Origin of the sequence: Streptomyces sp. NPDC004647 (assembly GCF_040609575.1) — a bacterium.
In the GTDB taxonomy this organism is placed as follows: Bacteria; Actinomycetota; Actinomycetes; order Streptomycetales; family Streptomycetaceae; genus Streptomyces.
In genome coordinates, this window is sequence record NZ_JBEXKU010000060.1 from 1 (window position 1) to 48,108 (window position 48,108).

Annotated in this window: 35 protein-coding genes; 11 read left to right on the forward strand and 24 right to left on the reverse strand. The window is 70.0% G+C overall.

The window, feature by feature from the left end; all coding sequences use genetic code 11:
• Nucleotides 1-86: 86 nt before the first annotated feature.
• From ABZW18_RS24250 to ABZW18_RS24290, 9 genes are all read right to left on the reverse strand, one after another.
• Nucleotides 87-464, reverse strand: coding sequence for a peptidase inhibitor family I36 protein (locus tag ABZW18_RS24250; protein ID WP_356190870.1), 378 nt, complete (start codon nucleotides 462-464; stop codon nucleotides 87-89).
• 215 nt (nucleotides 465-679) lie between these two features.
• Complete coding sequence (locus tag ABZW18_RS24255) at nucleotides 680-1,618, reverse strand: hypothetical protein (RefSeq protein WP_356190872.1); 939 nt, start codon at nucleotides 1,616-1,618, stop codon at nucleotides 680-682.
• A 437-nt stretch (nucleotides 1,619-2,055) separates the two neighbouring features.
• Nucleotides 2,056-2,784, reverse strand: a complete 729-nt coding sequence (locus ABZW18_RS24260) for a hypothetical protein (protein ID WP_356190875.1) — start codon at nucleotides 2,782-2,784, stop codon at nucleotides 2,056-2,058.
• Nucleotides 2,785-2,982: 198 nt separating this feature from the next.
• Entirely contained in the window at nucleotides 2,983-3,927 is a 945-nt protein-coding gene (locus ABZW18_RS24265; RefSeq protein ID WP_356190878.1) for an A24 family peptidase, read from the reverse strand.
• A 279-nt stretch (nucleotides 3,928-4,206) separates the two neighbouring features.
• On the reverse strand, nucleotides 4,207-4,662 hold the full coding sequence (locus tag ABZW18_RS24270; protein ID WP_356190881.1) for a nucleoside deaminase: 456 nt from the start codon (nucleotides 4,660-4,662) through the stop codon (nucleotides 4,207-4,209).
• Between the two features lie 73 nt (nucleotides 4,663-4,735).
• Nucleotides 4,736-5,221: a hypothetical protein gene (locus ABZW18_RS24275; RefSeq protein ID WP_356190883.1), complete on the reverse strand. Its 486-nt coding sequence runs from the start codon at nucleotides 5,219-5,221 to the stop codon at nucleotides 4,736-4,738.
• 217 nt (nucleotides 5,222-5,438) lie between these two features.
• Nucleotides 5,439-6,722, reverse strand: a complete 1,284-nt coding sequence (locus tag ABZW18_RS24280) for an acyltransferase (RefSeq protein ID WP_356190885.1) — start codon at nucleotides 6,720-6,722, stop codon at nucleotides 5,439-5,441.
• A complete protein-coding gene (locus tag ABZW18_RS24285; RefSeq protein ID WP_356190887.1) occupies nucleotides 6,719-9,088 on the reverse strand; it encodes a glycosyltransferase in 2,370 nt (789 codons plus the stop codon). Before ABZW18_RS24285 ends, ABZW18_RS24280 begins: the two co-directional genes overlap by 4 nt.
• 153 nt (nucleotides 9,089-9,241) lie before the next feature.
• On the reverse strand, nucleotides 9,242-9,565 hold the full coding sequence (locus ABZW18_RS24290) for a hypothetical protein (RefSeq protein ID WP_356190890.1): 324 nt from the start codon (nucleotides 9,563-9,565) through the stop codon (nucleotides 9,242-9,244).
• A gap of 621 nt (nucleotides 9,566-10,186) precedes the next feature.
• Between ABZW18_RS24290 and ABZW18_RS24295 the strand changes: the two genes are divergently transcribed.
• Nucleotides 10,187-10,369: a hypothetical protein gene (locus ABZW18_RS24295; protein WP_356190892.1), complete on the forward strand. Its 183-nt coding sequence runs from the start codon at nucleotides 10,187-10,189 to the stop codon at nucleotides 10,367-10,369.
• Between the two features lie 69 nt (nucleotides 10,370-10,438).
• Here ABZW18_RS24295 and ABZW18_RS24300 read toward each other — a convergent pair whose 3' ends face one another.
• On the reverse strand, nucleotides 10,439-10,840 hold the full coding sequence (locus ABZW18_RS24300; protein ID WP_356190894.1) for a DUF4234 domain-containing protein: 402 nt from the start codon (nucleotides 10,838-10,840) through the stop codon (nucleotides 10,439-10,441).
• A 558-nt stretch (nucleotides 10,841-11,398) separates the two neighbouring features.
• Here ABZW18_RS24300 and ABZW18_RS24305 point away from each other — a divergent pair.
• Both ABZW18_RS24305 and recQ read left to right on the forward strand, forming a co-directional pair.
• Nucleotides 11,399-12,184 (forward strand): VOC family protein, encoded by a 786-nt coding sequence (locus ABZW18_RS24305; RefSeq protein WP_356190897.1) that lies wholly within the window; start codon nucleotides 11,399-11,401, stop codon nucleotides 12,182-12,184.
• A 456-nt stretch (nucleotides 12,185-12,640) separates the two neighbouring features.
• Complete coding sequence (recQ, locus tag ABZW18_RS24310) at nucleotides 12,641-14,509, forward strand: DNA helicase RecQ (RefSeq protein WP_356190942.1); 1,869 nt, start codon at nucleotides 12,641-12,643, stop codon at nucleotides 14,507-14,509.
• Between the two features lie 101 nt (nucleotides 14,510-14,610).
• Here recQ and ABZW18_RS24315 read toward each other — a convergent pair whose 3' ends face one another.
• From ABZW18_RS24315 to ABZW18_RS24340, 6 genes are all read right to left on the reverse strand, one after another.
• Nucleotides 14,611-15,507: an adhesin gene (locus ABZW18_RS24315; RefSeq protein WP_356190900.1), complete on the reverse strand. Its 897-nt coding sequence runs from the start codon at nucleotides 15,505-15,507 to the stop codon at nucleotides 14,611-14,613.
• Between the two features lie 216 nt (nucleotides 15,508-15,723).
• Nucleotides 15,724-17,016, reverse strand: coding sequence for an extracellular solute-binding protein (locus ABZW18_RS24320; RefSeq protein WP_356190902.1), 1,293 nt, complete (start codon nucleotides 17,014-17,016; stop codon nucleotides 15,724-15,726).
• A gap of 205 nt (nucleotides 17,017-17,221) precedes the next feature.
• Nucleotides 17,222-20,272, reverse strand: coding sequence for a caspase family protein (locus tag ABZW18_RS24325; RefSeq protein ID WP_356190904.1), 3,051 nt, complete (start codon nucleotides 20,270-20,272; stop codon nucleotides 17,222-17,224).
• Nucleotides 20,273-20,275: 3 nt separating this feature from the next.
• Nucleotides 20,276-20,680: a hypothetical protein gene (locus ABZW18_RS24330; RefSeq protein ID WP_356190906.1), complete on the reverse strand. Its 405-nt coding sequence runs from the start codon at nucleotides 20,678-20,680 to the stop codon at nucleotides 20,276-20,278.
• A 150-nt stretch (nucleotides 20,681-20,830) separates the two neighbouring features.
• Complete coding sequence (locus ABZW18_RS24335) at nucleotides 20,831-22,459, reverse strand: MFS transporter (protein WP_356190944.1); 1,629 nt, start codon at nucleotides 22,457-22,459, stop codon at nucleotides 20,831-20,833.
• A 753-nt stretch (nucleotides 22,460-23,212) separates the two neighbouring features.
• Entirely contained in the window at nucleotides 23,213-24,646 is a 1,434-nt protein-coding gene (locus ABZW18_RS24340; protein ID WP_356190909.1) for a glycosyltransferase family 39 protein, read from the reverse strand.
• A 611-nt stretch (nucleotides 24,647-25,257) separates the two neighbouring features.
• On the opposite strand from ABZW18_RS24340, the gene ABZW18_RS24345 reads away from it, so the two are divergent.
• The 3 genes from ABZW18_RS24345 (at nucleotide 25,258) to ABZW18_RS24355 (ending at nucleotide 28,449) form a co-directional block, all read left to right on the forward strand.
• Nucleotides 25,258-26,862 carry a helix-turn-helix domain-containing protein gene (locus tag ABZW18_RS24345; protein ID WP_356190911.1) on the forward strand — a complete coding sequence of 535 codons (1,605 nt, stop codon included), beginning with the start codon at nucleotides 25,258-25,260 and terminating at the stop codon, nucleotides 26,860-26,862.
• A 250-nt stretch (nucleotides 26,863-27,112) separates the two neighbouring features.
• Nucleotides 27,113-27,514 (forward strand): peptidase inhibitor family I36 protein, encoded by a 402-nt coding sequence (locus tag ABZW18_RS24350; RefSeq protein ID WP_356190913.1) that lies wholly within the window; start codon nucleotides 27,113-27,115, stop codon nucleotides 27,512-27,514.
• A gap of 89 nt (nucleotides 27,515-27,603) precedes the next feature.
• Complete coding sequence (locus ABZW18_RS24355) at nucleotides 27,604-28,449, forward strand: hypothetical protein (RefSeq protein WP_356190916.1); 846 nt, start codon at nucleotides 27,604-27,606, stop codon at nucleotides 28,447-28,449.
• Between the two features lie 34 nt (nucleotides 28,450-28,483).
• Here the strand turns inward: ABZW18_RS24355 and ABZW18_RS24360 are convergent, their stop codons facing one another.
• From ABZW18_RS24360 to ABZW18_RS24370, 3 genes are all read right to left on the reverse strand, one after another.
• Complete coding sequence (locus ABZW18_RS24360; RefSeq protein WP_356190946.1) at nucleotides 28,484-30,133, reverse strand: MFS transporter; 1,650 nt, start codon at nucleotides 30,131-30,133, stop codon at nucleotides 28,484-28,486.
• A 395-nt stretch (nucleotides 30,134-30,528) separates the two neighbouring features.
• Nucleotides 30,529-31,224 carry a L,D-transpeptidase gene (locus tag ABZW18_RS24365; protein WP_356190918.1) on the reverse strand — a complete coding sequence of 232 codons (696 nt, stop codon included), beginning with the start codon at nucleotides 31,222-31,224 and terminating at the stop codon, nucleotides 30,529-30,531.
• A 279-nt stretch (nucleotides 31,225-31,503) separates the two neighbouring features.
• The gene (locus ABZW18_RS24370; RefSeq protein ID WP_356190920.1) at nucleotides 31,504-34,698 is read right to left on the reverse strand and encodes a D-alanyl-D-alanine carboxypeptidase; all 3,195 of its coding nucleotides are present in this window, start codon (nucleotides 34,696-34,698) and stop codon (nucleotides 31,504-31,506) included.
• 276 nt (nucleotides 34,699-34,974) lie between these two features.
• On the opposite strand from ABZW18_RS24370, the gene ABZW18_RS24375 reads away from it, so the two are divergent.
• From ABZW18_RS24375 to ABZW18_RS24385, 3 genes are all read left to right on the forward strand, one after another.
• Nucleotides 34,975-35,700 carry a GPP34 family phosphoprotein gene (locus ABZW18_RS24375; RefSeq protein ID WP_356190922.1) on the forward strand — a complete coding sequence of 242 codons (726 nt, stop codon included), beginning with the start codon at nucleotides 34,975-34,977 and terminating at the stop codon, nucleotides 35,698-35,700.
• Between the two features lie 330 nt (nucleotides 35,701-36,030).
• Nucleotides 36,031-36,888 (forward strand): helix-turn-helix transcriptional regulator, encoded by an 858-nt coding sequence (locus ABZW18_RS24380; RefSeq protein WP_356190924.1) that lies wholly within the window; start codon nucleotides 36,031-36,033, stop codon nucleotides 36,886-36,888.
• Nucleotides 36,889-37,056: 168 nt separating this feature from the next.
• Entirely contained in the window at nucleotides 37,057-37,266 is a 210-nt protein-coding gene (locus tag ABZW18_RS24385) for a DUF397 domain-containing protein (RefSeq protein ID WP_356190927.1), read from the forward strand.
• Nucleotides 37,267-37,663: 397 nt separating this feature from the next.
• Here ABZW18_RS24385 and ABZW18_RS24390 read toward each other — a convergent pair whose 3' ends face one another.
• Entirely contained in the window at nucleotides 37,664-38,503 is an 840-nt protein-coding gene (locus tag ABZW18_RS24390; RefSeq protein WP_356190930.1) for a hypothetical protein, read from the reverse strand.
• 162 nt (nucleotides 38,504-38,665) lie between these two features.
• Here ABZW18_RS24390 and ABZW18_RS24395 point away from each other — a divergent pair, with 162 nt between their 5' ends.
• Nucleotides 38,666-39,448 carry an SDR family oxidoreductase gene (locus tag ABZW18_RS24395; RefSeq protein WP_356190933.1) on the forward strand — a complete coding sequence of 261 codons (783 nt, stop codon included), beginning with the start codon at nucleotides 38,666-38,668 and terminating at the stop codon, nucleotides 39,446-39,448.
• Between the two features lie 96 nt (nucleotides 39,449-39,544).
• Here ABZW18_RS24395 and ABZW18_RS24400 read toward each other — a convergent pair whose 3' ends face one another.
• From ABZW18_RS24400 to ABZW18_RS24410, 3 genes are all read right to left on the reverse strand, one after another.
• Nucleotides 39,545-40,660 (reverse strand): ADP-ribosylglycohydrolase family protein, encoded by a 1,116-nt coding sequence (locus ABZW18_RS24400; RefSeq protein WP_356190935.1) that lies wholly within the window; start codon nucleotides 40,658-40,660, stop codon nucleotides 39,545-39,547.
• A 213-nt stretch (nucleotides 40,661-40,873) separates the two neighbouring features.
• On the reverse strand, nucleotides 40,874-43,468 hold the full coding sequence (locus tag ABZW18_RS24405; protein WP_356190938.1) for a bifunctional FO biosynthesis protein CofGH: 2,595 nt from the start codon (nucleotides 43,466-43,468) through the stop codon (nucleotides 40,874-40,876).
• Between the two features lie 187 nt (nucleotides 43,469-43,655).
• The gene (locus ABZW18_RS24410; protein WP_356190940.1) at nucleotides 43,656-44,525 is read right to left on the reverse strand and encodes an LLM class F420-dependent oxidoreductase; all 870 of its coding nucleotides are present in this window, start codon (nucleotides 44,523-44,525) and stop codon (nucleotides 43,656-43,658) included.
• A gap of 196 nt (nucleotides 44,526-44,721) precedes the next feature.
• Between ABZW18_RS24410 and ABZW18_RS24415 the strand changes: the two genes are divergently transcribed.
• Nucleotides 44,722-46,257, forward strand: coding sequence for a CehA/McbA family metallohydrolase (locus ABZW18_RS24415; protein WP_356190949.1), 1,536 nt, complete (start codon nucleotides 44,722-44,724; stop codon nucleotides 46,255-46,257).
• 32 nt (nucleotides 46,258-46,289) lie between these two features.
• Here ABZW18_RS24415 and ABZW18_RS24420 read toward each other — a convergent pair whose 3' ends face one another.
• Nucleotides 46,290-48,032, reverse strand: a complete 1,743-nt coding sequence (locus ABZW18_RS24420) for a D-aminoacylase (protein ID WP_356190951.1) — start codon at nucleotides 48,030-48,032, stop codon at nucleotides 46,290-46,292.
• Nucleotides 48,033-48,108 lie beyond the last annotated feature (76 nt).

Consider the following 48,108-nt stretch of genomic DNA (forward strand, 5'->3'; position numbering starts at 1 on the left):
ACGCCCCCCCCGCGGGGGGGCGCGGTCTGGTGGGGCGGGCGGCGCGGGGGTGGGCCCCGGTGCCGACCGCGTGCGGGAGATGTGGTTCAGCAGCCCGTCGTCCAGGTGTGGGAGTCGCCCCGGTCGTTGGCGCCGCCGTTGTACCCGACCTCCTGGCCGGGCGTCAGGCAGATGGTCACGCCACCGCCCTGCCAGGCACTCGCATAGACCTTGACGTGGTCCTTGATGCCCGGGCCCGAGATCCCATAGTTGGCCCAGGAGCTGTCCTGGTCGGCGATGTTGCCCTCCCACCAGCCGTCGTCCCCGGTCCAGCCCACTCCGAGACCACCGAAGTCGGCGTCGGTGAACGCGCAGAAGCTGCCGGACCCACAGGGCACGGCTGCCTGCGCCGACGCCGGAACGGCTGCCACGGCACCGCCTGCGGCGAGGACGAGAGCGGCTGCGGTGATGAATGTCTTACGCATGAGAGATGTCCCTTCTTGGTGGTGAGTGAGTACGGCCGTGGCCGACCGCTCAGGCGGCCGTGCGCGGGCGCACTCGCTGAACCCCATGGCCGGTCGCGGCCCGGGGAGTCCGGTGAGGTGACGCAGTTGGCGTCGGAGCGGGGAGGGAGGAGCGGTGATGGGAGGAGCCGGGGTTCCTGGCCGCGGTCCGCGCGGGCCCCGTACGTCCGGGTGGCTCAGCCGGCGTTCCGCGCGGCGATCCGCAGGCCGCGTTCCCGCATCCGCCGGTGTTCGGCGAGCAGTTCGGCGTGCGCGGCCCGTACCTCGGCCCCATGCCGACGCTCCAGCCGCTCACCCGTGCGAGCCAGGCCCGTATTCCCCACACAACGGGCTTCGGCCACGGCGAATTGCCGTTGGAGCCGTTCCGCCTGTTCGGGTGCGAGGGCGCGGGCGCGACGCTGCCAGATGCGCCGCAGCTCATCCGGGTCCTCGGCCTGCTGTACGGGTTGCACGCACTGCGACCAGCGAGCCAGAGCCGTGCTGTACGCGGGATCGTCCGTGACCCGCTGATGCGTCTCGGCGCCCAGGTTGTTCACCGTCACCTGGGTGCGGAACCAACCCTTCTGGTCTCCGTAGAGGGTGCGCTGGGCCTGTGCGAGGCAGCCGTCGCTGTTGGCCTTGATGAGGTGGCCCGTGGCGGTGCGGGCCGACAACTCGCGTTTCCCCGAGCCGAACATGGCGTCGGACAGCTCGCGCTGTCGTGCGGCGGTGTCGGGGCCGGTGTCCGGGCGGTCGCCGGCGCCTTTCCGCAGGTGACCGCTGCGGGCGGTGTCGCCCTGCCGCGAGGACGTCCGGGGCGTGTCCAGGCCGAAGCCGTGCTCGGCGGCCCATGCGGAGTCCTCGATGCCGTACGGGAATTCCCGCTGGGAGGTCCCGGCGCCGTTCTTCGCCCCGCCGGGGCCGGCATTCCCTCCGGGAGCCTGCGGCAGCTTCAGTTCCTTCTCGGCCAGACAGCGCCGGACCAGGGCGGATTCAGCGCCCCTGAGCAAATCGTCCTGCGCCTGCGCGGACCGTGGAACCGGCCGCCTTCCCCGGTCATTGGTGCCGCCGTCCGTGCCGCCCGCACAGCCGGCCGTAGCCGCTGCGCACGCCATCAGCAGCGTCGCCGAAACCATCCTCGCAGCCCGCAATGTGGCCACCCCCTGACCCCGGCCGCACGCTCGCGACCGCCGCCGTCTTCCGACTCCCCCGTCGGCTGATCCCATTACAGATGACGCTTCATCCGCTGTGAACCTGAGATGTCCGAGGGTGCATGGAATTGTACGTTCTCGGTGCCGTCGGGGGCGGGCCCGCGAGTCCGTCGCACGGTGACACAACGTTCGTGACAGGTACGACGTCCCGGTTCGGTACCGGCATCCCCGAGATGAGGAACACGGCGCGGGGCCCAGCGGCCGCGGACTGGCCGCCGTACCGCGGCCGACGGACCGTCAGCCGGTACCGGATCGGGCCACTTCCGCAGCGCTCGGAGGTTCTGCGAACGCTGCGCGGCGCATACGGCCCGGCGCTCGCACGCCGGGCCGTCGGCCCATCGGCACCGCATCACCGGCTGCGGCTACTTCAGCTTGTCCGCCTGCGCCATGACGAGCGCCGCCGGGATCTCGGGCGTCTTGGCGTCCACGAGGTTCGCGGTGTAGAAGGTGGCGATCGTCGACCCGGACCGCATCAGGTGGAACACCAGCGGAACCGACTCGCCCTCGTAATCACCCGTCACCTGATAGGCGAGCACGTCGTCCCCGGCCTTCGGCGCGGGCAGTTCCTTCACCGCCGAGTACTTCGAGGGGCCGTCCTCGCCCTGCGCTGTGAAGCCGGCCGCGCATGCCTTGACCGCCGCGCGCAGGTCTTCGAGCACCTTCGCGGCGTCCTTCTGCTGGTGCGCGGTGAGGAACTCGGTGATGACCGTCTGTCCGGCCTTGCCCTTCGCGGTCAGCTGACGGTAGACCGTCGCGGACGCGGCGGGCTCGGGAGTGCCGCTGATCACCGCGGTCAGCGGCCGGCACTCGGCCTTGCCGGCCTTCTCCCCGCCGGGAGGGGCGTCGGCCAGCGTTGTGACGGCGAAGCCCTTCGCGTCACCCTCGGACAGAGCGGCCTTGTCGAGTTCCTGTTCGGACAGCGTCCGGCCGCCGTTCGCGCTGCCCTTCGCCGGAGACTCGGGGGCCGGGGCAGCGGGCGGCTTCGAGGCGCCTTCCTGCTTGGCTTTGTCCGTCTTGTCCGCGTCCTCGGACGACGCTCCGCCGCACGCAGCGGTGAAGCCCAACGCCATCACAGCCGCGACCGTCGCCATGCGCCGTCTCGTACGTGTTCTCGTACGCGCCCTCATCGTGGAACCACTCCTGACCTGTTCAATTCTCACCACCGGCACGCGGCACGCGGCGCCGACTGTCCGTCGCACGCTAACAACAGCGTTCACTTCCGCCTCATAAGAAACACGGCCTGTCGCCGCGACGACACGATCCGCCGTCACCGGTCCGCCGGATGCCGGTCAGGAGGCGCCGAGGCCACCGAGCAGCAGGCCCAGGAGGGTTCCGAAGACCATGAACGGGCCGAACGGCATGGCCGACTTCCGGTCCGCGCGCCGCAGCAGCATCAGACCGGCTCCGTAGAGCGCGCCGAGGAAAAAGCCCGCGAGGGCGCCTACGAGGAGTACAGCCCAGCCGTACCAGCCGAGTGCGATCCCCAGGCTGAGCGCCAGTTTGACGTCGCCGAAGCCCATGCCGTCCGGATTGATCAGGAAGAGCACGCCATAGACGGCGGCGAGGACGAGGCCGGCCGCCAGCGCCCGCGGCCACGATCCCGCATGGCCGGGCAGCAGCGCGGCCACCGCGAGGAGCAGCGCGGCAGCGGCGGCCAGGGGAAGGGTCAGCACATCGGGCAGCCGGTGCACGCCGCCGTCGACCAGGGCGAGTACGACCGCGGCGGGCGTGAGGAGCAGCCATACGGCCAGTTCCGGACTGGGTCCCACGGCTGCGGCGAGCACCGCGCACAGCAGGGCGGTGATGACGGGGGCGGTCGCCCTTCGTGGCCCGTACCAGCGGACTTCGCGGGGCGGTTCAGGCGCCCCGGCCGGTCTGGCGCGCGTGGCACGGGCCGGTCCTGCCTCGGCGACAGCCTGTGCTGTGTCCTCGGCGGGTGCGGCGTCGGCCGGTGCGGCGCCGAAAGTTGGCGGATCGGCCGGTGGGTCGGCCGGTGCGGCGTCAGCCGGTGCGGCGTCAGCCGGTGCGGCATCGGCCGGTGGCGGAGCGGCCGGTGCGGCGCAGCGGGCCAGGCCGAGCCAGCCCCTCGCGGGTCCTGTGAGTGGATGCCCGTCGGGGCAAGCGGTGCGCCACTGTTCCCCGGGGTCGACGGCCAGCCGATAGGCGACCCGCGGCACGAGCAGACCGCTGAGCGCGCCGTATCCGGCGGCGAGAAGGGTCAGCAAGAGATGCACGGCCCGACCCTACGGGGAGCGGGAGCCGCTCATCATGGGCCCAGGGACCCCATTGCGGGGACACAACGCGCCCTGTGCTCGCGCCGGATGAACACCGAGAACCTGGTCCCCGCCGGCGCGCTGGTCCTGTTCACCGAGGCGTACCGAGTTCGCGCGGCCGGATCATCGCGGTGTGGGTGACGACGCCCTTTGTGATCGGGGCGCTCGGCCTGCTGCTGCTCATGCTTCCTGGTGCGACGATGGCCGGTGCACAGCCCGGGGTGGCGGCGAACCCGAGAGTCAGGACTTTCCGATGTCTTCGGCCCACACCTGCGGATAGCGCGTTTGAAACTCTTTCATGAGGTCTTGGCAGCGGGGATCGTTGAGCAGAATGACTTCCACGCCGCGCGATTCGAAAGCCGCAAGATTCCCTGTAAAGGTAATGTCCTCTCCAACGACAAGGCGTTTGATACCGAAGAGAAGAATGGCTCCGGTGCACATCTCGCACGGAGACAGGGTGGTGTAGAGAGTCACCCCGTCATACGAACTCCGTCGCCCCGCATTTCGCAGACAGGACATCTCCCCATGGGCGATCGGGTCGTCGCGCTGCACACGCTCATTTCGACCTACAGAGATCAAGGAATCTTGGTACCGAAGTGCGGAACCTACAGGAACGCCCCCTTCGGCAAGCCCGAGGCGGGCTTCCTCAAGGGCCGCTTCGAAGCAATTCCTGTCCACTTCCGGGAGGGTAGTCATGGCACCATTCCATCATAGGCTGCTTCAGTGTTCAATCATTACGGTTTCTGACGCCGCGCAGAACCCGGCCGTTTCAAGGCACCCTCCTCTCGAGGACAATACCAAGCAACAGCAGGACGGTGGCCAGTTGAGCCACCATCCAGGCTATCCGGTAGCCGATGGTTCTTCTGTTTCGGATGGCCAGAAGTGTGAGGAACAGTTCGTCGGACCGTTCCAGGTCGGAAGTGTCCGTCCAGTGAACCCATATGACCGTGAGACACAGACCGGCCGCTATGCAGCTGGAGGCGAGGGCGGAGAACACCAGGACGCTCCCTGTGCTCACTTCCCTGGAAAAGATTGACAGCGAGATGGACGCGGCAGCCATCAAAATACCGACATAGGTGAGAAGAGCTTGCGCTTTCGAGTCCAGAATGCTTAAGCACGAGTAGAGATACCCGTGCTCGAATGCGTCGTCTTCCTTGGGCTGAAGGTTCCGGAGCGCCCTGAGATGGCGAGGTCCGTCTACTTCGGTATAGACACCTTCGAATAACCACGGGAACAACATTCGAAATCTGCTCACTCTTCCCCCTGGTCGGCGAGCTTGTGCCACCTGTGTGAGCGTAGCCGCCTGGTGTGCCGCCGTCCACGGGCCGGGCAAAGGAGCCCCAGCCGTTACCCCGTGCAGGTAAGCAGTTCACTCATCGCCGGCTGCCGCCGCGACTCCATGAGCATGTGGTGTAAACGGCGCTTGCCGCGTCGTACCCTCCGAGTTCATTCAGAAGAACCGTTCGCTGCGGCTACCGCGTCGGTTCCGGGTAGAAGTCGCGCGGGCGGCCCGTGGAGTCCTTGAGTCGGCCGAGCAGGCTCGACGGGTATTCGATCGCCCAGTAACTCAGCGCCGCGACCGGCACGGCCACCAGCAGCACGATCGCTGCGGCCAGGGGGAAGCCCGCCTGGCCCGCCGGTAGCAGTCCGGTTTTGGAGAGCTCGAGCAGGATCGGTTCGTGCCAGATGAAGAGGCTGTAGCTGATCAAGCCGGTGCCGGTGAGCCAGCGTGCCTGCAACAGCCCGTGCCAGCGGCCCCGTTGACGGACGTGGACCGTGCTGAAGAGCAGTACGGTCCACAGCAGGCTCGCCATCGGGTGGAAGAACGTCGACGCCGCGTTCTCCGGATGCGTGGTGAGCAACGACAGCCCGTACAGGCCCGCCAGCGCTGCCGCCCGCAGGGCCATCGCGGACCGGGAGCCCAGGCGGGCCCGTTGGTCGAGGGCGACCGTCAGCACGGCCAGTCCCATGCCTGCCGCGAACCCGCCGAAGCGGGCCTGCGGGCCGAAGTACACCGGCCAGTCGGTGTGCGGCACCTCGAGCACGTAGTGGGCAAAGGCGGTCCAGACGAGCGGCACGGCGTACAGCAGCAGGCAGCCCCCGGCGCACACGGCCACTCGCGCGCTCCTCAGGCGGAACGACCGGCAGGCTCGTGCCGCGAGTGGCCCGAGCACGACGAGGACGGCGTAGAACAGCACCTCCAGCGACAAGGACCAGGTGGGACCGATGGTGTAGAAGATCTGCCGCTTGTCGAAGACATGCGTGAACGTCAGATGCTCCACGAGGTCGAGCCAGTTGCCGGGCAGCGTCGGATTGCGAATCGCCCACACGACGAGGACCGCGAGGAAGTACAGCGGCACGATCCGGATCGCGCGACGGAAGAGGAAGAGCCGGGCCGGCCGGGCCGCGCCCCCGTCGATCGCCACGCGCGCGTACGTCAGGGTCAGGAGATACGCGGACATCACGAAGAAGAAGTCGATCACCTCGAGGGAGATCAGCGCCCCCACGAACGGGTTGTCCACCGGCGGGTGGGAGCCGTCGGCGTCGTACCGGAAGTACTGCTGCCAGACGTGGAAGACGACCGTGCTGAGCGCGGCGAGGCCTCGGAAGCCTTCGATCTCACGGGCACGGCTGCGGGCAGGCGCCCCCTCCGGCGGATGCTGCGGGAGGCCGGTGGTGTTCGTGGGATGGGTCGGTTCCTTGGGCCGGGTCGGCGTGGGGTGGGACAGCGTGGGATGGGACGGCGCAGTGCTCACGGTCCGTCCACCGCCTTCGTCGCGGCTCGGGGCGTGACCCGCCATTGCCGATCCCCCAACGCCTCCTTCAGGCAGGCGTGCCGAGCCAGCATGTTCTTGAAGTGGGTGTAGAAGAAGGTCGACACCAGCACGTACCGCCAGAACCATCCGCGGCGCCGCCGCAGTTCCGGTACGGCCAACCGCCAGGCGAATGCCGCCTGCACCAGGCCCGCGGACACCGTGAACAGCATGGCCAGCAGGCAGATCGGCACCGCCCAGTCGAGATTGTCGGGGCCCCCCGCCTTCCACGCCGAGTACATCAGGATGGGCAGGATCTGCAGCGCCAGCCACGGCTGCGCCTCCCGCCAGCCGAGCAGCACGAACAGCCCCGCCTTCTGGCGGAGCGTGAAGGCCGGGGAACGCAGCGCGCTCCACAGGTGCTTGAGCGAGACCTGGAGCCAGCCCTGTGCCCAGCGCGACCGCTGGTTCCACAGCGACTTCAGCGTGGTGGGCGCCAGTTCTCGCGAGATCAGCGTGCGGTCCATGGTGATCCGTGCGCCTTCGCTCAGCGCGCGCAGGCTGGAGTCGATGTCCTCGGTCAGCATCGATCCGTGCATCCGGGTCCGCGCGAGGAGGTCGGTCCGCCAGAACCCGTTCGAGCCGCCGAACACCCCGAATCCGTACAGCCGGGTCCGGCCCGGATGGCTCACGGCGTAGATCGTCTCGAACTCCACGCCCACCAGCTTCGAGACCCATGAACTGTCGCCGTTGCGGATCACGCAGTGGCCCTGGACGACGTCGTAGCCGTTCGACAACCAGTGCCAGGCGTGCTGGAACGCGTTCGGGGCCGGGTGGTGATCGGCGTCGAAGATGCCGACCACCTCACCGTGTACCCGCGTGACCGCGGCGTTGATGTTCTGGGCCTTCGAGGTGCTGCCCTCGACCGGGAGCAGCACCAGCCGCGGGTCGCGGCGCGCGAGCTCACGGAGGGTGTCCTCGACGGGCAGCGGGTGCGGCGTGTTGTACGCCAGCACGATCTCCAGGTCGTTCGGGTATTCCAGGCGGAGGAAGGACTCGACCGTTTCGACGATGGTCGCGGCCTCGTTCGGCAGGTACGCGGCGATGACCGCGCTGGCCGGTGGATACGGCTGCGCGGGACTGTCGGGCCTCGGTACGGCATCGAGCGAGAACAGGCACTCCAGCACGATCAGTCCCGCGGACAGCAGGAGTCCGGCGACCACGACCCAGTACATGGACGAGCCGATGTCCCAGCCCATCTCGTACGTCTGCTGGTACAGCACGAACGGCACGCCCACGCCGAGCAGGAGCACCATCAGCGGGGCCAGTGCCGGCAGCAGGGAGCGGACCGCCGCACCGACCGCCGCACCGAGGGGATTTCGCCGGCCGGGTGTGCCGCGCATCCACGGCGCGTACATGACCGGACGCAGATCCCGGTGGCCGAGCGCCTCGGCACTCGCGTCCCGGGCCTTCTCCACGGCCTGCGTGTGGTCGGCGCACTCGGCCAGCGGAGTCCATCCGATCGCCGGGGTCAGCCGGACGTTCTCGTCGGCGACGACGAACCGGGTGCCGGCCACCGTGTGCGCGAACTTCTCGAGGCTGCGGCGCGCCGTCTCCTCGTCGACGCCCGGCATCAGCATGAGCAGCCGGCCGTCGTCGTCCCGGCCGAGCCGGTCGCAGACGCTGCCCAGTCGCTCCGCGATTCCGGCGAGCCGCTCGGCGACCTCGCGGCGCACGCGTGGTCCCAGCCGGGATTCCAGGGCGCCCATCTCGGCCACGCCGACCACGGTCATGACGCCTCCGCGCCGGCCGGCTTCGGGGCGCTGCATTTCCCGGTCGAGTTCGTCGAGGAAGTGCGGCTGCGAGTAGAGGCCGGTACGCGGGTCGAGCAGCAGGTTCTCGACCGGCACGGGGACCCGGCGCAGCTTGGCCTCTATTCGCGCGGACAGCTCGGCGGTGGCGGATGCGGCCGGTATGCAGTCGTCCGCCCCGTGCCGCAGCATGTCCACGACATCGGCCGAGCCGGGGTCGGCGGCGACCATGAGCAGCGGCAGCGCCCGGCCCGCGGGGGCGGCACGGACCTCGCGGATGACGTCGAGCGCGTCCCGCTCGTCGTCCAGGGCGACGATGGCGTCCGGAGGAGCCTGCTGGACCTGGAGGTTCACTTGCCCGGGGGCGGCATGGCTCACGTCGTGCCCGGTCGCGAGCAGGGTCTGCGTCAGCTGCTCGAGCCTCGGTCCCGGCGTACCGACCGCCAGTACGCGTCCGCCGGTCGGGGGTGTGCCGTCACCGGTTGTGGGTGTGCCGTGTCGAGGGTCGGGAGCCGTCAGGGTCGCGTTCGGTGAGCTGTGGTGGTGCGTAGTGAGCACCTGGGGAGTTCCTTCCTTGCGGGGGGGGCGGCGTACGACAGCCGGTCGGGACACCACGGTGCGGGTCGCCCGGCCCGGGCTTGGGCCGCCGCGGGCGTCGAACGGCGCTGCGGGCAGCTCAGAAGATCTGTGCTGCACCGGTGTTGGCGCGTTTCACGGCGCGCAAGCGCCCAGGGGCAGGGCTTTCCGTGGGCAGGACTTCCCGGGTGCTCCTGCCGCGGCGTGGCGGCGCGTGCCGAAGTCCCGCGTGGTCACCCGTAGAGCCGGCTGAACCGCCGAAAGTGTCGGGTTCGTCAGGTCGTCGGGTTCGTCGGGTTCGTCCAGCGAAAGCACCAGGTCCGGTGCGGATGCGCCGGAGCCCGGCAGGCCTAGCCCGTCGAGGGTCCGGTTCTTCGACAGGGCGTACGGGGTGCCGGGCAGGTTGAACGGGATGCGGCGCGTGGAGTTGCCGGGCTGGAGCGGCGGGAAGAGGCGCAACGCTCTCCGCCGTCAAAGGCGCCGACGGCGCCGCAGTGGGGGCCGCGGTCAACAGCCTCCGGGCACGGCGCTCTTGGGACGTACTCGATGGTGACCGCTTCGGCTGCGGGCCGCTCCGGCGGGCGAGCGGTAACGCCACCCCTCGCCGCACGGAGCTCGGCGGGTCTTTTCGAACCGGCCCCGAGGGCCGATAAGCCGCTCGATCGCGAGGAGTCCGAGCGGGCTATGAGCAACAAGGCATGTGGGGACTGCCCTTCCGCGAACCGCCCGAACTCCCGGGCGCGCGCGGCCGTCAGCCCCCGGAACACGCGCGCGTGTTCCGGCAGGTTCCGCATGTATGTGGTCCCATCCTGGTCGGATTGTGGGGGGAGGACCGGAATTCGTGATGAAGGCTCACTGGCCGCTGTGGCAGCGACTGTCAGCACCGTCAGCCTCGTTGATCACTGTGACGTTGACCCTACTTGCGCGTAACACGACGGTTAAGCCTGGCCATTCAGCTGTGATGAGGTCTCCCGGCGGTCGCTCGCCACGCCGCGCCACGCGGCGGGTGTCCCGCGATGTGACGCAAAGGTCCCGCCCATTGGGGACTCATTGTCAGACCTCGGGCCTAAACTTGTGGGCATGTCCGACATCCCTGGCTCTGGTTCCATACGGTCCGCTGCTGACCTGGTCAACGAGCAGATCCGTGCGCTGTGGGCGCATACGGGGGGAGGCCGGTTATCGGTGGAGGAACGCCGTGAGTACGAGCGGCTGGTCGTCCAATGGGCGGAGGCCATGCGCTCGGAGGTCGTTGAAGCGGCGTGAACTTGCCGGCATCCGCGACTCAGGGGCGACGCGGCCGAGACCGGCGGCAGCGGAGCCTTACACGTACCGTCAGACCGCAAGCGGCACCTGCTCGCCCTCTGCCGGGCTCTGGTAGTGCGACCAGATCTGGTTCAGCTCGTGCTGGTAGTAGAGCGGGTACAGACCGGCGACGAACATGAGGATCAGCCCGATCCACGGGTTGCAGGTGGGCTGTATCCCGGCCGCCTGCTGCATCCGGGCAATGCGCTGACCGGTGTTGAAGACGGAGATGAACGGCGGAATGATCAAGATCCAGCCGAGGGCGATGGCCACCACGGCCATCGCCGGGTTGACCTCGATCCGCCGATCGAATTCCTGGGCTTCGCGATTCACCTTGTAGTACCAGACCAGGTGATAGATCCCCAGCGTGATCAGCGGCCAGATCAGCCAGACGAGAAAGATGTTGCGGTATTTGCCTGCGCGACCGGTCATGGAGGCCTCCCTGCCCGGTGGAGACGGATGTTCAGGGACCGCGCAGAGGCCCTGCGGTACGGGTGGCGGCCCACACCCGGTTGATCGTGCCCTCGTCACGCGAGGAACCTGCGGATCCGCTGCTCCCGGAACGGACTCCTCACTCTCCTCACTCCCAGTGCACCACGACCGGCCGGAACGCGCGCGACGGTGGAGTTCTCCGCCCATGCGCGCTGCGCGCAGCGGAGGACGGCGGACAGCAGAGGCGGGCAGCGGACGGCGTTCCCGGCAGCAACGAGGCCGGACAGGGCCGGATGCCGAATGACGGCCGCGCGTAGCGCATCGCTCCAGACGTGCGGCCGACCTCGCGCAGCACCTCGAACGCGCCCTGGCCGGAGATCCGTTCCCCAGGACGTGTCCTGGCTGCGCTGCGTGCGCCTGCCGTCCGGGGGCACGCGCCTCGCGTCGGACCGCGATTGTCAGTGGCCCCTGCCATTCTGAAATTGCCCAAGGAAGCCGTCCACCCGCGCTTGTCCGACGGGCGGGCACCGCCATGAGAAAACGCCGGAGGATCACCCCATGCTGACCACCACGTACGTCCCGGGCGCCCCGAACTGGCTCGACATCGGCACCCCCGACGTCGAAGCGACCACCGCTTTCTACGGCGCTCTGTTCGGCTGGGAATTCCAGTCAGCGGGCCCGGACGCGGGAGGCTACGGATTCTTCAAGCTCGACGGGAAAACCGTCGCCGCCGCCGGCCCGCTCACCGAAGAAGGCGCGGAGTCCGCCTGGACTCTGTACTTCCACACCGCTGACGCCGACGCCACCGCCAAGGCGGTCGAACAGGCCGGGGGAACCGTCCGCTTCCAGCCGGACGACGTCTTCACGGCCGGCCGGATGGCTGGTTTCACCGACCCCACCGGCGCCCAGTTCGCCGTCTGGCAGCCCGGCGACACCAAGGGGCTGGAGACGGTCACCGTCCCGAACACGCTGTGCTGGACCGAGCTGTACACGACAGACGCGGCTGCGGCGAAGGACTTCTACCATTCGATCTTCAGCTGGGATCTCGAGGAGGCTCCGGTCCCCGGCATGAACTACACCGTCGTCGCTCCGTCCGGTGGCGGGCCGGAGGCCCAGCACGGCGGCATCATGCAGCTCCCTGCGGAGAACCTGGAAGCGGGGACGACGTCGGGCTGGCATCCGTACATCGAGGTGACGGACTGCGACGCGACGGTCGCCGCGGCCGCTCGGCACGGCGCGACGGTGATCATCCCGGCCATGGATGCGCAGGGGATCGGGCGTCTGGCCATGTTCACCGACCCGTTCGGAGCGCGCTTCGCCGTGATCACCAGCGCCACTGAATGACCCGAGGCCGCTCCCGCCCCGCTCCCCCGGTCGCCCTGCCGACCCCTCCCCCGGTCGCCCTGCCGACCGGTTACCCGGTTTGCCCTGCCGACCGGTCATGCGGTCGCCCGGTCATGCGGTCGTGCGGTCATGCGGTCGGCACGCCGGACCAGCGACGGTCAGGAAGGAAGAGGGCCCCGCTCACCTGGCCTCCCGAAGGCGAGCCCATGGGATCCGCACCGTGCATCGGCATCGCGCCCATGCTTCGCCGGCTCACCAGGCCTCACCCAGGGACCTCACCCGGGCGTCGCCGGGGTCTCACCTGTCCTCCCCGGGGTCTCGCGACGCCGTGCCGCGTGCCCCGGGGAGGCCCCGGTGGCGCTCTGTCCACAGCCCGACGCCCCGCCGATCGGATCCTCCTAGACTGTCCGGATGACTGCCCTCGACAACGGTTCCGAGATGAGCGACAGCCCCGCGATGAGCCACGCCTCGCGGGTCCTGGGCCGCGTCTTCGGCTACGACTCGTTCCGGGGAGGCCAGCAGGAGATCATCGACCACATGGCCGCCGGTGGCGACGCGCTCGTGCTGATGCCGACCGGCGGCGGCAAGTCGCTGTGCTACCAGATCCCCGCGCTCGTACGGGAGGGTGTCGGCGTCGTCGTCTCGCCGCTCATCGCGCTGATGCAGGACCAGGTCGACGCCCTGAGAGCGCTCGGTGTCCGGGCCGGGTTCCTCAACTCCACGCAGGACCTCGACGAGCGCCGCATGGTCGAGGCCGAGTTCCTCGCGGGCGAGCTGGACCTGCTCTACCTGGCACCCGAGCGGCTGCGGGTCGAGTCGACGCTGAGGCTCCTCGACCGCGGCACGATCTCGCTGTTCGCCATCGACGAGGCACACTGCGTGGCCCAGTGGGGCCATGACTTCCGCCCCGACTACCTCGCGCTGTCCGCCCTGCACGAACGCTGGCCCGCCGTGCCCCGTATCGCGCTGACGGCGACCGCCACCGAGGCCACCCACGACGAGATCGCGGCACGGCTGAACCTGAAGGACGCCCGCCATTTCGTGGCGAGCTTCGACCGCCCGAACATCCAGTACCGCATCGAGCCGAAGAACGAGCCGAAGCGGCAGCTGCTGGAACTGCTGCGCAAAGAGCACTCCGGCGACGCGGGCATCGTCTACTGCCTGTCCCGGGCCTCCGTGGAGAAGACCGCGGAGTTCCTGGTGCAGAGCGGGATCGAGGCGCTGCCGTACCACGCGGGGCTCGACGCACGGACCCGCGCCGCGAACCAGGCGCGCTTCCTGCGCGAGGACGGCGTGGTCATGGTCGCGACGATCGCGTTCGGCATGGGCATCGACAAGCCCGATGTGCGCTTCGTCGCCCACCTCGACCTGCCCAAGTCCGTCGAGGGCTACTACCAGGAGACCGGCCGCGCCGGACGCGACGGCCTGCCCTCCACCGCCTGGCTGGCCTACGGTCTCCAGGACGTCGTGCAGCAGCGCAAGATGATCGAGACCTCCGAGGGCGACGAGCTCCACCGCCGCCGCCTCGGCGCCCACCTCGACGCGATGCTGGCGCTCTGCGAGACGGTCGAATGCCGCCGGGTATCGCTGCTCGCCTACTTCGGCGAGCACAGCACCGCATGCGGCAACTGCGACACCTGTCTGTCACCTCCGGAGTCGTGGGACGGCACGATCCCGGCGCAGAAGGTCCTCTCCACCGTGCTGCGGCTCGTACGCGAACGGCGCCAGAAGTTCGGCGCGGGCCAGATCATCGACATCCTGCTCGGCAAGAAGACGGCCAAGGTCATCCAGCACGACCACGACGCGCTGACCGTATTCGGCATCGGCACCGAGCTGACCGCTGCGGAGTGGCGCGGCGTGGTACGCCAGCTGCTGGCCCAGGGCCTCCTCACCGTCGAGGGCGACTACGGCACTCTGGTGCTCAACGACGCGAGTACCGGGGTGCTGAGCCGTGAGCGCGAGGTCCTGCTCCGTCGCGAGCCCGAGCGGCGGGCGGCACCGGCCGCCAAGGCCACCAAGTCCCGCCGCGCCGCGCCCGTCGAACTGCCCGACGAGGCGGTGCCGGTGTTCGAGCGGCTCCGCGCCTGGCGGGCGGCCACCGCGAAGGAGCAGGGCGTGCCCGCGTACGTGATCTTCCACGACGCGACCCTGCGCGAGATCGCGACCGCCTCACCATCGGCCCTGGCCGACCTCGGCACCGTGAACGGTGTCGGAGAGAACAAGCTGGCGAAGTACGGGCAGCAGATCCTGGACATCCTCACCGACGAGCCGAACGAGCCGAGCGAGCCGAACGAGCCGGAAGGCGATGTATCCGAAGGTGAATGAACGGACCCCGCTGAAGCTCTCCGAACTGCCGTCGAACTGCGGTGTCCCAGGAGCTGGTTGGGGCAGGCGGGGGCTCGGTTGCGACCCGAGGCCCGGCGCCGTTACGACGCCTGGCAGGTGACCTTCATCTGCCCCGCGGCGTGGTGCGCGTACGTCGGGCCGTGGTCGTTCCAGTCCTGGCCGCGGTCGAGCATCCGCACCGCGATACGGCCGTCATCGACCGGATACGTGCCCGCGTCGACGAGACGGCCGCGGTTGGCGCTCTGGTTGATGTAGAAGGACGCGTACGTGGTGTCCTGGTCGTCCGGGCCGGACAGCACCTCGTACACCGTGGGGCTGCCCGCCACATCGCGGTCACCGTCACCGTTGGGCACATACACCGCGACCGTGCACTCCTCGGAGTCATCGCCCACCGACCACCACCACAGCACGCGGTTGTGGCCGTCTTGCGTATCGCTGCCCGACATGGGAACGGCGGCGAAGGAGGTGTCGCACGAACCGCCTCCGTAGCCACCTGTGCTGACGTTGTACCAGCCCTCGATGCCGTCGTCGTACCGGCCGTCCTCGTCGTAACCGCCGCCCGCGGGTGACGAACAGCCGTGGCCCGCCCATGCGGAGTACGTGACCGGGTCCGGGTCGGCGGGCTTCTTCGGCGGCTTCGGGCGGGGAGAGTCCTTGTCGTGCGAGGGCTCGTCCGAGCGGCTCGGCGACGAGGACGAGCTGGGCGGCCTCTCCTCGGGATCGATCGGCTCGCCCGTCGGCAGGATCAGCGTCGGCTTCGGCGCATCACGTATTTCCGTGTCCGCCGCCTGGTCCGTCCGGGAATCCGAGCCGGAGGGGAAGGACGACGCGATGATCAACCCCATGCCGACCAGACCGGACACCGCGAGGACGGCGCCCACCAGAATGCCCGCCTGCCGGCGGCGCGAGAACGTCGTCCAACGGCCGTACAGAGTCTCCCGGACGATCCACGGCTCGGGACTGCTGCGCCCCGCCAACGGCGACCCGGACGGCCGTGGCCTGACGAAACGGCAGACGCACGGCCTGCCTGACAGCGATCTCTCGTGCCCGCCGCACTGCTCACACGCCATGGAAGATTTCCTCGGGTACGCATCGCCGACATGCGGGACCACTATGCATGAGGCTGCTATTCATAGGTAGGGGTGCGGTGTGAAGAATCCCAGGTGAGTGCGTGGGAACGCACCGACAAGGGGTCAGCCGCCCTTCAAGACCTTTCGCAGACTCCTGTCCAGAGCGGTGGCGACCGTGTCCTTTCCGGGGTCCCCCTCCAGCATCTTGTGCACCTTGGTCTGTACGAGCTCCGTGAACGCCGCGTAGTACGGAGTCACGGGCCGTGTCCGGGCGTTGCCGAGGGCCGCCTTCAACTCATCGGTGTATTCGGGAAGTCCGTCCGCTCCTTTCTCCGCAACCTGACCGGGGTCCTCGTCCTCGCCGCCCTCCTCATCCTTTCCACCCGAATCGCCCCCCGACGAACCGGCCTCCGACGAACCGCCGCCCGCCGAACCGCTGTCCGGCAGGGAGCACGCGGGGCCGCCCGGCTCATAGGACTCCCTCAGCACCGGCGCGAAGCCCGCGTCCAGCAGACAGCGCTGCTGCGCAGGCCGTACGAGGTACCGGAGCAGTCGACGGGCGTCGGCGGAATGGTCGCTGCTCTCGGTGATCGCGAGGTTCTGCCCGCCGAGCACCGACCCGGCCCGCCCCACCAGTACGGGCAGCGGCACCACCCCGAACTTGCCCTTGACCTTCGAGCCCTCCGCCGACAGCACGTTGTAGACATAGGGCCAGTTGCGCATGAACGCGACTTCCTCGTCCCGGAACATCTCCAGCGTGTCGCGCTCGTCGGCCGTAATGCTCTCCTTCGGCATGACCTCGTTGTAACGCTCGACGAGATCGCTCAGCCCCTGCTGGGTCTCGGGGGACCTTGCCCGCACCTCGCCCTCGCTGTCCACGAGTTCGCCGCCGTGCGCCCAGACCGCCTCCTGGGCGTTGACCGTCAGCCCTTCGTAGGAGTCGAGCTGGGTCGCATAACCCTTGGGAAAGGTCTGCTCGACCTGGTTCTCGTCCTCCACCTCGGCGGCGAGGGTGTTCAACTCGCCCCAGCTGGTCGGCGGCTGCCAGTTCTCGTCCTTCCAGATGTCGTTGCGGTAGTAGAGCAGGGCGGCATCCGTGTTGAACGGGACGGCCCAGGTCTCACCGCCGAGCCGGGCCGTCTCGGCCACCTGAGGCCACATCCCCTCGGGGAGGCTCCAGTCGAGGGGCCTGATCAGCTTGCCCGCGGCGAACTCCGCCGTCCATGCCACATCGATGTTCACCACGTCGTAGTCGGCGCTGCCCGACTGGAGCTCGGCCACCAGCTGGCTGCGTGCGTTGTCCGCGGCGGCGGGCAGTTTGACGATCTCGACCCGTACATCCGGCTGCGCGGCGTCCCATGCCTCGATCAGCCGCTGCCGTACCGGGCCCTGCGATACGTCCGAGGCCGTCGCCACGCGCAGCACCCGCTCGTCCCCCGCCGGCGGCTCGGGGTCCGGGGCCCCGTCACCGCCCGAGGTGCAGGCCGTGCAGAGCAGAAGCAGGGCGGCCCCCGCGACGGAGGACGTACGACCACGGGTACGGGTACGGGTACGACGACGGATAGGGACAGGGATAGGGATAGGGCTTCCGCTACGGCTACGGCTACGGCTACGGCTACGGCTACGGCGCTTCATCGCTCATGCCCCCCTGCACCTGGTTCGCCACTTGCTCCGCCAGCTTTTCGGCGGCCCGGTCCGGCCGCCCCGAGTAGCAGCCCGCTTTGTCCGGATTCTCGAACCGGCGGATCTGCGACGTGCAGCCGTCCAGCCGTACGGACAGGACGAGCACCCGAGTGCTGCGCTCCCGCCGCTGCTCCCTGTCCAACTCCGGGGCCGCCGCCTTGCCGCTGCTGCCCTGGGGCCGGTTGTCGCCATCGGTGATCAGCACGATCAGCGGCCGGGTGTCGTCGCGCGTCTCGCGCAGCGCGCGCGTGAGGACTTCGTGGACCGCCGCGCCCTTGGCCACCATCGGCTTCTTGGCGAGGGAGTCCGCCCAGGCCAGTGCCCCCGCCCGCTCGCCTCCCGGGGTGCCGCGCTCGACCTCCGTCCGGGCGTGGCTGGGCTGCCGCACCGACTTCGGATAGGACCAGATGCCGTAGGAGTCCTGGGGCCCGAGGCGCTGTATCGACTGACGCAGCGCGGCCTGAGCCATGGCGGCCTTCCCGCCCTCCGCCATCGAGCCGGAGACATCCACCAGGAAGAGCACCTGCCCCGGCTTGCGAGTCTTCGTGTACTGCGCCACGACGGTATCGGCGGTCCGGCCGTCGGCCTCTCCGGTCACCACCACCGCGTCTCGCAGAACTCCGGTGCTCGCGGCATCCGTCCAGACGCCTGAGTTCGGCCGGACGGGCTCACCGCCGCCGCCGATACCGCGCACGATGCCGTTCAGAAAGGCCCCGCTGCCTTCCCCGGTCAGCCACACGTGGAACTGGCGGATCGCCTCCGACCGCCGGTCGCGGTCGAGCGTCCCCTTCCAGCGGACCTCGGCCACCGGCATGTCGAGCGCGGGCACTCCCTGCGGGTAGTACGCGAGGAGCCGGGACTGCGCGTCGGCGGGCTTGCTGTTGGCGCACGCCGAACCCTCACGCTTGCCGAGGTTGAAGTCCGCGACGGCCTTCTCCGAGACCAGAGCGGCCGCCTGGCCGAGGTGCGGGCCCTCCGCCGAGGGGTCGGCGAGGGCGCAGAGCAGACTGTCGGCGTCCGGGGCGGGTACGGCATCGGTGCCCTGCTGCACCTGCGCCTCCACCCAGTCGGCGTCGCGGGCCTGGCCGCCCTCGAACTGGCCGTCGCGCACCTCGTACAGACCGACGGTGTGCTGCAGGCCTGTGCCGGAGGTGGCGGGATCGGGTCGCAGCAACGGCATGCGGGGCGCGACCTTCCGCATGGCGGCCAGCAGTTCGTTCCAGGTGCTGCCGGTGCGCTGTACGCGGTGTGCCGTCAGTTTTTCCTCCAGCGCGGCGGGGATCGCGAGCACCAGCGGTGAATAGCCCGCCGAACCCAGCCTCTCGATGTCGACCGGACCGGGTGCGCGTTTCAGCTGGGCCTGGATACGGCTGAGTTCGGTGCTCGACCCGGTCACGAGGAGGTCCGGCTGCGGTCCGACGTCCTGCAGCGGATCGAGGCAGGTCGCGGACTTCTTCTCCACGGTGGGCCGCTGCTGCGCGGCAGCCGGGGATCCGGTGGGGCAGGGCTCGGCGGACGTGCCCGGGACGGTGCTCAGGGGTGTGCCGGTACCGTTGTCGCGCCGGCCCGCCCAGGCGGTGGTCGCACCGAAGGCGTCGACGGTCTCGTTTGCCCCGGCTGCGAAGACGGTGAAGTTCGCGCGGCGGCAGCCGGCCGGGGCGTCGTCCTGCTTGCCGAGCGGCTTGCGGTTGGCATCGTCGGTCATGTATTCGGCGACGGCCCGCGAGACGGCGGCCCGGGTCTCGAGGCCGGTCATCAACCGGAGCTCCAGCGGGGGCCGGCAGCCCGACCTGCCGCCGCCGTCGAGGAGTACGTACGCCCCGAGGCCGATGGCGAGGAGCAGGGCGACACCGCCCGCCAGCGCGGGCTTCCATCGGTCGGTGAGCCACCGCGGGAGCCGCGGGAGCCCCGGCGGCCGGAGGAACTGCGGGAGCCGCGGGGGCCATGGGGACCGCGACTCGTACGGCGGCCTACCGTCGTCCGGCGGCCTGCCAGCGTCCGTGTCGCGGCCGGAGTCGGGATCGACCACCGTGCGCCTGACGGGCGGCGGCACGGGAGCGTGCGACACCGGGGGGTCATAACGGGCGATGACGATGTCCGGGCCGTCCCCGCTGCTGCCGCCCTTCGGCCCCCATCCGTCGCCGAATTCCGCCGGCCAGTGCGGGGTCGCCGCATGCAGACGGTCGTACAGGCCCTGCATCGTCAGATCGCCGGAGCCCTGCCCGACCGACTCCATGGCCGAGATGATCTCGTGGGTGAAGCGGCTGCGTGGCGCACCCCGAGCCGCCATCGCCCCTTTGCCCGCGCCCTGGCCCGCGCCCTCCTGGCCCGCGCCCCTCTTGCCCGCGCCCTCCTTGCCCGCGCCCTCCTGGCCCGCGCCCGGGTCTGCGCCCGTGCCCGAGCCCGGCTCCGCGCCCGGGTCTGCGCCCGCGCCCGAGCCCGGCTCCGCGCCCGCCTCCGCGACATGCACACCCGCCGACGGCTGGGTCTTGGTCGGCAGCGCGGAGCCCAGGATGTAGTGCCCGCTCTCCCCCACCCCGCCCCCCTCTGCCGCCAGACCGGAGTTGCAGCAGTCGAGGATGAACACCGCTCGCTTGACGTGCTTGGCGGGGAGCGTCTCCAGCACATGGGTCCAGGCGACCGCCGTCCCCACGAGGTTGACGTCGAGATCCGCGTCCCGTGTCATCAGATACAGCTGATTGTCGAAGGGGTCGCGGTAACCGTGGCCCACGAAGTAGAAGATCAGCAGGTCCGAGGTCTGCTGGGCGACCCGCTTCAACTCTCGGAGCCATTCACCCCGGCTGGGGGACCGCAGGACGGTGACCGCGTCGTACGGGACTATCCCGCGCGCCTTGTCGGACAGCGCGGAGCGCAGATCGTCCAGGTTCCGGTCGACGTAGTCCAGCGGCTCGAAGCCGCCCTCCGCCACGCTGGGCACACCGACGAGGAATGCCCGGGAACCGTTCCGCTCGGGTACGTGCGCAGGCACGGCTCAGGCACCACCGGTCGTGCCGGCCTCCAGCTCCGCCCGGATCCGATCGATGAGATCGGGGACGTTCTCGCCGGTGAGCTCGCTCTCGGTGATCCGCACCGCCGACCGGCCCGGCACCTGCACCTTCACGACCGTACGGCTGCCCTGGCTCAGCCGCACCCTGCTGCGCAGCCAGCCCGTCAGCGCGCTGACCAGGGCCCGTACCGGATCGGCCAGCGCCGTACCCGCCAGGTGCGCGGAGAGCGCCACGACGAGATCCTCGAGCGCTCCCGCCCTGCCCGGTGCGGGTAACGCCGTGAACGTCCAGTACCGGGTGAAGGACTCCTCGTCGTTCAGCCACCCGGCGATGCCCAGCAGCTCCTTGCTCTGGTCCGCACTGCCCTCGACACTGATCCGGATATCCACTGACGCCGCCCCGCCCCTCGGCTCCGCGCCCCCGTCGGCGCACACAATCCGTTACCCCCGCATGACGCACTGCCAATTGTGGTGGTTCCGGAGGCGGTTGGCCAGCGATTGACCCAGAGGCCTGTCCGGTGGCGTACGGACCCCGGGGCTTCAGCCCACGTCGGGGCAGGGCGTTCCGCGCGGCAGCTGGTACGGCGCCGCGATCCGGTACGTGCCCGGCTGCGGCGCGTGCAGCAGGGTCCACTCGTCCTCCGGCTCCCCCGCCACCGCCTCCTGGGACTGCTTGGTCAGACAGCCGTGGCGGTTCAGGAAGCCGTCACCGGACGGGTACGTCTCCGGCGGCTCGACGCCCTTGCCGTCGGCGTCGACCAGGCCGAGCCAGGGCGAGTACGGGATACGGATGAGGACCGGGCCCGCGGTCCTCACGGTGACGACCAGCTCGCCGGCGTCGGCCCGGGTCACCGTGGCGGGCGGGTCGGCCATCGGCGTCGGGCGGGACACCCGGTACAGCTTCCAGTTGGCATCCGACCACACCCGCTTCAGATAGGGCTGGCCCGCCTCGATCAGCTTCGCCTCGTCCACTCCCGCGGTGTCCGGATCGTCCTTCGGCAGCACCACGTAGCGCACCGCCCAGCGCTTCAGCCAGGCGTGGTAGCTGTCCGGGGTGAGCAGATTCTCCTCGTAGAAGATCGGATTGCGCTCGCGGTCGGCCTGCCGGTTCCAGCCGCGGGCCAGGTTGACGTACGGGCTGAGCGCGGAGGCCTCGCGGTGGCTGCGGGCCGGGACCACCTCGACCCGGCCGCGTTCGGCGTCGACCCGCTGCAGCCGGTCGACCAGCGGCGCCAGTTCCCTCGCCCAGGACGCGGCGGGGGTGGTGTTGATGACGTCGTCGACGGTCTTGGAGGTCTGCCAGCCGGTGACGGTCGCCAGCGCGATGCACAGCACGATCCAGCGACGGGAGCGGCGGGGCGTCCAGGGCAGCGCGACCACGAAGACGACACCGGCGAAGACGAGCGCGAGGCGGGTGATGTTGCTGCCGATCTGCGAATCGACGATCCAGGCGAGGAGCACGCCCAGGCCGTAGAGGGCGGCCGAGATCCGCACCGTCCGCCACTCCTTGGGCACCAGTGGCAGCGCGGCGGCGGCGCACAGGAACGGCGGCACCACGGACCCGACGCTCATCGGCTGCGTGCCGGAGAAGGGGAACAGCCAGGCGGAGATACCGACGACGACCACCGGCGCGACACCGAGCGCGTAGGCCGCGGGACGGCGTCCGTCCAGGAACAGCGCGGCGGCCACGATCCCGAGGAAGAGCCCCGCCACCGGGCTGCCGGCGGTCGCCAGCGCGGCGAGCAGCGCGGCCGCGCCGGCCCGGCCGTACATCCGGTAGCGGGTGCGCCAGAAGGGATCGCGCGGCCAGGAGAAGACGAGGGCGACGGCGCCCAGCGCGAACATGGTGCCCAGGCCGAAGGTCACCCGCCCGGAGACGGCGTTGCAGGTGAGCGCGAAGGCGCCCGCGAGAGCCGGGGGCAGGGGGTTCTTGACGCCGCCGCTGCGCGCGAGGATCAACGCGAGCAGGGCGCAGGAAACGGTCCCGGCGATCATCATCGTCGTCCGCACCCCGAGGACATGCATGAGATACGGCGAGACGACGCTGTACGAGACGGGGTGCATGCCGCCGTACCAGGCGAGGTTGTACGCGGAGTCGGGGTGGCGGCCGACGAACTCCGCCCAGGCGTCCTGGGCGGCCAGGTCGCCACCGCTGTTCGCGAACAGCATGACCCAGATGACGTGCAGGGCCGCGGCGACGACGAGGGTCACGAGGACGGGGTGAGTTGCGAGCCGACGCGACTGGCGCGCAGGAGTGCCATCCGCGTCCGTCGCCCAGTCGGCCCCGGTCCCGGTCCCGACGGCCGGGTGAGGCATCGTGACGCCGGATCCGGCATCCCTCCGGGACCGGGCGAGCACGGCTAACCGGCCCTCGACGCCGCCACCGTCATCGGCGCGCGTCGGATCCACAGTGGCAGCCGCGACTCCCCCCGGCTCAGGGGACGGCAGGGCGCATCGCTCGCACAACGGAGGCCGCAGGTTCGAACGATGCCGGGTACACGCCGCCGCAACGCGCTGATCCGGTCAGGCGCCTGGGCGTCGTCTGTGGGGCGGCTCATCACGCGCCAGGTGCCCGGTGGTCCACGCTCTCTTCCGTGCTCTCTTCCGTCGCTTGATCGTTCGCCTCCGGGGGCAGGAGCACGACCGCGTCGCCACGGGCAACACCGGCCGCGGACGTAACGCGGCCACAGCCCGCCTTGACGAGGTACTTCGGCATGCCTGTGCCCTCCCGGAATCATCGCTTCGCCCAGAAGCATCCAGGTATGTCCGACCAATCTGCTCGACGCTACGCCCGTTCGGCGGCAAAGACAGCCGCCGAACGGGCGACGCAGCGGCCGGGACGGAGCACCGCGTGAGGTCCACGGGCCCTGATGTGTGAGGGGGCGGAAGGGCTGACGCATCGCCCCGGGTGAAGCCCTGAGATCAACAGCGGCCGGGGCGTGCGTACACGGTTATCTCCGCTCCTGTGACCTCTCGCGTGCTGCACTTCTCGAAGTGGGCACGCAGAGTGGACCGCTTCACCGCCTCCCGGGCGGTCTCGTCGAACGGTTCCCCCGTCGGGTCGTGGACCGCGACGATGCGTCGGGAGTCCAGCATGCGGGCGCGAATCCGGTCGGCGGATATCTCCGTGCCGTACAGGGTGTGGGAGGCGACCGGGTCCTGGTCCAGGGCGAGGTCGGTCAGCCCGCGGAACTCGTACGCATGGACCAGTGTCCACACCCGCCGCCTGGACGGCATGAAGAGCAGGCCGTCACCGGCCGCGGATGACTCCCGCACGGTGTGGGCGACGGCTGTGACGTCATCGACACGGCTCTGCGGACTCCGCAGAAAGACCCCCGCGCCCAGCAGCACGACCACCGTCGCCGTCAGGGACACTGCCCGTCGCAGCAGTCGCGCACGCGACGGACCGCTGCGGTCGCGCAGACGCAGCCGGCCCAAGGCCCGGTCCAGCGCCGCTCCCGCGGGCAGCGCGAAGCCGACGACGTAGTAGAGGACATAGCGGTCCACGTACAGCGGCTTGATGATCGACACCAGCAAGAGCGCGACGGTGGGGACGATCAGCAGCGGCAGGGCGAGCATCCGCAGCGTGACCGGGCCCTTCGCCGAGACCTGGGTCCGAGCGGACACGATGCCCAGGAGAGCGAGCACGACGAAGCCCAGCAGCTCGATCGGGTCGGGGCCACCTATCCAGTCGACCTGCGCCGACTGCCGCATGCTGAAGGCGGCGAGGGGGATCAAGCCGACGACCGCGCATCCGGCTGCCACGCCCCAGCCTCGTACGGCCGCCCGCGGAACACCGGCGAGCAGCAGGGTCGTTCCGTGCGCCAAGAGCACCAGTATCGCCAACTCGTGTAGCAGAGAAGCGGTCAGCACCAGGGCGGCATAACCAGCCCACAGCCACCTGCACGGCCGGGAGGCGCCTCGCACCAGCAGACAGGTGGCCCAGGTGACGAGTGCGCACACCAGCGCGTACGAGCGTCCCTCCTGCGCGTACCGCTGCACCACGGGCACCAAGGGGAAGGCGAGCCCCGCCAGCAGCCCGGCCCGCGGCCCGGCGAGCCGGAGACCGAGCAGCCCGACCCCGGCGGCTGCCGCGGCCATCGCCAGCACCGAAGGCAGCCGCAAGGTGACGAGGCCACCGTCGAAGAGGGCGAAGAGCGCGTGCATGAGGACGTAGTACAGGCCGTGCACCGCGTCGATGTTCTCCAGTGTGCGCCACAGGTCGGGCAGACTACGGTGCGCCATCTCGTACGTCACGGCCTCGTCCCGCCAGCTGCTGCCCTCACGGCGTATCCCCCAGAGCCCCAGCACGAGCGACACCGTCAGAGGCGCCAGGACGGCCATGAGCCGCGGCATTCGCGCGAACGGTAAGGAGGCAGGGGTCGCGTGAGCCTTCTCCGCGAGTGTGATGACGGACTCCGTTCATGAACGGGACAAGTGATTCATGTCGTGGAGTCCAGCAGCCGTCGCACGATGGCCGACCCCCTCCTGCCTTGTCACACTATCGTCCGACCGTTCGACGGCGGGCTGAATACAGCGGCACCGGCCGCCGGGCAAGCCTGCCATCGCCGATCTCCCTCACCACGTAAGTGACCCTTTGCAAGGGTGAACCTCTGGGCCGGGAGCCTTCGCAGGGCCACGGAACGGGAGGCCCCGGCCACGCCCGCGGCGGAGAATCCAGCCGAGCGTCGCTCTTCCGAAGCGCCCGCCCGACCCGCCAAGTGACAGTTTTCACAGTCGAGTTGGAGGCATCGCGAACGCCTGAGGAATCGGCTGCGGGCGCGACGCGCCGCTTCGAAAACTTGTAGCAAATGACGCACTCCGAACACTACGGTCTTGATCATGAGATTCACGATCATTCAGCTGCCGGCCGCCACGCATCGAGAGCTCAGGCCCCGGATGCGTCGGACGCCGACCGCGCTACGTGATACACGCTGGACCCGCCGGACGTCAGGAGAGCGATGACCATGACATCCACAGGTGCTGTACGCGGAGACCGAACCGACGACTTACTCACGCTCTCGCAACTCTCCAACCGGCCCGACGCGGTCCGCGCCATCCTCGACTGGCTCGCTCGCCGGGCAGCGGGAACCGTCGCGCTGCTGAGTGCCGACGGAGGTGTGCTGGACCCACCGCGCGGCGGCGGTCGCCTCTCCGGCACCCTCCTGGCCACCGCCGCCACCGCAGTGGCCGACCTGCACCGGCGTGGCGCACGCTGCGCCGTCCTCGACGGCGACGGTTTCGACATCATGCATGTCGTCTCACTCGACACAGCCGGGAAGGCCCACAAGGCCCGCGAGGCGACCGCGGCCGCAACGGTCGGGGCGCCCCCGCACGCCGGGGACCACGCTCCCTACCTCGTCCTCATCAGCCCTGCGGAAAGCCGGCACGGCGTTCTGCTCGACGACACCTCGCGTGCGCTCAATCTGTGTTGGCGCGTCGAGAAGGCCGAACGCACCTACAGCCGGATCAAGTTCGCCGAAAACCAGCGCCGCGACGCCGTCCACCGCCTCCTCATGGCCGGCGATGTCTCTGCCGCACGACAGGTCGCCGCGACGCTGGGCGCCCAATTGCCGGGGGTCGCCCGTGTCCACGTGGTGGAGTGCCCCACCCCCTACCGACGGAACGAGATCGCGGAGCAGGTCGTCCGTTCGACACACGGCCGAGCGTGGGCCGTGCGCTGCCCCGTCCGCCGCAACCACCTCGTTGTCCTCGTACCGGCCGGCCCGGACCACGGACCCGACGCGTCCGCCGACCTGCTCGCGGAATCGATCACCGAGGAGTTCCCCGAGTGCCGGGTCGGGGTGAGCGGTGAAGTCACGCTGCACGAGACATCAACCGGTCAAGAGCAGGCTCTCCATGCTCTGGGGGTGGCGCGCAACACTCCTACCAACTACGCCTGCTTCGATGGTAGTACCGTCCTCGCGCCCCTCCTGGGCTCCCAAGGGCACCGCTGGGCCCAGGAGTTACTGCGGCACTGCCATACCTACACCCCGGCACGTCGGTCCGATCCCGACGCCGAGGAACTGCTGACCACACTCGACGCATGGCTCACTTTCGGCAGTGCGGCGGCCAAGCGCCAGCTCAAGATCCACCGCAACACCCTCACCGCCCGCGTGCACCTTCTCAATGACCTGCTCGGCCTGGACCTCACCCGGATCGACTCCCAGTCCGCTACCTGGCTGGCACTGCGTCTGCACATCGCGCAGAGACATCGGTCACCGGCCGGATCCGGCATGACGCAGCTGGCCGTTCCTCTCAACTTGCCGAGGAGTGCCGACCACGCCTCAACACTCAATCGGCTCTTGGCCACCGGCACCGCGAAGCTCTGGGCACGATCCCAGCTCCGCCCCCTCGATCGTGCCGACCTGCCGGCCGGTGTCGAAACGGTGCGGGCTTGGCTGCGCGCCGACGCCAGGCTCTCTGCAACGGCCACCACACTCGGTATCTCCCTTGCCGGCGCCCGTAAGCGGCTGCTGAGGGCCGAGGAAACGCTGAATTGTTCGCTCCTTCAGCCGCCGAGTGCGAAGTACGAATTGTGGCTCGCCATGCGCACACTTGGCGCAATCTGAACCACTTCATGATCTACACGACCGGTCACTGTCCATCGGACAACCGGCGCGAGCCTTCGCTGTGCAACTTGTTCCTGGCCACTCCACTTCGCCACATCTAGAGTCATGGACATGCCCGAAGGTGCCGAAGCTCGATAGACCACTTGAGCTTCGGAGAACGCGCCTTCAGCGGCTGGATGCACCCGGCTCAACAAGCTCGGGAACATGGGTCTTCACTGACGGCCCGTAACAAAACGGGAGGACAATCCACATGAAGCGCAAATTCGCGGTGGCTCTCAGCGTTGTCACTCTGGGCGCCGCAGGCGTGATGGGCATGGCACCCGCTGCAGGCGCCGCCACCACCGGAGAGGTCGGCGCGCAGGCAGGCGCCTTTTACGTCTTCGAGAAACTGAACTTCAACGGCAAGAGCGCCTCCTTCACCCGGTCGGACAAGAACCTTGCCAACAACCTCTGGCCCGGTTCGTCGAGCAGCCTCAACGACCAGATGAGCTCGGTGAAGAACCACACGTCCCACTACGTCAAGCTGGCCGAGAAGGCCAATGGCGGCGGGGCGACCTACGTCTCGGAGCCTAGGAGCCAGGACAAGAACCTCGGCGAGAACAACGGCCGCCCCAGCGTGAACAACAAGGTCAGCTACATCAAGATCGGCTAGCGGGGCTGGGGGCGCTCGCGCACGTCGAGCGCCCCCACTAGCGGCGAACAGAGAGGTCCGCTGTGTCTTTCCGTCCCAGGGTTGCCGCCATGTCTCTCATCCTGGTGGCAACCGGTTGCTCCACGGCTCCGGTGGAGCGGCCGCAGCAGGAGGCTCCGGCCGTTCCGGCCATCACCAAGGAGGAGGCCCGGAGCCTGGCTCTGCCGTTCGACGCGTACGAAGTGTCCACGGCAGACATTCACACCATCGAGTCCGCCGAGGACATCCTGCTGCGTGACTGTATGCGGGACAAGGGAATGGACTGGCAGCTCCTGCCCAGGCCACGCGGTGGAAACCCGGACTACCCCAACCGTCGCCGTTACGGAGTCATTGAGCCGAGGATTGCCGCTGAATTCGGCTACCATGCACCGCCCGAATCCCCTGAAATCCTGCAGCGCAAAGCGGATTGGGACGAACGCATCGCGGGACTGCAGCGCTCGGAACAGCGCGCTGCCTACGGCAAGAACGGCGTGGGCGGGTGCTGGGAGAAAGCACACGAGCGCCTGCTGCAGAACGTCCGGAAGTCCGACCACGAACTGTTCAATCAACGCATAGGACAGAACTTCGACAAGTCCCAGCGCGATGCCGAAGTTGTGAAAGTTTTCCGCGCCTGGAGCACCTGCATGAAAAAGGAGGGCTTCAGCTACACCGATCCCCTCGAAGCCATCGGCGATCCACAGTGGGAGCAATCACCGCGGCCGAGCTCACGAGAAATCGATGTCGCCGAGGAAGATGTGCGGTGCAAACGGGAGACCGATCTCGTGGCCACGTGGAACGGTGCGGAATCAGCGATCCAGAAGGAAACCATTCGCTCTCACGCGGACGAATTCCGTGCCTTGAAGGCAAGGAAGCAACTCCGTCTAGAAGCGGCACGCCGGATCCTCGAGCACCGATGAAGACACCGGGGCGAAGCGTGCCCCTAAGCGGCCGTCAGCCCGAGTCCGGACAGGGCGTACCTCGCGGGAACTCGTACGGCGCCGCCAGGCGGTACAACCCCGGCTTCGGCGCGAGCAACCGCGTCCACTCGTCGCCCGCCTCATCCTGCTCCGCCTTCACCAGGCAGCCGTCCTTGTTGACGAAGCCCTTCCCGTTCTCGTCCGTCTCCGGCGGCTTGATGATCCGGCCGTCGCTGTCCACCAGGCCCAGCCACGGCGAGTACGCGACGCGGATCAGCACTGTCCCCGCGGTCTTCACATGGATGGTCAGCTCACCCGCGCCCGTGCGGTCCACGGTCGCCGGCGGGTCGGCCAGCGGCGCCGGCTTCCTGACCTGATAGAGCTTCCAGTGAGCGTCGTGCCACACCTTCCGCAGATACGGCTGGCCCTTCTGCACCAGCTCGGCCTCCCGCATCCCCGACTCATCCGGATCGACCGCCGGCAGCACCACGTAGTGGACCGCCCAGCGGCGCAGCCACTTTCGATAGTTCGTTGAGTCGAGGGTGCCGTCGTAGAAGAGCGGGTTGCGTTCGAGATCCGCCTGCCGGTTCCAGCCCCGGGCAAGGTTGACGTACGGCGCGAGCGCCGAGGCTTCGCGATGGCTGCGTGCCGGGACCACCTCGACGCGGCCCTTCTCCGCGTCCATCCGCTCCAACTGGTCCAGCAGCGGCGCGAGCTCACGCGCCCAGGACGCGGCAGAGGCGGTGTGCACTACATCGATGGCCGCCTTCACGGACCCCCAGCACACGAACCCGACCAGCGCCACGACGATCGAGATCCACTGTCGGGAGTGGCGCCGGACGTAGGGCAGGGTGGCCAGCAGCACGGGACCGGCGAAGACCAGTGCAAAACGGGTGACGTTGCTGCCGATCTGCGAATCGATCAGCCAGGTCAGCACGGTTCCGAAACCGTAGACGGCTGCGGCGATCCGGACGGTCTTCCACCCATCGGGGACCAGGAGGAACACGAGCACGGCGTAGACAGTCGGCAGCGAGGCCGTCCAGATCGATATCGGCTGCGTACCGGAGAAGGGGAAGAGCCAGGCGGACAGGGCCACGACGCCGACCGGCGCGACGCCCAGCGCGTATGCCGCAGGCCTGCGTCTGCTGAGGAACAGTGCGGCTGCGACCACGCCCACGAAGAGCCCCGCCACCGGACTGCCCGCCGTCGCGAGACCCGCGAGCAGCGCGGCCACCACGGCCTTCGTCCGCCGCTTCCCGCGCCAGCGGTGCGGCCAGCAGAAGACCACCGCCACGGCCGCGAGCCCGAACATCATGCCGAGGGCGAAGGTCACCCGACCCGACACAGCGTTGGAGAGGAAGGCGAAGACGCCGACGAGCGCCGGCGGCAGTGGAGACCGGACCGCACGGACGCGCACGAAGATCAGTGCGAGCAGGACCGCGGAGAGCGTCCCGGCGATCATCATCGTCGTACGGACGCCGAGGGTCGACATCAGATACGGGGAGATCACGCTGTACGAGACAGGGTGCATGCCGCCGTACCAGGCGAGGTTGTACGCGGAGTCGGGGTGACGGCCGACGAACTCCGCCCAGGCGTCCTGAGCCGCGAGGTCGCCGCCGCTGTTCGCGAACACCAGCAGCCAGGTGATGTGGCCCGCGGTGGCGACGGCGGTCGTGATCGTCACCGGGTGGCTCAGGAAGCGGCGCCATCGCGGACGGCTGTGCGCCGGGGGCGCGTCGCCTTTCCGAGTGCGTCGCTGGCCGGGCAGCGGGATGCGCGTGCCGCCACCGGTGCTCCGGTCTTCGGCGCGCGTCGGGTCCACGGTGGTCACTACGGCTTCTCCCCGTCTTCCCCGGCGCCCTGCCTGAGTTCGCGCCGACCCGCCTCGGTACGTTCCCCTGCCGGCCGACCCGAGGGCCGTACACGAGTCGGGTTCGCGACGCTAGCACGGGCCTCACGCCTCGGCCCGGCCCGGCTCGGCGCTCTTCGGGAGGGCAGCTCCCGACTCGGTGGGGGACACACAGCGGGGCCGGCCGCCGCGTTCGCCCCGCGCCTGCGGGCCGCCCCGGAGGAGATACGTCAGGTCCCGGGCTTGCGGCCGTAGACGAAGGTGTCGTCGCCGTTCTTCAGCAGGCTCCAGTACTTCTTGGCGTCGCCCTTGCGCATGTTCACGCAGCCGTGCGACCCCGGCGGCGACCAGACGCTGCCGCTGATGGAGTGGAACGCCTGCCCGCCGTCGAAGAACTGGCTGTACGGCATGGGGACGTTGTAGAGCGTGGACCAGTGGTTGATGTTCCGGTGGTAGATCTTCTTCGCACCGGTCCGGGTCTCGTGGCCGTTGCGTCCCGTACGCACCGGCACCGGGCCGTACTTCAGCGTCCTGCCGTCCTGTATCCAGCTCAGCTGACGGGTCAGGTCGACGCAGGCGATACGCCCCTTGTTGGTGGGGCACCTCCCGGCCTTGTTCGGGTTGCTGCCCGCGGCCTTCTGCTGATTCATCAGCTTCATCACCCCCCAGGTGACGGGCCCGGCATAGCCGATGTTCGGGCTTATGCCGTGCTTCGTCTGGAAGGCGCGTATGGCCGTGCAGTCCCCGGACGACTGCCTGCCGTCCACCGTCCGGCCGAGGAACTTCTCGACCTGCTTCTGGTACGGCCCCGTCTGCGTCGAGCACGACGCGGCCTGCGCGGGCGCGCTGCCCAGGGCGACCGTCAGCGGTACGACCATCCCGACGACTCCGAGCGCCGCTCCCACCCGGCGGCGCACAGATCTCATTGCTCTCATTCGCTCTTCTCCCCACGTGAGTCCTGCCGTATAGGACAGGCGGCGGGGCGAGGAGGTTGTAGGAACACATGTCCCGAGAACGTCACAGAGCCCCGGGCGCAGGGATGGTGCTCCTGCGCCCGGGGCTCTGTGACGGCTCCGCGGTGATCGGGCGCCCCGTCGCCCGGACCGGGCCACGTGATCAGGTGACGGGATCAGGTGACGGGATCAGGCATGATCACGTGACGGGGATCAGGTGTGGTGACCACGTGACGCGGCCATCGTCGGCGATCACAGGATGCGGGCCAGCTTGCTGCCGAAGTCCGGCTCCGTCAGGTCCTTCTGGAGCGCGATCGGCACCTTCACCTGGCCGAGGCCGTCGCCCACGGTCATCGTGCCGACCTCCGTGCCCGCCTTCGCCGCGTGCGGCACCGTCTTACCGCTGTCGGTGAGGGCGATGTCCACGGTCAGCCCCGTCCAGCCGACCGCCGAGACGTCCTTGGTCGCGACCACCGGGGTCGTACCACCGAGACCGTCGTCGACCCGTCCGACGACATCGCCCTTCTTGACGACCTTGCGGGATGTCAAGGAGTCCCCCGCGGCAGTGATCAATGCCTTACTCGCGTCGACGGCGCCCGTCAGAATCGAGTTGTCGGAGGCGGCCGGCGGCTGCCGCAGCACGGCACCGATGACCAGCTGCGTGGTGCCGCCGATCCTCTTCTCGGATGCGAAGAGCAGATTGCCCAGCGCCGCCGTGCTGGTGCCGGGCTTGATGCCGATGCCGTGGAAGGGCACGAGCCGGTTCCAGTTGTCCTGCTTCTTGCCGTTGCGGTCCACGTAGGAGGGCTTGGCGACGATCTCCCGGAACACCGGGATCTGCATCACCTTGCGCCCCAGCTTGACCTGGTCCTCGGCGGTGCTGACCGTCGTGGACTGAAGGCCGCTGGGGTCGGTGTAGGTGGTGTTCTTCATCCCCAGCTCCTTGGCGGTCGCGTTCATCTTCTTGACGAACGCCTCCTCGGAGCCCGCGTCCCAACGCGCCACCAGCCGCGCAACGTTGTTCGCTGATGCGATCATGATGGCGTTGAGGGCCTCGTACTCGGTGAGCTTCTCGCCCTCTTTGGTCTCGACCACCGACTCGTTCTGGGCGCCGAGGGCCGCATCGTCCTCGGCCTTCTTGTCGACCGGGATCTTGGAACCCTGGCCACCCTTCTTGAGCGGGTGCTCCTTGAGGATCAGGTACGCCGTCATCGTCTTGGCCACGCTCGCGATCGGAACAGGCGTCTGCTCACCGGACGTACCGAAGTTGCCGAGGCCGTCCACGCCCACTGCCGCCTGCCCCTTCGCGGGCCACGGCATCGACGGCTTCGCGCCGTCGAAGGCGTAGCTCTCACTCGCGGTCAGATCGAGCGTCGGCTCGGGCAGCGGACGCAGCGCCTGTGCGGTCGCGAACACGATGGCGAGGAGCACCGCGAGTGGCGTCCAGATCTTGACCCGCCGGACGACCGTCCGCAGGGGGGTCTCGGGCGGGGGCGGGGTGTTCGTCAACTGCGCGAGCAGATCGAGCGGGCCGGACGGGCTTTCGTTCGGCTCGGGCGGCAGCGGCTGCTTCTTGGTCCGCTCGGACTCGGGGAGGGGCGGCGCACTGGTGGGCCGCGGAGGGGCGGCGGGTGCCGGGGGTGCGGCCGGCGGCATCGGCGCCTTCGCCTCGGCGGCCTCGGCCGCGCCCGACTTCCCTTCCGCGGGCTGCGGCTTGCGGGGCGGCGCCTGGTCGTCGGACTTCAGCGGCACGAACCGGCTCGTCCGCTCGGCATCGGACTCGGGTTTCCGGTCCGCGGGCCGTACGGCTTTGAACGCGGTCGTCTGCTGGTCGACGGCCTTCTCCGAGCGATCGGCGGGCGGCTCCTCGTCCGTGCCCTCGCGCTCGGTGGGCCGTACGGCCTTGAACATCGTGGTCGGCTGATCCACAGCCTTCTTCGCGCCGTCTTCGGGCTTCGCCTCTGCATCGGTCGCCGACACGTCGGCGGCGGGCTTCTTCTCGTCCGCCTTGCGCGGCAGCGTCCCGAACGCCGCGGTCACCAGGTCCGGCGCGGACTTCGCGTCGGAGCCGCCGGGCGCGGACTTGGCGGCGGAGCTTTCCTGCACGGGCTTCGCGGCGGAATCCTCCGTCGCGGGCTTCGCGTCGGAAGTCTCCGGCCCGGTCTCGGCTGACGGCTCCTCGTCGGTCGCTGGGCGGGCGGCGGCCTTGGCGGGCTCAGCCGGCCGTTCCAGCGGCTTCTTTACGTCCCCCGCGTCCTCGGGCGCGCCGTCCTCGGCCACGCCCCGCTCGGCGTCCCCAGCGGGCTCCTCGGCCGCTCTGCCGCGCGACGCCCCGGACTTCACCGTCCCCCGGTCCCCGGCTTCCTCCACACCGGAGGAGACCGGCTCTTTCCGCGACTCCTCGTCCTCGTCCGAGTCGTCCGGCCCGGTCGAGGCCGACGGCTCCTTGTCGGCCGCGGTGCGGGCAGCCTTGGCCTCCGCGGCTGGCTTCTTCGCGTCTTTCGCGTCCTCCGCGTCCCCGGACGCGCTGTCGGCGGCGCCCGGCTCGACGTCCCCAGCGGGCTCCTCGGCCGCCCTGCCGCGCGACGCCCCGGACTTCACCGTCCCCCGGTCCCCGGCTTCCTCCACACCGGAGGAGACCGGCTCTTTCCGCGACTCCTCGTCCGCCTCGGCGCGTGCCGCCTCAGCCTCCGCAGCCGGCTTCTTCGCGTCCTCCGCGTCCCCGGACTCGCTGTCCTCGGCCGCGCCCGACTCGGCGTCCTCAGCAGGCTCCTCGCCCGCCTTGCGCGACTCCCCGGACTTCGTGGCCGCGCCCCCCGTCCGCCGCTTCGGCAGGTCTGTGGCGGGCTTGTCGGACCGGTCGGCGGTCGAATCGCTCTCGGCAGTGTCGGCGTCCGCGGCGGTGGTGCTGTCCGACGTCGGGGACGCAGCGTCGTCCGCGTCCCCGCCGGCCACCCATGCCGCTACAGCCGCACGCAAACGTGCGTCGCCCTTGTCCGGCTGGTCCTGCTGGTCCTGCTGGTCCTGCTCCTCGCCCGCAGGTTCGTCCGCGGATACGCCTGCGGGTTCGTCTGCGGGTTCGTCTGCGGGTTCGTCCGCAGGCTTCGCGTTCTCCAGCCGCGCGCCGTCGGACGCGCCAGGCTCCTCCGCTGTCGGCCCGTCAGGCTCGTCAGACCCGTCAGACCCGTCAGGCTCGTCAGGCTCGTCGTTGGCGTCGGCTGCGTCGGTGTCGACGGCCGGTGTCTCGCGGGCTGTTGCGGCAGCATCCGGATGCGACGAACCGTTCGTCGCACCCCTGCCGGAGGACGACGCCGCACCCTCGCCGGACGGGGGCACCGCTTCGCCGGGGGATTCCCGGAAGACCGCTAGCCGCGGATCACGTTCGCCACGAGTCGTCTCCCCCGACGACTTCCGCTGCTCCGATTTGCCGGGGGACTCGCCCGCCACCGATGCCTCCTCCATACGTAGCGCGGCCCGTTGCCGCCTGTCCGGCGTCACGCCCGCTGCCCATCCGCTCTACCAGTTTCCAGCCCGACGGCAAGTGCCACTCGCCGCCACGCTGCCCATGCCCGCTCATGCCCGCTCCCGCACCCCCGTCGGGCCCCGCCGACCTGCTGGACGAGAACGACATACCTATCGGTTCCCGCACGAAGCACCCAGGCGCTCTCGACAGATAAGTGTGAGAGGGGTCACCCTGTCATTCATCCACGCGGGGAGGCATGGATGGGCAAGAGCCGCAGAACAATTCCGGAGGAGCTTCTGCTTCTCGCCTTGGACCCGACCACGGGTACCACGGCGCAGCCGCAGTCGCTCGACCTCGGCCTGGCCGGGGCCCAGCTAGTGGAGCTGGCTCTGGCAGGACGGATAGCCCCTGACGGGGATCGTATCGCCGTGGTGCTGCCACGGCCGACAGGAGATCCGACACTGGACTCCGCGCTCGAGCTGCTGCGCCGTCGTGGCAGCCCGGTCCGCGCTGTCCACTGGATCGGCGGGCCCCGCCTGGGGCTGCGCCAGACGTACCTCACACACCTGGAACGGTGCGGCATGGTGCACGCCGTGGCCGGCCAGATGTGCGGAGTGCTGCCGACGACTCGCTACCAGGCGACGGAGACGGCGATCAGCCGGGAGATCCGAACCCGGCTGGACAACGCGATCCGGACCGGCGTACCGCCGGACCCGCGGACCGCTGCGCTCGCCGCGCTGGCCCATGCGGTCGGACTCGGCAAGCACCTGTACCCGGGGAACGAGGGGCGGTCCTCCCGCTCCCGGCTCCGGGACCTGATCAGGCACGACCCGATGGGCGGACTCGTCGCGCACGCCGTGATGGACGTGCAGAACGGCGTCGCGGTGCAAACACGGCGTACACCGGTCCGTGGAGCCGCGGCAGAGCCCGCGGGCCTCCCGGGCCCGTCCCGGCACGGCGGCATGGTCCGCGCCGTGGCCCACTGAGCACAGGAGACGGAACAACCCACTTTCGACCCACCCCACCGCACCACCCACCAAACCGCTTCACCAGCGCACCGCAGTACCCCTGACCGGTTCGGGAGCCGCTGTAAGCGCGCGGGGTGGCGGTCCGGCCGCCCGGACGTCGGCCGGACCGCCACCCCGCGCGTGCGTTCACGGACCTCCGTGCGTCCACGGACGTCGGCGCGTTCACGGATCTCCGCGTAGCCTCATGTGCTCGGACAGGAACCCTCTGTTGCCATTTCCCAGCGCCGCCGCGGCCAAGAGTGGCAGTCTGCTGGACATACAGCGGTACAAGTCGGAGGTGCAGACCCCGTGGCGTCCAACGTCAATCCCACGGTCAGACGACGCCGGTTGGGCCAGGAGCTGCGCCGGCTCCGAGAGCTCAAAGGCATGACGGCCGAGGAGGTGGCGGAGAGGCTGCTCGTCTCTCAATCGAAGATCAGCAGGCTGGAGAACGGCCGCCGCAGCATCAGCCAGCGCGATGTCCGCGATCTGTGCGGGGTCTACGAGGTGGAGGATCACCGGATCGTCGACTCGCTGATGCAGATGGCCAAGGATTCCCGCCAGCAGGGCTGGTGGCACGCCTTCGGCGACATCCCGTACAGCGTCTACATCGGTCTCGAGACGGACGCGGCGTCGCTGCGGGTGTACGAGCCGCAGGTGATGCCCGGCCTTCTGCAGACCCGTACGTACGCGGAATCCGTCATCGCCGGCGCGCTGCCGGAGGCTTCATCGGCCGACATCGACAAGCGGGTGGAGGTCCGGCTGCGGCGCCAGGAGCGGATCGGCGCCGAGAATCCGCTACGGCTGTGGGCCGTCCTCGACGAGTCCACACTCCGCCGGGTGGTCGGCGGGCCCCAGATCATGCGCGAACAGCTCGAGCACGTGGTGGAGCTCTCGCAGCTTCCGCACGTCACCGTCCAGGTCATGCCGTACGCCATGGGCGCGCACCCGGGCGTCACCGGGCAGTACACGATTCTCGAGTTCCCGGACGCGTCCGACTCGAGCGTGGTCTACCTCGAGGGCGTGACCAGCGATCTGTATCTCGAGAAGGCGAACGACGTGCAGAGCTACAGCGTGATGTACGAGCATCTGCGGGCTCAGGCGCTGAACGTCGACCAGACACGACAGTTCATCTCCGACGTCGCCAAGGAGTACGCACGCGGATAGGAGGCGGCACGGTACAACCTCGTCCCTGCACGGCGTAAGCCCTCTGCAGAACATGTCATCCGGACGAGTGAACGACTGCTTCGGGCAGGGGAGTTGGCGAGTAGCGTCGATCACGCCATCAAGAGCGTTGGCGAATCCCCCCAACCTGCAAGCAAGACCGGAGCAGACATGGCAATTCAGCAAGGCGTTACCGGAAACTGGATGAAGTCCTCGTACTCCGCGGGGAACGGTGCATGCGTGGAAGTCAAGTCCCCCGCCCCGAGCACGGTGGCGGTGCGGGACTCGAAGGACCCCGAAGGCCCCTCACTGGCGTTCCTGCCCGAGTCGTGGACCACCTTCGTTGCGGAGGTGCAGCGAGGGACGTACGACCTCGGCTGACCGATCCGCGGATCCACACGACGCACACGCAGAACCGCACAACCGCACATCTCAGCACCGCGCCCAAAGCCCTCTCGACTGGCCCGCCGTCCCGGCCGAGGGGGCTCGGTGCTGTCCGGGGCCGGGCGGCCCGGATGGGGAGCGCGGGAGGGTGGGAGCGCGGGAGCGCGGGAGCGGTGGGAGCGCGGGAGCGGTGGGAGCGCGGGAGCGGTGGGAGCGCGGGAGCGGTGGGAGCGCGGGAGCGGTGGGAGCGCGGGAGCGCGGGAGCGGTGGGAGCGCGGGAGCGGTGGGAGCGCGGGAGGGTGGGAGGGTGGCGTCGGGTGGGAGGGTGGCGTCGGGTGGGGCGCCACGTGGCGTCACGTCGGATCCGGCCAGGCGCGGGGCAGGCCGAGTCGGATCAGCGGAGCTGATCGACGTAGCGGTCGGTGCCGGGCACGGTCGGGATGAAGGGAGCCACCAACTCGACCCGCCCGAGGCCGGATCCAGCGACCTCCTCGTCCAGGCCCTTGAAGCGCTCCGCGAAGCACTCGCGCGGACCCTCCTGCAGAAACCACAGCAGGGTCAGCCGGGTGCCCACACCCTCCACCTGCTTGACGTAGGACATCCGGTCCACCGGCAGCGGTGTCGGCCGGAAGACCGTGACCATCGCAGCAGGAGAGCCCTTCAGCCGCTTCGGCAGATGCTTCGCGCGCAGCCACTCCAGCAGTTCCGTACGCTGCCCCGGGCTCTCCGCGTCGATGACCTCGACGACCAGGCCGGCGTAGGGATGGTCGAGGGCGTGGAAGTCGCGCGGGCCCGCGGCGCCGTCGCGGTAGACGGTCACCTCGTGGTCCTGGAAGGCCGTGAAGACATGCGTCCGTTCCTGGTGGACGCGACTGTCCCGGCCCAGTCGCCTGTTGATGCCGACGGTCCACTTCATGTGGTCGTCGTAGCGGCCGTCAGTGATCCAGTAGACCGAGATGTAGCAGCCCGCCGTGACGGGCTGGGCGACGGCGGAGCTCTCGGGGTAGCGGAGCAGCTGGAGCTCACGCGTGGCGACCCAGCGGCGGCCCGCGTACATCCAGGGCATCGCCATCGCGCCGGCGATGAAGTGGTCGTCCTCGTACCAACGGTTGTAGGCGAACTCATGGCCCGGGTGGGGCTCGACCATCGTGATCAGGGCGTGGCCCGGGTGCACTCCGTACGGGCCGACGGCGGCCAGCTCCGCGTAGACCTCGCTGCGCGTCTCTTCTGTCATGACACAGGTGTAGCTGACGTGTAGTCAGATGGGGAGAGGGGCCGGGGCCCCGAAACGGCGACGGCGCCGAGGACCCGTACGCGGCTCTGGCCATCCCGCACCACCGGCGAGTAATCTGACGAGGCGTCAGGCACGACGATTCGTCGCCACCGGGAGGAGCTCATGCTGCTGCGGGGCAAGACCGTGATCGTGTCCGGAGTCGGAGCGGGGCTCGGCCATCAGGTGGCGGCCGCCGCACTGCGCGACGGTGCCGGCGTCGTGCTCGGCGCCCGGACCGAGGCGAACCTCGCCAAGTCCGCCGCCGAACTGGATCCCGAGGGAGGGCACTCCGCCTGGCAGGCGACCGACATCGGCGACGAGGCGCAGTGCGAGGCGCTGGCCGCACTCGCTCTCGCACGGTTCGGGCGGATCGACGCCGTCGTCCATGTCGCCGCGCTCGACTCGTACTTCGGCGGTCTGGAGGACGCCGACTTCGCCTCCTGGGCGAAGGTCCTGGACGTGAATCTGCTGGGGACGCTGCGGATGACGCGCGCCTGCCTGCCCGCCCTCAAGGAGCGCGGCGGATCGGTCGTCGTCATCGGTACGCAGTCCTCGGTCGCCGCCCCGACTCAGGTGCGGCAGGCGGCGTACGCGGCGTCGAAGGGTGCGCTCGTCTCCGCGATGTACTCGCTCGCCCGCGAACTCGGCCCGCACCGCATCCGCGTCAACACCGTGCAGCCCGGCTGGATGTGGGGCCCGCCGGTGCAGGCGTATGTGCAGTTCGCGGCCCACAGCGAGGGCGTTACCGCGGACGAGGCGCTGGGACGGCTGAGCGAGCGGATGGCGCTGCCGGAGCTGGCTACGGACGGGGACGTGGCGGACGCCGCGGTCTTTCTGGCCTCCGACCGGGCGCGGGCGATCACCGGCCAGTCGCTGCTGGTCAACGCCGGCGAACTGATGCGCTGAGAGACACCGGGACACACCGAGATCCACCGGGACGCAACTCCCGCCGGCCGCTCCACGCCCGCGTGCCTGCCGGCCCGCATGCGCCACTGCCGGGGTTCAGGCCCGGGGATAGCGGGCGATCCAGCCCGGGGAGGAGACCACCGGACCGTGGAGGGCCGGGCCCTGGGTCATCTCCATGGCGAAGTCGTCGGCGAGTTCCAGGATCGTGGAGCGGCCTTCCAGCTCGGCCAGCCAGCCGGGCGGGAGGGCCGTTTCGCCGTGCATGGCCCCCAGCAGGTTGCCGCAGATGGCGCCGGTGGAGTCGGAGTCGCCGCTGTGGTTCACCGCGAGGAGCAGGCCGTGGCGTACGTCCTCGGCGACCAGTGCGCAGTAGACCGCGATCGCCAGCGCCTCCTCCCCGGTCCAGCCCTCGCCGAGGGACTCCACCCGGTCCGGTGTCGGCAGGCCCTGGCGTACGGCGCCCAGGGCGTGTCTCAGGGCGTCGGTGACCGGCTCGTGGCCGGGGCGGGAGGTGAGGGCGCGGAGGGCGTGCTGGACGGCGCTGTCGAGGTCGTCGCCCCGGGCGAGGCCGTGCACGACGACGGCGAACGCGCCGGCGGCGAGGAAGCCGGTGGGGTGGCCGTGGGTCTGGGCGGCGCACTCGACGGCAAGCTGGAAGACCAGCTGCGGTTCCCACCCCACGAGCAGCCCGAAGGGCGCCGAGCGCATGACGGCGCCGCAGCCCTTGGAGTCGGGGTTCTTGGGCTTGTCGAGGGTTCCCATGACGTCGTCGCCGAGACCGGTGAGGCAGGCCCGGCCGGGCTCGCGACGGGCGTAGAGCCACTCCTGGCGGGCGAGCCAGCCGTCTTCCTCGCGGCGCTCGTCCGGTCCCCAGTCGCTCTGGGTGGAGGCCCAGCGCCGATAGGCCCGGTGGATGTCGGTGGGCGGGTGCCAGGCGCCGGTGTCCCGGCGGACCTGGGCCCGTATGAGCCCGTCGACGGTGAAGAGGGTCATCTGGGTGTCGTCGGTGACCGCGCCGCGCCTCCCGTAGGCGGGTACGTAGTCGGTGACACCTTCCTGGCCGTACTCCTTGCGGATCTTCTCGAGCGAGTCGAATTCGATGCCGGCACCCAGGGCATCGCCGATCGCGCCGCCGAGGAGGCAGCCGCGGACCCGGCTGCGGAAGTCCTGCTGCTCGGCGCGGCCCCAGATGGCTCTGCCTGCTGCGCTCACTGCGTTTCCCTCCCGATCCCGGCCCCGGCCCCGTGCTGACAGTCGTCCCGGCGCAGCACTGTAATCGACCGGGAACGGTCAGCTCCGAACCAGGAACGGAATGTGAACAGTCTCCCGCCAGGTCGGTTTTTGATCGATTGATCACCGGGACTCAGCGGTCGACTGCCCGGATGCCGAGAAGGTACCCAACTGTCCGGGCGCGCGGAATGGGGCTCAGTCGCTGAGTACGGGAAGCAGTTCCGGGAGGTGGCCGTCGGAGGCGATGGCGGCCTCCCGGCGTTCCACGGCCACCTCTCCGTAGGTGGTCGTTCGAGGGCGGGAGGGGCGGCCCGCTGCGTCGGCGATGGCCGTCAGGTCCTGGATGGAGCGGTAGGAGCCGTAACCCGAACCCGCCATACGCGAGATGGTCTCCTCCATCAGCGTGCCGCCGAGATCGTTGGCGCCGGAGCGGAGCATCTCCGCAGCGCCCTCGGCGCCCAGTTTCACCCAGCTGGTCTGGATATTGGGGATATGGGGGTGGAGCAGGAGCCGGGCCATGGCGGTGACGGCCCGGTTGTCGCGGGACGTCGGGCCGGGGCGGGCGATCCCGGCCAGATAGACGGGCGCGTTGGTGTGAACGAAGGGGAGGGTCACGAACTCGGTGAAGCCCCCGGTCTCCTGCTGGATCTCGGCGAGCAGACGCAGGTGGCCGAGCCAGTGGCGGGGCTGGTCCACATGGCCGTACATCATCGTCGACGAGGAGCGGATCCCCAGCGAGTGAGCGGTCTTGACGACCTCGACCCACATAGCGGTCGGCAGCTTGCCCTTGGTGAGGATCCAGCGGACCTCGTCGTCCAGGATCTCGGCCGCGGTGCCGGGAATGGTGTCCAGCCCCGCTTCCTTCGCGGCGCTCAGCCACTCGCGGATGGACATGCCGGTGCGGGTCGCGCCATTGGCGACCTCCATCGGGGAGAAGGCGTGCACATGCATGCCCGGGACGCGCTCCTTCACGGCGCGCGCGATGTCGAAGTACACCGAGCCGGGCAGATCGGGGTGGATGCCGCCCTGCATGCACACCTCGACGGCGCCCACGTCCCAGGCCTGCTCGGCGCGGTCGGCGACCTGCGACAGGGAGAGGGTGTACGCGTCGGCGTCCGTGCGGCGCTGGGCGAAGGCGCAGAAGCGGCAGCCGGTGTAGCAGACGTTGGTGAAATTGATGTTCCGGGTGACGATGTACGTCACCTCGTCGCCGACCGCCGCGCGGCGTACGTCGTCCGCGATCCGGCACAGCGCGTCCAGCGCCGACCCGTCGGCGTGCAGGAGCGCGAGGGCTTCGGTGTCGGTCAGCCGGGTCGGGTCATCGGCCGCGGTCGCCAGCGCCGACCGGACGTCGCCGTCGATACGGGAGGGGACCATGCCGGGCGCGGCCGCTTCGCGCAGCGCGTCCCAGTCGCCGTACACATCGTCGAAGTCGTCCCGCCGGTCGGTGGTCCGGCCCTCGGTGTCGATGGTGCGGTGCAGATCCGTACGGCCCGTGGACACGAAGCCCTCGTCGGGCTCCTGCCAGGGCAGCCCGGACGGCCGCACGCCTTCCTGCGCCAGCCCGGTCTCCGGATCCGCCAGCGCTGTGACGTGCGGCAGCAGGCGCGGGTCCAGCCAGGACTCGCCGCGCTGGACGTACTCCGGGTAGACGGACAGACGCTCCCGCAGCCGGAAACCGGCGGCGGCGGAGCGCTCGGTGAGTTCCTCGATCTGCGGCCAGGGGCGCTCGGGGTTGACATGGTCCGGGGTGATCGGGGAAACGCCGCCCCAGTCGTCGATTCCGGCGCCGATGAGCATCGCGTACTCCTCGTCGACCAGATTCGGCGGTGCCTGGATACAGCCGGAGGGGCCGAGGATGTGGCGGGCGACGGCGACGGTGGCGGCCAGCTCTTCCAGCTCCGTATCGGGCATGCCGCGCATCGCCGTGTCCGGCTTGGCGCGGAAGTTCTGCAGGATGACCTCCTGGATGCCGTGGTACGCGCGAGCGACGCGGCGCAGCGCGAACAGCGACTCGGCCCGCTCCCCGTGAGTCTCGCCGATCCCGATCAGAAGACCGCTGGTGAAGGGGACATTGGAGCGGCCCGCATCCTCCAGGACCCGCAGCCGGACGGCCGGTTCCTTGTCCGGTGAGCCGTAGTGCGGGCCACCGGGCTCGCTCCACAGACGCTCGGCCGTGGTCTCCAGCATCATTCCCATCGAGGGGGCGACGGGCCTCAGCCGCTGGAAGTCCGTCCAGGACATCACGCCGGGATTGAGGTGCGGCAGCAGCCCGGTCTCCTCGAGGACGCGGATCGCCATCGCACGTACATACGCGATGGTGTCGTCGTAGCCCTCGGCTTCCAGCCACTCACGGGCTTCGGGCCAGCGGTCCTCGGGGCGGTCCCCCAGGGTGAACAGGGCTTCTTTGCAGCCCATTTCAGCGCCGCGGCGGGCGATGTCCAGGACCTCGTCCGGGGCCATGAACATCCCGTGACCCGCGCGGCGGAGCTTGCCGGGCACCGTGGCGAAGGTGCAGTAGTGGCACTTGTCGCGGCAGAGCCTGGTGAGCGGGATGAAGACGCTGCGCGAGTATGTGATCACGCCGGGACGGCCCGCGGCCTCCAGCCCGGCGTCACGCACCCGCGCGGCGGACGCCATCAGATCCGTCAGGTCGTCCCCGCGCGCCTGGAGCAGCACGGCGGCCTCGGCGGTGTCCAGCGCCACCCCGTCACGAGCGCGGCGCAGTGCCCGCCGCATGGCGTTGGCCGTCGGTGCGGACTCTTCGGGCCCCTGTGCGCTCGTCGTCATCCCCCGAGCATACGAGCGCCCTCCGACAGTGTCGGCTGCGGCGGTGCCGCGTATGTGTGCGCCTGATCACGGCCGTCGGGCACCGCCCCGGGAATATGCCCGGCGACCGGACGGCGCCGGGGGAGAGCCCGGGCGGGGACGGTCACACGTACCCGGCATCGCGGTCACAGCTGCCCGGAGTTGACGGTCACAGGTATTGAGCGTAGGTGTCCAGTGTCCGCAGGACCTCCGTCTCGTCCGCGGGCGGGAGCTGCAGTACGACCTCCTCGATGCCCCCTTCATCCAAGGCGCCGAAGTGGGCGAGCTTCCCGGGCGACGGAATGACGGAGTACGGGACGACCTGCGGCCCCTCCGGGCCCCGTCCGGCCTCCTGCCAGACCGCGCGCAGTGCCGGGACGGACTCCGTGAGGCCGCGCCCGCCGATCGGCAGCCAGCCGTCCGCGTACTCCGCGATGTGCGCGAAGAGCTTGGGCCCGGCGCCCCCGCCGATGAGGACGCGGGGGCCGGTGAGCGGCGGCGCGCCCTTGCGCTCCCTGGGCTGCTGCACCGGCTTGGGGTACGCGCAACTGGCCCGTACGGAGCTGAACTCGCCGTCGTACGCCGTCGGCTCCTCCGCCCACAGCGCCCGCATCAGGGCCATCCGGTCGCGAGCCAGCTCGCGCCTGCTCCGCCAGTTCACGCCGTGGTCGGCAGCCTCCTCCACGTTCCAGCCGAAGCCGATACCGAGGGTGAAGCGGCCGCCGGAGAGGAAGTCGAGGGTGGCGGCCTGCTTGGCGAGGTCGATCGGGTCCCGCTGGGCGATCAGGGTGATGCCGGTGCCGAGGGTCAGCCGTTCGGTGACGGCGGCGGCCTGGCCGAGGGCGATGAAGGGGTCGAGGGTGCGGCCGTACTCGGGCGGCAGCGGGCCGCCGGCGGGGTAGGGGCTCTCCCGGCTGACGGGGATGTGGGTGTGCTCGGGGAGATAGAGCCCGGCGAATCCGCGCTGCTCCAGCTCCTGCGCGAGCCGTACCGGGGTGATCGTCTCGTCGGTCAGAAAGATCGTGGTCGCAATCCTCATCGGGTACTGCGCCTCCGTGTCGGGCTGGGGGGTGCCCCCGGGTGGGGGGTCCAGGAGAAGTGACGGGGTACGGGGTGACGGGGTGGCTACCCGTATGTTCTCCCACCGCCATGGAGTTATCCACAGGCCTTCTCCTGCGCGTCACGGACGCGTACAACGGTGTCACGTGGCACTTCCGACGCGGGGGGACGACCGGATGCAACGACGCGATGTACTCAAGCTCTCGGCGGTTGCGGGTGCGGCAGGGGCGCTTACGCTCGGTACCGTGACCTTCGCCGGTGCAGCCGAGAAGCGGGACGGCGGCGGGGACGAGGAGACGAGAACGGTCACCGGTCATCTGCCGACCGGATCACCGGATTTCGTCTACCTCCCCGTCGAAGTGCCGCGCGGTGTCCGGGAGATCACCGTCTCCTACCGGTACGACAAGCCGTCGGTGCCGGCGGGCACCCAGGGGAACGCGTGCGACATCGGGATCTTCGACGAGCGCGGCACGGATCTGGGCGGTCGCGGCTTCCGGGGCTGGTCGGGTGGGTTCCGTACGGAGTTCGCGATCAGTGCGGAGAAGGCGACTCCGGGCTATCTCGCCGGCCCGGTCAGGTCCGGCACCTGGCATGTCGTCCTCGGTCCGTACACGGTCGCTCCGCAGGGGCTGAACTACGACGTGACGATCACCCTGCGGTACGGCGACCCGGGCACGACCCCGGAGCCGGTGTATCCGCCGCAGCGGGCCAAGGGCCGCGGCCGGGCCTGGTACCGGGGCGACTGCCATCTGCACACCGTCCACTCCGACGGACAGCGTACGCCGGCCGAGGTCGCCGCGGCGGCCCGCGCGGCGGGGCTCGACTTCATCACCACCACCGAGCACAACACCACGTCCGGGCACGGCGCGTGGCAGGGCCTGTGGGGTGAGGATCTGCTCGTTCTCACCGGCGAGGAGGTCACCACCCGCAACGGCCACGTGGTGGCGCTCGGCACCGATCCGGGCACCTTCATCGACTGGCGCTACCGGGCCCGGGACAACGCCTTCGGCCGCTTCTCCCGGAAGATCCGCCAGGCGGGCGGACTGGTCGTCCCGGCGCATCCGCACGCCACCTGCGTCGGCTGCAACTGGAAGTTCGGCTTCGGCGACGCCGACGCGGTCGAGGTCTGGAACGGCCCCTTCACCCCGGACGACGAGGTGACGATCGCCGAGTGGGACAACACCCTGGTGGCGGCCGTCCGCGGGCATGGCGACAGCGGCGGCAGCGGCCGCTGGCTGCCTGCCATGGGCAACAGCGACGCCCACCGTGAGCCACAGGTCGTCGGCCTTCCGCAGACCGTCGTCCTCGCCGACGACCTGTCGCGGCAGGCGATCCTGGAGGGGATCCGCGCGGGGCGCAGCTGGATCGCCGGGTCCTCGAGGATCGATCTGACGTTCCGCGCCACGGGCGGGCAGGGCCGGCACGCGGGCATCGGGGGCCGGCTCCAGGTGGCCCCCGAGGACGAGGTGACGGCCCGTCTGGAGGTCTCCGGCGCCCCGGGCTGCTCGGTCCGCTTCGTTACAGACCAGGGGCAGTTGTACGCCACCCCGCTCCCGGCCTCCGGCTCCGGCACGGTCGAGTGGCGTACGACAGCCTCCTACGCGTGCTACGTCCGGGCCGAGGTGCGGCACCCTCCGGCGGATGGTGGCGCCTCCGGTCTGCCGGGCGCGATGGCCGCTCTGACGAACCCGATCTTTCTGGGCCGGAGTTAGGCATGGTGGCGCGGTTAGGCGTGGTGGCGCGTTCAGCCCGTCGTGCTCACGGTCCGGGTGTCCCGCCCCGAGCGCAGTACGCGGCCCGGAACCGCGCCGGTCACCAAGTCGTCCCGGACGGTCTCCACACCGTTCACCCGTACGCTCACGATGCCGACCGCGCGCGAGTCCAACCGCGGGCTGTCCCCCGGCAGGTCGTGCACGAGCCGCGCGGGCCCGGCGTCGATCCGCTCCGGGTCGAAGAGCACCAGATCCGCGTACAGGCCTTCCGCGATACGGCCGCGCTCCCGTAGCCCGAAGAGCTGTGCGGGGTCGTCGGTCAGCATCTTCACAGCCCGCTCCAGTCCGACCAGCCGCCGCCCGCGCAGACAGTCCCCGATGAAGCGGGTGGTGTACGGCGCACCGCACATCCGGTCCAAATGCGCGCCCGCGTCCGAGCCGCCCAGCATCACGTCCTCGTGCTCCCAGGTCTGCCGCCGCAGCTCCCAGCTGGCGGGGTCGTTGTCGGTGGGCATCGGCCACAGCACCGTACGCAGATCGTCGGCGGCGCAGATCTCCACCAGGGCCTCGAAGGGTGCCTGGCCCCGCTCGGCGGCGATATCTCTGACGACCCGCCCGCTGAGTCCGGCGTTCGCGTCCGAGTACGTGTCCCCGATGACGTACCGGCCGAAGTCCGCGAGCCTCCGGAAGACCCCGGCCTCCTTGCTCTCCGCACGGCTCAGCATCCGGGCCCGTACGGCCGGGTCGCGCAGGGCGGCGATCCGCTCCGGCACGGGCAGCCCCAGCACGTCTCCCCACCCGGGGATGAGATTGAGCGCGCAGAAGCTTCCGAGCGACATGTTCATGGGCGTGAGGATCGGCATGGTCAGCGCGACGATCCTGCCGCCCGCCTTGCGGGCCCGTTCGGAGGCGAGCAGCTGGCGCGGCACCCGCTCGGGCACGGCTGAGTCGATCGTCAGCACGTTCCAGTTGAGGGGCCGTCCGGCGGCGGCCGACATCTCCACGAGGAGGTCGATCTCCTCGTCCGTGAACTGGTCGAGACAGCCCGCGACGATGGCTTCCAGCTGGGTGCCCTCGTGCTCGGCGACGGCGCGGGAGAGCGCGAGCAGCTCCGCGGGCCCGGCGTGCCGCGATGCGACGGGTTTGCCGTCGCCGTCCGAGTGGGTGGCGGACTGCGTGGTCGACAGCCCCCACGCGCCCGCGTCCATGGCGTCGTGGAGGAGCCGCAGCATCGCGTCCAACTGCGCCCCGGTGGGCTGCCCGCCGACCGCATCCGGCCCCATCACATGGCGGCGCAGCGCGCAGTGGCCCACCATGAACCCGGCGTTGACGGCGATCCGCCCCTCCAGCCCGTCGAGGTATTCGCCGAAGCCCGACCAGTTCCAGGGCGCGCCCTCTTCGAGGGCCACCAGGGACATGCCCTCGACCTTGCTCATCATCCGGCGTGTGTAGTCGGCGTCCTCGGGGCGGTCCGGATGGAGCGGCGCCAGCGTGAAGCCGCAGTTGCCGCCGGCGACAGTGGTCACGCCGTGGTTCATGGACGGAGTGGCGTAGGGGTCCCAGAAGAGCTGCGCGTCGTAGTGCGTGTGCGGGTCGACGAAGCCGGGGGCGAGCACGAGCCCGGTCGCGTCCTCGCTGCTGCGCGCCTCCTCCGTGACACTTCCCGGCTGCGCGACGAGCGCGATCCTGCGGCCGCGGATGCCGACGTCGGCGGCGTACGAGGGAGCGCCCGTGCCGTCCACGACGGTCGCTCCCCGGACGAGGTGGTCGAGCATGGCTGGTGTCCTTTCTCGCGTACGGATGCGGTGGTCCCGGCCGGAGGCGCCGCGGAACTGCCTCCGGCCGGGACCC

What these genes read in the sequence shown, in the direction of transcription:
- ABZW18_RS24250 (WP_356190870.1), bottom strand. Translation starts at nt 464, where the DNA reads ATGCGTAAGACATTCATCACCGCAGCCGCTCTCGTCCTCGCCGCAGGC.
- ABZW18_RS24255 (WP_356190872.1), bottom strand. Translation starts at nt 1,618, where the DNA reads ATGGTTTCGGCGACGCTGCTGATGGCGTGCGCAGCGGCTACGGCCGGC.
- ABZW18_RS24260 (WP_356190875.1), bottom strand. Translation starts at nt 2,784, where the DNA reads ATGGCGACGGTCGCGGCTGTGATGGCGTTGGGCTTCACCGCTGCGTGC.
- ABZW18_RS24270 (WP_356190881.1), bottom strand. Translation starts at nt 4,662, where the DNA reads ATGACTACCCTCCCGGAAGTGGACAGGAATTGCTTCGAAGCGGCCCTT.
- ABZW18_RS24295 (WP_356190892.1), top strand. Translation starts at nt 10,187, where the DNA reads ATGTCCGACATCCCTGGCTCTGGTTCCATACGGTCCGCTGCTGACCTG.
- ABZW18_RS24300 (WP_356190894.1), bottom strand. Translation starts at nt 10,840, where the DNA reads ATGACCGGTCGCGCAGGCAAATACCGCAACATCTTTCTCGTCTGGCTG.
- ABZW18_RS24305 (WP_356190897.1), top strand. Translation starts at nt 11,399, where the DNA reads ATGCTGACCACCACGTACGTCCCGGGCGCCCCGAACTGGCTCGACATC.
- recQ (WP_356190942.1), top strand. Translation starts at nt 12,641, where the DNA reads ATGAGCCACGCCTCGCGGGTCCTGGGCCGCGTCTTCGGCTACGACTCG.
- ABZW18_RS24335 (WP_356190944.1), bottom strand. Translation starts at nt 22,459, where the DNA reads ATGCTGTTCGCGAACAGCGGTGGCGACCTGGCCGCCCAGGACGCCTGG.
- ABZW18_RS24340 (WP_356190909.1), bottom strand. Translation starts at nt 24,646, where the DNA reads ATGCCGCGGCTCATGGCCGTCCTGGCGCCTCTGACGGTGTCGCTCGTG.
- ABZW18_RS24345 (WP_356190911.1), top strand. Translation starts at nt 25,258, where the DNA reads ATGACATCCACAGGTGCTGTACGCGGAGACCGAACCGACGACTTACTC.
- ABZW18_RS24350 (WP_356190913.1), top strand. Translation starts at nt 27,113, where the DNA reads ATGAAGCGCAAATTCGCGGTGGCTCTCAGCGTTGTCACTCTGGGCGCC.
- ABZW18_RS24355 (WP_356190916.1), top strand. Translation starts at nt 27,604, where the DNA reads ATGTCTCTCATCCTGGTGGCAACCGGTTGCTCCACGGCTCCGGTGGAG.
- ABZW18_RS24365 (WP_356190918.1), bottom strand. Translation starts at nt 31,224, where the DNA reads ATGAGATCTGTGCGCCGCCGGGTGGGAGCGGCGCTCGGAGTCGTCGGG.
- ABZW18_RS24375 (WP_356190922.1), top strand. Translation starts at nt 34,975, where the DNA reads ATGGGCAAGAGCCGCAGAACAATTCCGGAGGAGCTTCTGCTTCTCGCC.
- ABZW18_RS24385 (WP_356190927.1), top strand. Translation starts at nt 37,057, where the DNA reads ATGGCAATTCAGCAAGGCGTTACCGGAAACTGGATGAAGTCCTCGTAC.
- ABZW18_RS24390 (WP_356190930.1), bottom strand. Translation starts at nt 38,503, where the DNA reads ATGACAGAAGAGACGCGCAGCGAGGTCTACGCGGAGCTGGCCGCCGTC.
- ABZW18_RS24395 (WP_356190933.1), top strand. Translation starts at nt 38,666, where the DNA reads ATGCTGCTGCGGGGCAAGACCGTGATCGTGTCCGGAGTCGGAGCGGGG.
- ABZW18_RS24405 (WP_356190938.1), bottom strand. Translation starts at nt 43,468, where the DNA reads ATGACGACGAGCGCACAGGGGCCCGAAGAGTCCGCACCGACGGCCAAC.
- ABZW18_RS24410 (WP_356190940.1), bottom strand. Translation starts at nt 44,525, where the DNA reads ATGAGGATTGCGACCACGATCTTTCTGACCGACGAGACGATCACCCCG.
- ABZW18_RS24415 (WP_356190949.1), top strand. Translation starts at nt 44,722, where the DNA reads ATGCAACGACGCGATGTACTCAAGCTCTCGGCGGTTGCGGGTGCGGCA.
- ABZW18_RS24420 (WP_356190951.1), bottom strand. Translation starts at nt 48,032, where the DNA reads ATGCTCGACCACCTCGTCCGGGGAGCGACCGTCGTGGACGGCACGGGC.